This is a genomic window from Microcoleus sp. w2-18bC1 (assembly GCF_036700365.1).
GTDB lineage: Bacteria > Cyanobacteriota > Cyanobacteriia > Cyanobacteriales > Microcoleaceae > Microcoleus.
Genome location: NZ_JAUBOS010000030.1, coordinates 1 through 57,671 on the forward strand (window position 1 = coordinate 1; position 57,671 = coordinate 57,671).

The 57,671-nt window shown below is 44.5% G+C and carries 51 protein-coding genes and 2 pseudogenes (1 of these 53 running past the window's edge); 28 read left to right on the plus strand and 25 right to left on the minus strand.

What is annotated here, in order from left to right; translation table 11 throughout:
* Window positions 1-64: 64 nt before the first annotated feature.
* The 4 genes from QT979_RS16680 to QT979_RS16695 all read right to left on the minus strand — a co-directional run bounded on the left by QT979_RS16680 (window position 65) and on the right by QT979_RS16695 (window position 2,988).
* Window positions 65-445: an MgtC/SapB family protein gene (locus QT979_RS16680; protein WP_333311113.1), complete on the minus strand. Its 381-nt coding sequence runs from the start codon at window positions 443-445 to the stop codon at window positions 65-67.
* A gap of 103 nt (window positions 446-548) precedes the next feature.
* Entirely contained in the window at window positions 549-1,205 is a 657-nt protein-coding gene (locus QT979_RS16685; RefSeq protein WP_333208753.1) for a hypothetical protein, read from the minus strand.
* A 388-nt stretch (window positions 1,206-1,593) separates the two neighbouring features.
* Window positions 1,594-2,559 (minus strand): BadF/BadG/BcrA/BcrD ATPase family protein, encoded by a 966-nt coding sequence (locus tag QT979_RS16690; protein WP_333311115.1) that lies wholly within the window; start codon window positions 2,557-2,559, stop codon window positions 1,594-1,596.
* A gap of 72 nt (window positions 2,560-2,631) precedes the next feature.
* Window positions 2,632-2,988, minus strand: a complete 357-nt coding sequence (locus QT979_RS16695) for a zinc ribbon domain-containing protein (protein ID WP_333208750.1) — start codon at window positions 2,986-2,988, stop codon at window positions 2,632-2,634.
* A gap of 216 nt (window positions 2,989-3,204) precedes the next feature.
* On the opposite strand from QT979_RS16695, the gene QT979_RS16700 reads away from it, so the two are divergent.
* A complete protein-coding gene (locus QT979_RS16700) occupies window positions 3,205-3,531 on the plus strand; it encodes a phasin family protein (protein ID WP_242723321.1) in 327 nt (108 codons plus the stop codon).
* A 280-nt stretch (window positions 3,532-3,811) separates the two neighbouring features.
* Window positions 3,812-4,399 (plus strand): FKBP-type peptidyl-prolyl cis-trans isomerase, encoded by a 588-nt coding sequence (locus QT979_RS16705; RefSeq protein WP_333311117.1) that lies wholly within the window; start codon window positions 3,812-3,814, stop codon window positions 4,397-4,399.
* Window positions 4,400-4,491: 92 nt separating this feature from the next.
* On the opposite strand, the gene QT979_RS16710 is transcribed toward QT979_RS16705, so the two are convergent.
* The 4 genes from QT979_RS16710 to QT979_RS16725 form a co-directional block, all read right to left on the minus strand.
* Window positions 4,492-7,107 carry a replicative DNA helicase gene (locus tag QT979_RS16710; protein WP_333311118.1) on the minus strand — a complete coding sequence of 872 codons (2,616 nt, stop codon included), beginning with the start codon at window positions 7,105-7,107 and terminating at the stop codon, window positions 4,492-4,494.
* A 494-nt stretch (window positions 7,108-7,601) separates the two neighbouring features.
* Complete coding sequence (rplI, locus tag QT979_RS16715; protein ID WP_006634794.1) at window positions 7,602-8,060, minus strand: 50S ribosomal protein L9; 459 nt, start codon at window positions 8,058-8,060, stop codon at window positions 7,602-7,604.
* A gap of 253 nt (window positions 8,061-8,313) precedes the next feature.
* Window positions 8,314-13,410 carry a PAS domain-containing protein gene (locus QT979_RS16720; protein ID WP_333311119.1) on the minus strand — a complete coding sequence of 1,699 codons (5,097 nt, stop codon included), beginning with the start codon at window positions 13,408-13,410 and terminating at the stop codon, window positions 8,314-8,316.
* A 21-nt stretch (window positions 13,411-13,431) separates the two neighbouring features.
* On the minus strand, window positions 13,432-13,641 hold the full coding sequence (locus QT979_RS16725) for a hypothetical protein (protein ID WP_333311120.1): 210 nt from the start codon (window positions 13,639-13,641) through the stop codon (window positions 13,432-13,434).
* A gap of 387 nt (window positions 13,642-14,028) precedes the next feature.
* On the opposite strand from QT979_RS16725, the gene QT979_RS16730 reads away from it, so the two are divergent.
* The gene (locus QT979_RS16730) at window positions 14,029-14,868 is read left to right on the plus strand and encodes a glycosyltransferase (protein ID WP_333208743.1); all 840 of its coding nucleotides are present in this window, start codon (window positions 14,029-14,031) and stop codon (window positions 14,866-14,868) included.
* 94 nt (window positions 14,869-14,962) lie between these two features.
* On the opposite strand, the gene gloB is transcribed toward QT979_RS16730, so the two are convergent.
* The gene (gloB, locus tag QT979_RS16735) at window positions 14,963-15,736 is read right to left on the minus strand and encodes a hydroxyacylglutathione hydrolase (protein ID WP_333208741.1); all 774 of its coding nucleotides are present in this window, start codon (window positions 15,734-15,736) and stop codon (window positions 14,963-14,965) included.
* 629 nt (window positions 15,737-16,365) lie between these two features.
* On the opposite strand from gloB, the gene galE reads away from it, so the two are divergent.
* From galE to QT979_RS16810, 15 genes and pseudogenes are all read left to right on the plus strand, one after another.
* Window positions 16,366-17,364, plus strand: coding sequence for a UDP-glucose 4-epimerase GalE (gene galE / locus QT979_RS16740; protein ID WP_333208739.1), 999 nt, complete (start codon window positions 16,366-16,368; stop codon window positions 17,362-17,364).
* 43 nt (window positions 17,365-17,407) lie between these two features.
* Window positions 17,408-18,205, plus strand: a complete 798-nt coding sequence (locus QT979_RS16745) for a hypothetical protein (protein WP_333208737.1) — start codon at window positions 17,408-17,410, stop codon at window positions 18,203-18,205.
* 9 nt (window positions 18,206-18,214) lie between these two features.
* Window positions 18,215-18,775 carry a hypothetical protein gene (locus QT979_RS16750; protein WP_333311121.1) on the plus strand — a complete coding sequence of 187 codons (561 nt, stop codon included), beginning with the start codon at window positions 18,215-18,217 and terminating at the stop codon, window positions 18,773-18,775.
* A 48-nt stretch (window positions 18,776-18,823) separates the two neighbouring features.
* Window positions 18,824-19,108, plus strand: coding sequence for a hypothetical protein (locus tag QT979_RS16755; RefSeq protein ID WP_333208735.1), 285 nt, complete (start codon window positions 18,824-18,826; stop codon window positions 19,106-19,108).
* Window positions 19,015-19,581 (plus strand): annotated as a pseudogene (locus tag QT979_RS16760) (NAD-dependent epimerase/dehydratase family protein); the annotation flags it as partial. The gene QT979_RS16755 and the pseudogene QT979_RS16760, both read left to right, overlap by 94 nt.
* 170 nt (window positions 19,582-19,751) lie before the next feature.
* Entirely contained in the window at window positions 19,752-20,681 is a 930-nt protein-coding gene (locus QT979_RS16765; protein ID WP_333311122.1) for an alpha-1,2-fucosyltransferase, read from the plus strand.
* A 24-nt stretch (window positions 20,682-20,705) separates the two neighbouring features.
* Entirely contained in the window at window positions 20,706-21,542 is an 837-nt protein-coding gene (locus QT979_RS16770; protein WP_333208731.1) for a hypothetical protein, read from the plus strand.
* A 280-nt stretch (window positions 21,543-21,822) separates the two neighbouring features.
* Window positions 21,823-22,974 (plus strand): glycosyltransferase family 4 protein, encoded by a 1,152-nt coding sequence (locus QT979_RS16775; protein ID WP_333311123.1) that lies wholly within the window; start codon window positions 21,823-21,825, stop codon window positions 22,972-22,974.
* A gap of 92 nt (window positions 22,975-23,066) precedes the next feature.
* Window positions 23,067-25,070, plus strand: coding sequence for an ABC transporter ATP-binding protein (locus QT979_RS16780; protein ID WP_333208727.1), 2,004 nt, complete (start codon window positions 23,067-23,069; stop codon window positions 25,068-25,070).
* A 102-nt stretch (window positions 25,071-25,172) separates the two neighbouring features.
* Entirely contained in the window at window positions 25,173-26,369 is a 1,197-nt protein-coding gene (locus tag QT979_RS16785) for a glycosyltransferase (RefSeq protein ID WP_333311124.1), read from the plus strand.
* Window positions 26,370-26,468: 99 nt separating this feature from the next.
* Window positions 26,469-27,419, plus strand: a complete 951-nt coding sequence (locus QT979_RS16790; RefSeq protein WP_333208723.1) for a glycosyltransferase family 10 domain-containing protein — start codon at window positions 26,469-26,471, stop codon at window positions 27,417-27,419.
* A gap of 11 nt (window positions 27,420-27,430) precedes the next feature.
* Window positions 27,431-28,282: a formylglycine-generating enzyme family protein gene (locus QT979_RS16795; protein WP_333311126.1), complete on the plus strand. Its 852-nt coding sequence runs from the start codon at window positions 27,431-27,433 to the stop codon at window positions 28,280-28,282.
* A 93-nt stretch (window positions 28,283-28,375) separates the two neighbouring features.
* Window positions 28,376-29,350, plus strand: coding sequence for an Npun_R2821/Npun_R2822 family protein (locus QT979_RS16800; RefSeq protein WP_333311128.1), 975 nt, complete (start codon window positions 28,376-28,378; stop codon window positions 29,348-29,350).
* Entirely contained in the window at window positions 29,347-30,279 is a 933-nt protein-coding gene (locus tag QT979_RS16805; RefSeq protein ID WP_333311130.1) for an Npun_R2821/Npun_R2822 family protein, read from the plus strand. The genes QT979_RS16800 and QT979_RS16805 overlap by 4 nt, the downstream gene beginning before the upstream one ends.
* Window positions 30,280-30,443: 164 nt before the next feature.
* A complete protein-coding gene (locus QT979_RS16810; protein WP_333311132.1) occupies window positions 30,444-32,342 on the plus strand; it encodes an Npun_R2821/Npun_R2822 family protein in 1,899 nt (632 codons plus the stop codon).
* 124 nt (window positions 32,343-32,466) lie between these two features.
* Here QT979_RS16810 and QT979_RS16815 read toward each other — a convergent pair whose 3' ends face one another.
* The 5 genes from QT979_RS16815 to QT979_RS16835 all read right to left on the minus strand — a co-directional run bounded on the left by QT979_RS16815 (window position 32,467) and on the right by QT979_RS16835 (window position 37,506).
* On the minus strand, window positions 32,467-33,417 hold the full coding sequence (locus QT979_RS16815) for an NAD-dependent epimerase/dehydratase family protein (protein WP_333208714.1): 951 nt from the start codon (window positions 33,415-33,417) through the stop codon (window positions 32,467-32,469).
* 303 nt (window positions 33,418-33,720) lie between these two features.
* Window positions 33,721-34,140 carry a hypothetical protein gene (locus tag QT979_RS16820; RefSeq protein WP_445304792.1) on the minus strand — a complete coding sequence of 140 codons (420 nt, stop codon included), beginning with the start codon at window positions 34,138-34,140 and terminating at the stop codon, window positions 33,721-33,723.
* A gap of 107 nt (window positions 34,141-34,247) precedes the next feature.
* Window positions 34,248-35,924 (minus strand): AarF/ABC1/UbiB kinase family protein, encoded by a 1,677-nt coding sequence (locus QT979_RS16825; protein ID WP_333311134.1) that lies wholly within the window; start codon window positions 35,922-35,924, stop codon window positions 34,248-34,250.
* A 36-nt stretch (window positions 35,925-35,960) separates the two neighbouring features.
* Window positions 35,961-36,137: a hypothetical protein gene (locus QT979_RS16830; RefSeq protein WP_333311136.1), complete on the minus strand. Its 177-nt coding sequence runs from the start codon at window positions 36,135-36,137 to the stop codon at window positions 35,961-35,963.
* A gap of 211 nt (window positions 36,138-36,348) precedes the next feature.
* Window positions 36,349-37,506, minus strand: coding sequence for a DegT/DnrJ/EryC1/StrS family aminotransferase (locus tag QT979_RS16835; protein WP_333311138.1), 1,158 nt, complete (start codon window positions 37,504-37,506; stop codon window positions 36,349-36,351).
* Window positions 37,507-37,633: 127 nt separating this feature from the next.
* Between QT979_RS16835 and QT979_RS16840 the strand changes: the two genes are divergently transcribed.
* Complete coding sequence (locus QT979_RS16840; RefSeq protein WP_333104365.1) at window positions 37,634-38,413, plus strand: ABC transporter permease; 780 nt, start codon at window positions 37,634-37,636, stop codon at window positions 38,411-38,413.
* A 187-nt stretch (window positions 38,414-38,600) separates the two neighbouring features.
* Entirely contained in the window at window positions 38,601-39,242 is a 642-nt protein-coding gene (locus QT979_RS16845) for a Uma2 family endonuclease (RefSeq protein WP_333311139.1), read from the plus strand.
* A gap of 113 nt (window positions 39,243-39,355) precedes the next feature.
* Here QT979_RS16845 and QT979_RS16850 read toward each other — a convergent pair whose 3' ends face one another.
* The 8 genes and pseudogenes from QT979_RS16850 to QT979_RS16880 form a co-directional block, all read right to left on the minus strand.
* Window positions 39,356-40,123: a hypothetical protein gene (locus QT979_RS16850; RefSeq protein WP_333208704.1), complete on the minus strand. Its 768-nt coding sequence runs from the start codon at window positions 40,121-40,123 to the stop codon at window positions 39,356-39,358.
* Window positions 40,116-41,024 (minus strand): ATP-binding protein, encoded by a 909-nt coding sequence (locus QT979_RS16855; protein WP_333311140.1) that lies wholly within the window; start codon window positions 41,022-41,024, stop codon window positions 40,116-40,118. Before QT979_RS16855 ends, QT979_RS16850 begins: the two co-directional genes overlap by 8 nt.
* A 78-nt stretch (window positions 41,025-41,102) precedes the next feature.
* A pseudogene (locus tag QT979_RS29055) lies at window positions 41,103-41,255 on the minus strand (AAA family ATPase); the annotation flags it as partial.
* 319 nt (window positions 41,256-41,574) lie between these two features.
* Window positions 41,575-43,464: a hypothetical protein gene (locus QT979_RS16860; protein WP_333311141.1), complete on the minus strand. Its 1,890-nt coding sequence runs from the start codon at window positions 43,462-43,464 to the stop codon at window positions 41,575-41,577.
* A gap of 153 nt (window positions 43,465-43,617) precedes the next feature.
* Complete coding sequence (locus QT979_RS16865; RefSeq protein WP_333208699.1) at window positions 43,618-44,292, minus strand: nitroreductase family protein; 675 nt, start codon at window positions 44,290-44,292, stop codon at window positions 43,618-43,620.
* Window positions 44,293-44,454: 162 nt separating this feature from the next.
* Window positions 44,455-45,438 (minus strand): GntR family transcriptional regulator, encoded by a 984-nt coding sequence (locus tag QT979_RS16870; protein WP_333084831.1) that lies wholly within the window; start codon window positions 45,436-45,438, stop codon window positions 44,455-44,457.
* A gap of 208 nt (window positions 45,439-45,646) precedes the next feature.
* Window positions 45,647-47,209, minus strand: coding sequence for an adenylate/guanylate cyclase domain-containing protein (locus QT979_RS16875; protein WP_333311142.1), 1,563 nt, complete (start codon window positions 47,207-47,209; stop codon window positions 45,647-45,649).
* 184 nt (window positions 47,210-47,393) lie between these two features.
* Window positions 47,394-48,782: an aminopeptidase P family protein gene (locus QT979_RS16880; protein ID WP_333311143.1), complete on the minus strand. Its 1,389-nt coding sequence runs from the start codon at window positions 48,780-48,782 to the stop codon at window positions 47,394-47,396.
* 395 nt (window positions 48,783-49,177) lie between these two features.
* Between QT979_RS16880 and QT979_RS16885 the strand changes: the two genes are divergently transcribed.
* Both QT979_RS16885 and QT979_RS16890 read left to right on the plus strand, forming a co-directional pair.
* Entirely contained in the window at window positions 49,178-49,621 is a 444-nt protein-coding gene (locus QT979_RS16885; protein ID WP_333208691.1) for a DUF4332 domain-containing protein, read from the plus strand.
* 78 nt (window positions 49,622-49,699) lie between these two features.
* Window positions 49,700-50,059: a Spx/MgsR family RNA polymerase-binding regulatory protein gene (locus tag QT979_RS16890; RefSeq protein ID WP_333208689.1), complete on the plus strand. Its 360-nt coding sequence runs from the start codon at window positions 49,700-49,702 to the stop codon at window positions 50,057-50,059.
* Between the two features lie 2 nt (window positions 50,060-50,061).
* Here the strand turns inward: QT979_RS16890 and QT979_RS16895 are convergent, their stop codons facing one another.
* The 3 genes from QT979_RS16895 to QT979_RS16905 all read right to left on the minus strand — a co-directional run bounded on the left by QT979_RS16895 (window position 50,062) and on the right by QT979_RS16905 (window position 52,908).
* Window positions 50,062-50,478, minus strand: a complete 417-nt coding sequence (locus tag QT979_RS16895) for a GNAT family N-acetyltransferase (protein ID WP_333208687.1) — start codon at window positions 50,476-50,478, stop codon at window positions 50,062-50,064.
* 105 nt (window positions 50,479-50,583) lie between these two features.
* The gene (locus QT979_RS16900) at window positions 50,584-51,183 is read right to left on the minus strand and encodes a Uma2 family endonuclease (RefSeq protein WP_333208685.1); all 600 of its coding nucleotides are present in this window, start codon (window positions 51,181-51,183) and stop codon (window positions 50,584-50,586) included.
* Window positions 51,184-51,336: 153 nt separating this feature from the next.
* Entirely contained in the window at window positions 51,337-52,908 is a 1,572-nt protein-coding gene (locus QT979_RS16905; protein ID WP_333208683.1) for an NAD(P)H-quinone oxidoreductase subunit N, read from the minus strand.
* A gap of 223 nt (window positions 52,909-53,131) precedes the next feature.
* Here QT979_RS16905 and QT979_RS16910 point away from each other — a divergent pair, with 223 nt between their 5' ends.
* From QT979_RS16910 to QT979_RS16935, 6 genes are all read left to right on the plus strand, one after another.
* Window positions 53,132-54,001: a phosphotransferase gene (locus QT979_RS16910; RefSeq protein WP_333208681.1), complete on the plus strand. Its 870-nt coding sequence runs from the start codon at window positions 53,132-53,134 to the stop codon at window positions 53,999-54,001.
* Window positions 54,002-54,195: 194 nt separating this feature from the next.
* The gene (locus QT979_RS16915) at window positions 54,196-54,420 is read left to right on the plus strand and encodes a GrpB family protein (RefSeq protein WP_333230671.1); all 225 of its coding nucleotides are present in this window, start codon (window positions 54,196-54,198) and stop codon (window positions 54,418-54,420) included.
* 14 nt (window positions 54,421-54,434) lie between these two features.
* Window positions 54,435-54,650, plus strand: a complete 216-nt coding sequence (locus QT979_RS16920) for a hypothetical protein (RefSeq protein WP_333208679.1) — start codon at window positions 54,435-54,437, stop codon at window positions 54,648-54,650.
* Window positions 54,651-54,685: 35 nt separating this feature from the next.
* Window positions 54,686-55,678: an ABC transporter substrate-binding protein gene (locus QT979_RS16925; protein ID WP_333311144.1), complete on the plus strand. Its 993-nt coding sequence runs from the start codon at window positions 54,686-54,688 to the stop codon at window positions 55,676-55,678.
* Window positions 55,675-56,652 (plus strand): ABC transporter substrate-binding protein, encoded by a 978-nt coding sequence (locus tag QT979_RS16930; RefSeq protein WP_333311145.1) that lies wholly within the window; start codon window positions 55,675-55,677, stop codon window positions 56,650-56,652. Before QT979_RS16925 ends, QT979_RS16930 begins: the two co-directional genes overlap by 4 nt.
* Before the next feature lie 9 nt (window positions 56,653-56,661).
* Window positions 56,662-57,671 carry the beginning of a SpoIIE family protein phosphatase gene (locus QT979_RS16935; RefSeq protein WP_333311146.1) on the plus strand. 1,063 nt of this gene lie beyond the right edge of the window, so the window shows 1,010 of its 2,073 coding nt (coding positions 1-1,010); the start codon lies at window positions 56,662-56,664; its stop codon lies off the right edge, out of view.

Here is a 57,671-nt window from a genome sequence, read left to right on the forward strand (position 1 = left end):
AAACTTATATTTAACTCGGCTTGAAGATATCGATCGCTCTTATTCTTGATGTGCGATCGATTATTCAGCAAGCCCTAATTACTCTCAGAACAAACAACGACATTAAAGCGCCAATTAATGCTAGTTGCCACAACCCGCATCCGGCAGCAGTTCCTAAAGCTGCTGACACCCAAATAGCGGCGGCAGAGGTGAGTCCGTGAACTTCAACTTTACCTCTTTCCTGGTGATTTTGCCGCAGGATTTCTCCGCCTCCCAAAAACCCAATCCCGGCAGCAATGCCTTGAATTACCCGCGCTACAGCATCTCCTCCGTTTTCATTTTTCCCCATTGCTAGCGGCATTAAAACAAACAGTGCACAACCCATGCTAACTAGCATATGAGTTCTCAATCCCGCTGGTTTGTTTCTGAGTTGGCGCTCCCATCCAATAATTCCGCCAACAAACATGGCTAGGCACAACCTTAACAGTATGCCTAGCCAATGATCGGGAGACCACAAGTTAGCGATCGACAATGTTTTACTGCAAATAATTAATCCGAAGATTCCAATATTAGCGGAGTACGATGTCCGATCGCAATCTCACTGCCAAATCTTGTTCCGGGCGAATCACGAGCACGTCAACGCTGCGCCGCCCCAACAATACTCCAGCTAAAGCGCCGATCCCAACGCCTCCCAATACTTCTTCAGTCGCGATCGCTTTGTCGCCGGTAATGCCTGCGAGTGCGGCTGCGGCTGCTGCACCCAAGGCTGCACCTTGGGCTACTGAACCTGTGCCAGCACCTTTCTGGACTCTTTCGGTTCTGGTAATAATTCCTGAATTTCCGTCAATCCGATAGCGTTGGCGGCGGCTGATAATTAACTCTCTGGCAACAAATTGAGTACCCATTTGATTGCCTCTTCTGACAGGTTGCAGTGCCCCGACTATCTGGCTGCCTCTGGGAATTAATACTCTGCCTTGAGGTGTGCGGATGTCTTGCGCTACTGTTAAAGTTAAAGGTGCAGTTTCTTCGCGGGTGACAACTATTTTGTCTTTTTCATAGCTAACTGGAATTACACTGCCCGACGGAATTCGGATGCTATCAAATTGGGAAATTCTTTGTTGGGCTTCTGCGGGAGTAGCTACCACCAGTGGCGCGCTGGTTCCAACTGTAATGCCCAGTGCGAGGACTGCTGCTGTTGCTGAACGCCATTTTTGAGAAGTAATCATATAAATTGTCTCCTTGCTTCGGTTTTTGTTTACTTAGGAACGCACTACTGCTAAATTTGTTTCTTGTTTCGCATTCATCTGATATTTTGATTATGGCAGGCTGGAATTCTACCAGTTGGGAAGATAAGGTTGATAATCCAGAAGTTGAAAATTGGGAAAAATCGAGAAAATCCGCAAGACAGGGGCGATCGGGAAGATAAGGAAGATAGTCAACAGTCAATCGATTTTAGATTTTAGATTTTAGATTAAAGAATTGAAGCATTGACCCCACCAATAAATTCGGGGGGCAAGTTTCATCGGATACAGGTTTTTTATTTCTGGACGGATGAATCACGTGGCGGGTATCCTGGATGCTTTCGGTCAACCGTCAACCGTCAACAGTCAACAACTAATTGTTGAGAGCGTTTAAGGCTAATAATCCAGCACCGAAAGCTGGTTCGTATCGGGGCGAAATAACCTGAGCTTTTGGGGCGATCGCACTTATGGCTGCTTCAAACCGACCTCGACAATTTGCCTCTCCACCCCACACACCTCCTACAATCACAATTTCAAATTCTTCTGTTTGGTTAAATAGCGCTGAAATGGCTATTTTGGTTGAATAGGTTAATTCTGCTACAGCATTATTGATAATGCAGTCAGCGACGCGATCGCCCTCTGCTGCGGCTCGATCGACAATCGGCGCTAAAGCTGCAATTTCTTTGACTCCCCAACCGCGCCCGTAAACAACTTCTACTAATTCTTCTAGGTTATTGAGGCCTAAATGCGTTTGAAGTTTTTCCGCAAGCGTGGTAAAATCTTGGCGTCCGTCATAGAACTTCAAAGCAGCTTGCAAACCCTGAAGGGCGATGTTATATCCGCTGCCTTCATCGCCTAAAATATATCCCCAACCGCCGACTCGTTTAGTTTTCCCTTGACGGTTTTGCCCGAAAACAATGGAACCAGTTCCTGAAATAACGGCGATACCCACTGGATGACCTGTACCGCCAGCAAGTGCGATCGCGCAGTCGCTGCAAATTACGATATTCCTGGGCAGGAACGATCGGGTTACTGGTAAAGTATTCGTCAACTGCAAGTTCTGCACTACAAATTGCACTATTTCACGATCTTTGGGACGCCCAACTCCTGCTAGTCCCAGACCAATTGCTTCTATGTTGAGATTGCTATTCGTCTCGATTTTAGCGGACAGAACTGCTCGTTCGATCGCCAATTGGATGGATAGTTTTGCTGTCTCAATTCCCAGGGTTTGATAATTTGACGGCCCTGCTTCACCCCGTCCTAAAACAAGGTGGTTGTCATCCATTAAAAGGCAGATAGTTTTAGTGCCGCCGCCGTCGATGCCGAATACGTAGCTCATGAATAATTTAGAGAATAATAGAGCAACCCAGATTAACAGAGATATCTCTATTCTACGCTTTGTACAATCCGATTAAATCGACAGAGCAATGCTAATAATAATTAAACCTAATAATGCTAACCAAACCAGATGGCGCTGAGACCAATTTTTGATGGATTGCATCCAGCCGGCGCTGATGTAACGGCTCGTCTGTGGTACAAGCGGCTCAGCTTGATTGTGATAAAGCGTGCATTCTTTGGCAAAGGGACGCTGCGGGTAGTTGCAAGTGTCGTCTGCGTGATAAATACAGGTAGTGCACAGAAATTCTTCGGGTTTTGATCTATAAAGAGGGATACCCGGATGACCGAAAGCTTTGAGGGGGATTTTGCAGTGTGGACAGGCGAGGGCTTGGGCGTCTACAGGTTGGTGACAGCGGGGGCAATCAGGCATAGACCGCAGGGTGATGGGGTAATGTGGTGGGTAGGCTCATTAGCGGGTTTTCCGAACGCCGAGAATGCGCGATCGGCTCGCCATCAGGCGGCTGGATGCTCCAAAATAGAAAGGTAGTTGTGCGCTGATGTAACTTTAAGTTTACAGATGGTTTCGCAGCGACAGCAGGCGACCTGAGCCGATCGGGTATGAAAGGGCAAACATTAGGAAAAATCTATGGATAACAATAGCAACTTACTCAAACAACTGGTAATGCTGGGCATTGGTACTACTTCCCTAGTGGCAGAGAAATTGCAGGAAGTCAGCGAGCAATGGGTCAAAGATGGCAAAATCAATCCTGAGCAAGCCAAAACCTTTGTCGATGACATGACCGAGCACCTGAAGTCTGAACAGGGCAATTGGGATACGCAGTTGCAGCGGCAACTACGGAATATGCTGCAAGATATGGGAGTTCCCCGACAGTCCGAAATGGATGAGTTGCGGGGAAGGCTCGATCGTTTGGAACGTCAGATGCGGGATTTAGAAAACCGTAACTGGCGCTGAGTTCGATCCTCTTCTGCAAGCTTCGCTAACGCCCGCGAGAAGTTCGCTGCTCTCTTGTGATAAGATTGTCACCCGAAGGCAGAATGCTAAAAAAAGGCACTTATGTAGAAGCCATTTATGTAGAATAACAAACATTTTGACTTCATACTTTGGCCTGGAAAATTATCTGGCACCTGCCGTTCTTTGGTGGAAAAGTTCAGATAAAATTTGGTAGTTCTTGTTGTACTAGATGTCTTAGATATCTGAGATATCGCGGTTAAAAGTATTAGGAGGATTAATTTTGCGAGGAGTTCTAGTCAGCTTGGGAGTAATGCTGGTTTGCTTTTTGTTTTTGATAGTCGCTCAAATGGGCGGTTCTGGATCCCAAGCAGTTGCAGCCGAATTGAACAATCTTTTACCCGAGACTGCTATTGAGAAGTTGTCAGCGCAGTCTTTGAATGAAAATAGCTTGCTAGTAGCTGATGCTACTTTACCAGAGGTACCAGCTACTATCGCTGGCAATGACATGACTGATAATACTGAGAAAACTGTCACCACAGATTCCGGTCTGAAATATGTTGAATTGAAAGAGGGTAATGGGGCGACTCCAAAAACCGGGCAGAAGGTGGTTGTGCACTACACTGGAACTTTGGAGGATGGCACGAAGTTTGACAGTTCGCGCGATCGCAATTCTCCTTTTGAGTTCCAAATTGGCGTGGGTCAAGTAATTAAGGGTTGGGATGAAGGTGTCGGTACCATGAAAGTTGGAGACCGCCGCAAGTTGATTATTCCCCCTGAACTCGGTTACGGTGCTCGCGGTGCGGGCGGGGTGATTCCTCCTAATGCTACGCTGATTTTTGATGTGGAATTGTTGAGAATCGCTGGCTAGGTAGCTCAATCTAATTCAACGTAAAACTTTTACGGTGTTTAGAAACCCGGTTTTTTTTAAGAAACCGGGTTTCTGTGTATGTTCTGGTTTATTTACGATCGCTTCGGAGATGCGAGATTGCGGAAGCAGGTAAATTGGGCGTCAAATAATAGTTTGATGATTCCTGTGGGCCCGTTTCTGTGTTTGGTAATAATTACTTCTGCAATTCCGCGATCGGGCGAGTCAGGGTTATAGTATTCATCGCGGTAGAGCATAATTACTAAGTCGGCGTCTTGCTCGATACTATTATGAGCGTACAATCCTTGTGTAGCGAAGTTTTCAACTTTCTCTACAGTTAAATCGTAAACCATTTCTTCGCCGATGAAATTTATTTTTTTTATTTTATCCCAATAGATATCGCTAGCAGCAATTTTCAGCATTTCTTCAGATTCTAGAAGAGTAGCTAACTGCATAGCTCGTTCTCTACTGATATCACATTGATAGGAACTGTCGCCAGAATAGCGCGCGCCCAAATTTGCTTGAATTTGTTTAGTTGTTAAACCCAAACGTTCTCTGGCCATATTAACTTGGGATCGCCAAACTTGGTTGGGAATTAAATCTCGGTTAGTATTAGCCCGTCCAGAATTTTCTAGATATATTTTGACGGCAGCTAAACTTTCTTGTTTATAATTGCCAACCGCACCAATCCGATATACAAATTTTTCTAGACATTGCTTCCCGCCTACCCATACTTGATATTGAGTTCGTCCTTTATTTCCTTGGGAAATGGATTTAAAAGAGGCATTAATATTCAATTTTAATAATAACAATCGAACTCCCCGCGCGAGTTTTTCGCTACTAGATCCATAGTAAACACTGGGATAGTGGGAATTGTCTTTACTCGTGCGGATACAACCATCAGTTGCCCATAGGTGTCGAAGGAAAAGAGCGATCGATTCTTGCGGTTGGGTAAATACTAAACTGGGAATGAATTTTTCATGGGAACGTAAACCAAATATTTCTAATTGTTCGAGCCATTTAGTAATCGGATTTTTAATATTGGGAGCGAGACGATAACTAGCAAAGAGATAAACTTGATACCAATCGCGTTCGCGTTTAATGCGGGGATTAATTTTATCACCAAATACTTCTCTAGCCAAATGTGCAACTAATTCAGCTAAATCTAATTCTCGCGTCGTGTACTGAATGGTATGTCGGGGTAAAGTACAACCATCACCAATTAAATGTCCTAGTAAAGCTAATTCAGCATTACCCATCGTCTGCACTTCAGTACAAGGAATTGAGCGAGGTGTAGCAATTCGATCGCCTATTTTTAATTCATCTAACCGCTTCCAACCATCTGATGTAAAGAACTTATGATTGCCTGTTGCTGTAATCGAATTTCCCAAGCAAGTCGTCATCTCCCAGACGGGCTTGACTCCTGTACAAAAAGCATTAGTCACCATCGCTTTTTCCTGTTTCAGGGTATCTGAATTTAATCCCCAAACAGCAAAGCCAGATTTGCCGACTAAATCACGAATCGGGACTTCTAATCCACTATCCGCCAGGGTAACTAAACTATCGCCACCGAGACAGCCGCTTTCTCTCAAATCAGACATCATGGGTCGCTTGTTTGTCCTCGCTTCCACACCCCGACTCAACTGAGATAAGGCAATAATCGGCACATTGAGTTCGCGGGCTAAACCTTTAAGACTTCTGGTAATTCGAGATAGTTCTTGCACACGGTTGTCGCTGGTACCTTCCATTAATTGCAGGTAATCTAGCAAGACTAATCCTAGGGTGCCGCCTTGTTCTGCTTGGAGGCGGCGGACTTTCGATCGTATTTCTGTGACGGTAATATTGGGAGTATCGTCAATAAATAGTGGTAGTTCTGATAAATTGCCAATGGCTGTACTGATGGGCTCCCATTCGTTTTGACTGATTCTACCCGATCGCAATCGGTTACTTTCTATTTTGGCTTCGCTGGACAGGATGCGCTGCACTAGCTGTTCTTTCGACATTTCTAAGCTGAAAACGGCAACCGGCAATTTCTGCTGTCCGGCGGCGATGTGGTGGGCGATGTTGGTACAGAAGGCGGTTTTGCCCATCGCCGGCCTGGCTGCAACGATGATTAAATCCGATCGCTGAAAGCCTCCTGTCATGGCATCTAAGTCATAGAAACCGCACGGAATACCGGGAAGTGTGAGGCCTTCATTGCGATTTTCTAGGTCTTGAAATGTTTGGTTTAGTGTTTCGCCGATCGACACTAAATCTTGTTGCGGACGTTCTTGAGTTATGCTGAAAATTTCTTGTTCGGCGCGGTCTAAGACTGTTTCTAGTGGTGTTGCCGTCTCGTAACCTAATTGTACTATGTTGTTGCCAGCTTCGATTAATTTGCGGCGCTGATATTTGTCTTCAACTAAAACTGCATATTGGTCGATGTTGACTGCGGAAACTGTGCGATCGACTAATTGTGCTAATTTAGTTAGTCCTCCTACTTGCTCTAACTGATTGCGGTCGGTTAGGGAAGTTGTTACCGTCATTAAATCGGTAGGTTGACCCTGTAAAAATAGCCCTAATGCCGATCGATAAATGACTTGATGAGCGGTGATGGCAAAAAACTCCGGTCGCAGCAGTTCGGCAATTCGGGAAATAGCTTCGGGGTCAATTAAAATCCCGCCCAAAATTGCTTCTTCTGCCTCTATATTTGTCGGCATCAAATCGCTCATTAGTCAATAGTCCTCAGTCAGTCGATTTTAGATTTTAGATTTTAGATTTTCTGTTTTAGGTTTTAGGTTTTAGGTTTTAGATTTTCGGCTTTAGGTTTTAGGTTGTAGATTTTCGATTTTAGGTTTTAGGTTGTAGATTTTAGATTTTAGATTTTAGATTTTAGATTTACTCTACAGATGAATCTGGGAGCTTGAACAATATCCTAAAATTGTAGGTTCGACCATCAGGAGCGTCGGGGCTTGTGTCCGTTTTTCCGGCGGGGTCATTAGTTATTATCAGTGTAAGGTTTTGTAGGAGTGGGATCTGTCGCGAGCTCGCGTTTATACCAGACTCACGCTCTCTCGATCTCGCACTCCTGAAAAAATGCTTCTTACTCTCTGCAGAGATGCTCCGGTTCTCAATCTGCAAGTTAGCGTTACTGAGTCCTTACTTAGCAGTGCTTAGTTGTTAGCTAATGACTAATGACTAACAACTAATGACTGATAACTCTTAATTACATCGGAACCACTTGAATATCAACTTCGGCGGTAACTTCTGCGTGTAGTTTGATTTCAGCTTTGTATGTACCAGTTTGGCGAATTTCGGGTAGGGTGATGCCGCGCCGATCGACTTCTTGACTGGTAGAGTTGAAAATCAGTTCTGCTACTTCTTGGTTGGTAACAGTACCAAAAATCGCGTCTGCTTCGCCAACTTGCTTGGAGATGATGAAAGGCCCAGCCGATTGGAGGGCGGTTTTGCGGACTTCAGCTTGCTGCTTGAGCTCTAGCTGGCGCAGTCTTTCTTCTTCACGGCGGCGCTCTGCTTGCTTGAGAATGCCGGGAGTGGCTCTAAATCCCATTCCTTGGGGTACTAGGTAGTTGCGGGCGTAGCCTGGGGCTACTTCTACTACGTCGCCAGCTTTGCCGAGTTTGCTGACATCTTTATTTAAAACTAATTGGACGCGCTTGGCCATGATCGTGGGTTGTGGGGTTTTAACTGCAACTTTTTATAATAGCGAAGTTTGAGGGGCGATCGCAAGGGAGAAGGAAGTTCGGCAACGGATTATGTAGCGGATGTAACGGATTTAACGGATAGATGTTGAGATTCGAGGTTCGAGGGAAGAAACAGGGATAATATTTTTAACGGGCAAATTCAGTTTGAAATTACGCAAAACGGGGGTGCTGTAATGAGCCAAATCAACTACAGTGCAATGTCTTACAGAGCACTCAGGCTTTATTTTCAAGGCGTTGGGCGATCGATCGCGCTACAGTAGTAACTAACTGGGTCGAATTGATCGGCTTGGCTAAGTGTTGATCAAATCCGGCTTGTAAAACTTGACGCTCGTTCCCTTCTCCAGCATAGGCGGTTAAGGCGATCGCCAACAACTGCCGATACTCAGGCGCAATCTGAGTGCGGATGCGATTTATCAACATATACCCGTCCATCTGGGGCATTCCAATGTCGCTGACGAGCAAATCCGGTGCAGTTTGTTCGATCGACTCTAGCGCCTCAGCAGCAGATGACACGGAAATCACCTCTGCACCCGCTTCCTCAAGCACGAAAGCGACAAAATCTCGCGAGTCGAGTTCATCATCTACCACCAAAATTCTCAATCCAGCTAGCGGCAAGGATGAGAGATCTGGACAAGCAGCCCCATGACGTTCTTCCTCCTCCTGCCTTCTAGAATCATCATTTAATAGCGGTAATCTCACCGTAAACGTCGCTCCTTGACCTTCTCCGGCGCTTTCTGCAAACACCGTTCCGCCGTGAAGTTCGATCAGTTGGCGGACGATCGCCAATCCCAATCCCAAGCCGCCAAATTTGCGAGTTGTTGCGCCGTCTTCTTGTCGGAAATGGTCAAAAACATAAGGCAAGAAATCAGGAAGAATGCCTTTACCAGTGTCTATGACTTGAATTTGAGCTTGGCGTGCGATTTGCACTAATCGAACTTCTACTCGACCGCCTTCTGGCGTAAATTTCACAGCATTTGATAACAAATTCCACACAATTTGTTGCAAGCGACTTGTATCCCCCAGAACTTGCCCGACATCAGTATTTAAAATTGTTTGAATTTGAATTTTTTTAGCTTCGGCTGCTAATTGCACGGTTTCCACAGCAGATGGAATAATGGTTGCCAGATTCATCGGAGCAACATTCAATCTGAGTTTTCCTTGCAGAATCCGAGACACGTCAAGCAAGTCTTCGATTAATTGAGATTGCAGTCTGGCGTTGCGCTCGATCGTCTCAAAAGCCTTGGCACTTTGACTCGCGTTCAGCTTGCCACCGACGAGCAGTTGCGACCAGCCTAAAATCGGATTCAGGGGCGATCGCAACTCGTGAGAAAGCACAGCCAGAAACTCGTCTTTAATGCGGTTAGCTCGCTCGGCTTCCGTGCGGGCAGTTTGTTCTAATTGGAGAACTATATCACGCTCGGTTTCCACTTGTTTGCGTTCTGTAATGTCGATTACAGAGCCGATATAACCCTCAAATTGTCCGCTTTCGGAAAATCTGGGAGCTGCTGCATCTATCGCCCAAGAATATCCGCCATCCTTGCGCCCGACGCGATATTCCACGCTGTACCGTTCCTGGCGTTCCTTGGCGGTCAAAAATGCCTTCTTTACCTGTTCTCGGTCTTCTGGATGCAGCGCGTTTATCCAACCCAATCCCAAACCTGTTTCCTCAGTTTGACCTGTGAATTCATACCAGGTTTCGCTCAAGAAAGTGCAATAGCCTGTGGAGTCTGTTACCCATACCATAAAAGGAGCATTGTTAGCCATATTGCGGAATCGTTCTTCGCTTTCTTGCAGCGCTGATAAAGCTTGTTTGCGTTCTGTGATATCCCGACAGACAATCACTCCGCCTTTGATTTCGCTGCTAGTATCAACTACTGGATAACCGCTGATACTGATCCAGCGATCTTCGGAATCTTCGCGGCGGACAAATACCTCTACATCATTGACATATTCACCTTTGATTGCTCTGGCTAGAGGTAGTTCAGCGGCGGGGAAGAGGGTTTTTTTATCTGCCAAAAATAGTCCGTAAGTGCTCGACCATTCCTCACAAGATTTTTCATTTGATAGCTGACCGAATATTCCTACGGCGGCTTGGTTAAACAACACAAACTCCCCTTGTTGGTTTGCCAAAATTAAACCATCGCCAATGCTGTCAATGATGACTTGCAGTAACTTAGTTTGTTCTTGCATGGCGACTTCTGCTCGTTTGCGATTTGTGATTTCGCTGGAGATGCCAATCAGGCCGATGACTTCTCCCGCTTGATTGCGGTATGGAGCTTTCATTACCAGAAATGTCCGAATGCCATCGTGAGATTCTTCGAGGACTTCTGTTTGTCCAGACTCCATAATGCGCCGATCGTTTTCCGTGACTGTGACTGCAAGTTCTGTTACTGGGTATAAATCGATATCGCGACCACCAATTACTTCAGAAGCAGATTTGCCCATTATTTCCAGCGTGGCTGGATTGGCATAAATAATCTGTCCTTCTCGATTTTTGACAAAAATTGGCGTCGGCGCTGACTCGTTAATTACGTTCAAAATCGCATTTTTTTGGCGCAGTTCTTCTTCAGTGCGTTTGCGATCGCTAATATCGCTCCAATAAACGGTAAGTCCTCCGGCCGCAGGATAGGCGCTCACTTCTATATACATCTGGAGCGAAGGCGAGAACTCTTCAAACTTGACAGAAACTTGTTCGGAAACAACTCGATGAAATTCTTGATATGCCCTTGAATTAAATTCTTTCTCGGCAGGGAATACCTCCCAGATCGATCGACCTAGTAAGTCGTTTCTCGATCGAGAAAGCAGTTTTTCTGCTGTGGCATTAACGTAGGTATAGCGCCATTGTGAATCGATCGCCATAAAGGCATCGGTAATACTTTCTATAATATTGCTGACTTGCTGGGAGGCCGCTTGCACCGCGAGTTCAGCGTTTTTGCGCTCGGTGATGATTTCGCAAAAAATCATGATACCGCCAATCTCATTGGTGTTGGTTCGCCAAGGATGAATTTCCCAGCGCACCCAGTCGATTAAGCCATCAGGGCGGGGAAACTGATCTTCTGGGCAGATTTCGACTGATCCCGCCAGACAGCGCTGGTGGATTTGTTTCAAACGATCGGGCAAATTGGGAAAGATGTCGTAGTGCGATCGACCCACAATGTTTTGAGTGCCGAGCCCGTAACTTGACAGCCAGCGGTCGCTCACCAGCATATACCGCATCTGGCGGTCAAACATCGCCACCCCCGCAGGCGAATGTTTGACGAACAGCCGCAGTTGCTCTTCCTGTTGCCGCAGGAGATTCTCGGATTGTTTGCGATCAGTGATTTCTTGGAAAAGTATGGCGACTTGTCGGCTGTGCGGCTCAGGAGTGCGGAACGCCAAAACGTCGAACCAGCGGTTCATGACTTCCGAGCCGTGCTCGAAGCGCAAGGGTTCCCCCGTCAGGGCGACTTTGCCGTACATCTCAAACCAATAATCTTCGATATCTGGAACGAGTTGGCGCGCCGTTTTACCCGCAGCTTGTTCAAGCCCGGTTTGTTTCAAGAAAGCCGGATTGACTTCCAAAAAGCGGTAATCGATCGGCTTTTCGTTTTCGTCAAACAGCATTTCGATGATGCAAAAGCCTTCGTCTAGGCACTCAAACAAAGTGCGATAGCGTTCCTCAGAGTGGCGCAAAGCAGCAAGAGCTTGTTTGCGATCGCTAATATCCATAAAGGCGGCCACACAGCCACGAACTGCGCCCTGTTCGTCAAATAACGGCACCGCATTCACCAACCAATCAAAGGCCACCCCGTCCTCGCGCACCATTTGAATTTCCACATCTCGCACTTCGACGCCCGAAGCCACGGCTAGTTGCATGGGCAGTTGTTCTCCCGGAATTTCTTCTCCGTTGCGGAATCGTCTAAACGGAAGGGCTGCGGCTTGCTCTCCGGTTCCAGAAACATTGGTATCGGGTGGCACTATCAACATCGACTGGGCAAATCGGTTAGCGCGAATTACTTTACACTGGGGGTCGTCTGCGATCGTAATACCGACGGGTACAGCATCAAGTATCGATTCGAGTTCATTGACTCGTCGTTCTAATTCTTGGTTGAGCCGTTCAATTTCTTTTTTGGTAGCTTTGCGATCGGTAATTTCTAGCACCGTCACATTCACTCCCAGGACGCGATCGTCCTCGGCCCTGAGTGGATAGAGACTCAACAGCCAATCCTGTTCGACTCCCGGCTGTGCTGAGTTCGTCCTGCGAAGTTCGAGCTGTTGAAGTGGAACTTTAGTTTCAATAACTTGTCGGTAAAGCGGCTCTAAATCATCTGCCATTTCTGGCAAGATTTCGCGCAATGTTTTGCCGATGTGGGCGGCGGCTGGAACTCCGTTAATTTCTGCTAGCCAATCGTTGAGGCGGACAAACCGCAACTCAGTATCAAGGAAGCAAAGTCCGATCGGCGCACTAGCATAAATCGCCTCGATTTCTGCTAGTTGTTGATGTGCCGTTTGCGCTTGTTTAATATAAGCAGCCCTAGCCGCTTTCTCCTCAGTGACATCTTGAAAATAAACGGCAAGTCCTGATGGGATGGGATAAGCTCGTACCGCATACCAAGCATTGAGCGGTGGATAAAAAGATTCAAAACTAACCGTAACTTGGAAGGTAGCGGCGTGGCGATATTCCTGCTCAAACAAACTGCCCACTGATTCGGGAAACTCTTCCCAAATGCTGTTGCCAATCAAATCTTTCGAGGGTCGATTCAGCCATCGCGCAGCTTGCGAATTGAGGTAGGTAAATCGCCAGTCTCGATCCAAAGCAAAGAACCCGTCCGAAATACTTTCGAGGGTGTCTGACAGTTGGGGCGCGGGCGCGTTACAGACTGGTTCAGGCTGAGGTTGAGCGATAGAAGTGAAGGTTGTTACTACCGCATAGGGAGTCGATCGATCTCCCTGAAATAAAGGTTGAGAATTGAGCGTCAACCAAATCAATTCTCCCTGTGGCCGATCAAAGCCCATGATGACATTTAAACATGGTTGCCCGGTTTGCAGCGCCACCATCGCCGGATGTGTCTCGCCAGGAAAATCCGAGGCATCCTCACGCAGAGTCTGCCAGCGACTGTTGATTGAAGTGCATAAGAGCATCTGTTCTGCTGTCATCCCCAACAGGTCCTGGGCGTGAGAATTGCACCCCTGAATGCTGCCATCTGCCAATTGCAGAACCATCCCTACATCACTTGACAAAGGGGGGGCTGGGTAGAAGGCTTTGTTAGAATCCGTTGAAACAGAGGGGTCGATTTTTGCTTGGGGTTCAGTATTGCGTGGGTTTTGCATCGGTTTCTAACAACGCTCATTTTACTTTGGGCAAAGCAAATCGCGATCAATAATAGGGAAATAACCAGAGGAACTTTTGACTTGAGCAGGGTGACACTTCAAACCTAAGATGGATGTCGATCGTTCTGCGGTAATATCGATATCTAGACAATTTATTTTATCGTAGAGTCCCACGTCTGAACCAGTTGCGGGATTCAGCACAGGCGACGGAGAATTTTCTGGCTGTTTCAAATGCGAGGTCAGCCCCTCTCATGATTTGTCGGGTTGCTGCATATTAGCCATGGCTGTTACTCGTTTTCGGGTGCGAACAGATGGCACTTGCACACAGATCAATAAGTAGATGAAGCTTGAAAATACATAACCCCTCTCTAGCAGCGAGTGAAACGAAGCAATCGCTCTTGTTCTGCCCGCCTTACATTCTGTTACATAGTAAACTTTATTTGCGCCTACCTACTTAGAAAACCCGTTTCTTGGTGTAAATCTAACCGGAAATTTAGGCAAGATAATGTTCGTCTCAACGGTAAACGGGCGATCGCATTTACTTCAATACAGGGTCGCCTGCTTCCTCCAGTCCAATGTTTGTGTCACGTTTGCCGTTCATCTCACAAACTTAATCCTATGCACATATTCACAGCCGCCGATCGCACCTATATTCTGGGGTTAGCAGCACTTCTCAAGTCTGTAGATCTCAATGTTAGCCAATCTGGAGAGCAGCCTGTAAAAATTAGCATTGTATCTACTAGGATAGAGCCACACCAAAAGGAACAGTTACAGAATTGCTGCAAATACCAGATTGAATGGCAAGAATTGCAATCTAATTACGACCAACTTCTTTCGATATCAGGTTCTAAACTTCCTTACGTTAAATTGGAGCCGCAAAAATATACCAAAGAAACAGAAAGGCTGATTTGGCTCGACAGCGATACGATCGTTCTGGGCAGCTTAGAGCCGCTGTGGAACCTAGATTTTCAAACTCTGCCGATAGCAGCCGCAGCCAACTTCTGGGGAAATCTCAACAATTATCAAGATCGAAACCCTTATTTCAATAGTGGTGTTTTAGTTTACAACATGAAGCTTTGGGAGGAAGAGCAACTGTCGGAAAAGTTGCTCCAAAATGCTAGAACCCACGTTTGGGGCGATCGCGATCAAGGTGCATTAAATTCAGTTTTAGTGGGAAGGTGGAAGCAATTAGACCAAAGATGGAACAACCACAAGACTGATGATATGTCAAGTAAAGTGATGCACTTTATGTCAAGACCAAAACCGTGGGAAAGCTCCGCCCCCAATCAATTATGGCTTGATATGTTGTCTCAGACACCGTTTAAGGAGGAACTAGAAAAAATTCCAAATAAGTTTAAGGGGCTGTCGAGCTTTCACGTAAAATACCAAAGACTTGACAGGTGGTTGAGCGAACCGATACTCAAGTTTAAGAGTTACCTGAAACAACCAAAACGTTAAGGTCAATCGATTTTAGATTTTAGATTTTAGATTAAAGAATTGAAGCATTGACCCCACGGATGAATCCGGGGGCTTGTATCCTGGATGCTTTCGGTCAAAATTGGTCTTTCATGCCGCGCAATCGAGCGAAGGTTGGCACGGGATCGCGGGTGTTGGTGGCTGATTGGATCGTGGGAAAGTCCCAGCGCAAAAATGGGTTTGTCCTTTTTTCGAGGCCGATCGATGATGGTATTGTAGGTTGCGATCGACTGCGCGCTTCCTTGACTTCGGCGAAGCGCTGCTGTAAGTGGGGATTGTCGCCATCCACACTCAAGGCAAATTGCAGGTTGTTCAGCGTGTATTCGTGGGCGCACCAGACTCTCGTACTATCGGGCAAATTTCGCAGTTGCCCCAGAGAGGCTAACATTTGGGCGGGAGTGCCTTCTTTGAGCCGGCCGCAGCCTCCAGCAAATAAGGTGTCGCCGCAAAACAACTCGCCGGTTTCGCTGGGATTGCTGGGGGGGAAATAGTAGGCGATGTGAGCTTTTGTGTGGCCGGGTAGGAAGAAGACTTCGGCGGTTCTGTTGGCGAAAGAAACTCGATCGCCCGCTTGTAAAAACACTTGCTGTCCGGGTATTCTGCCTCGGTCTTCTGCGCCACCGTAAACTTTGATATGGGGAAAGCGATCGATCAGTTCCTGATTGCCGCCTATGTGGTCGTTGTGGTGGTGGGTATTGAAAATTGCGGTTAATTCGGCTCCGAGTGCTTGGAGTTGCTCTAATACTGGCTGCGATCGTGCTGGATCGACGACGGCTGCTGTGTGGCGATCGGGGTCGTGCAGCAAGAAAATGTAATTGTCGGACAGTACCGGAAGCCGATAAACCTGCATAGAAAAGTGCCTCTCTAGGAAAAATATTATATAATTAAATTAGTTCTGAACCCTATCCGAAGGCTGATTGCAGATTTATTAAGTCCGCGTATCTATCTTGGGAAGTAAAACTCTGATACGTTATTTCTGCTGTTGAGCAAAGTGATTTAAGGTCGGGTACGCACCATTTTTGGGTCAATAAGTGCAATGGGCTTTAATTATTTTAGCATACAAGCGATCGAATAAATGCGAACATCTCACAACAAATCGAACTTAACAATTTCTCAAAAAGTCGATCGGATTGTAGCCTCTGGCAAGATCAGTCGCAGGGAACACTTAGTTTTGACTTCGGCTATCCTATCAGATGATAAAATTTCAGAAGAGGATCGACATCAGATTAATCGGATATTTGATTATATCCAAATTGGTCGCCTCAAGTTTATCGATTGAACAGAAAGACTTGCTCCCTCAGCATCGGTCTGGAGTTTAAAAAGCGTTTTTTAGGAGTGCGATCGTCCCGTCGGGCACAGCAAAGCCTAGATATTTAGCTTGAATTCTCCCGCTGACGCCGAGTGTGAAAGCCTCAGATGTGGAAGTCTCAAATTAACAAGGCTCTTGGCAATCCCAGCTACAAAAACAGGCAGAATAAAATGAGTGCAGACAAACCAACTATTTTGGTGACGGGCGGAGCGGGATATATTGGCTCTCACGCGGTATTAGCGCTGAAAAACGCTGGTTACGGTGTGGTGATTTTGGATAATTTAGTTTACGGTCACAGAGATATAGTAGATCGGGCTTTGCAGGTGGAGTTAGTAGTTGGCGACACGAACGATCGCACTCTTCTAGACAACTTGTTTGCTACGCACAAGATTGATGCGGTAATGCACTTTTCTGCATACGCTTACGTGGGCGAATCTGTTACCGATCCCGCTAAATATTATCGTAACAATGTCATCGGCACTATTACCCTTTTGGAAGCAATGATCGCTGCTGACGTGAAGAAATTTGTGTTTTCTTCTACTTGCGCGACTTACGGTGTACCGGAAAAAATTCCGCTCACAGAAGACCACCCACAAAACCCGATCAATCCCTACGGTGCTACTAAGTTAATGGTAGAACGGATTTTGTCGGATTTTGACGCTGCGTATGATTTCAAGTCTGTTTGTTTCCGCTATTTTAACGCGGCTGGGGCCGATCCGAACGGATTATTAGGAGAGGATCACAATCCCGAAACTCACCTGATCCCGCTGGTGTTGTTCGCGGCTTTGGGTAAACGAGATTCGATCGCGATTTTTGGCACGGATTACGAGACTCCTGACGGTACTTGCATTCGGGATTACATTCACGTTAACGATTTGGCATCGGCTCACATTTTGGGATTAGAATATTTGCTCAATGGTGGCAAATCTGATTTCTTTAATTTGGGCAATGGTGGCGGTTTTTCGGTGAAAGAGGTGATAGAAACGGCTCGTCAAGTGACGGGAAAAGAGATTAAGGCTGTTGAGTGCGATCGGCGTCCGGGAGACCCGCCTGCTTTGGTTGGCAGCAGCAAAAAGGCGATCGAAACCTTGGGCTGGTCTCCAGAATATCCAGACATCAAGAATATTATATCCCATGCTTGGCAGTGGCATCAAAAGCGTCACAGTTAGCATAAACTCCAATAAAACAAGTGCAAAAATAGAGTCTTAAATAATGTTAAACAGTCACAAAGATTTTTGTTTTTGCACCTTAGCTTTTGGGAAAAAGTATCGCGAATTAGCCAAACAACTAGCAGCAGACTTAGAAACTCATTCTCTAGGGACGATGCTAGTTGTTTGTACTGACAACCCACATGACTTTCAGAATTTAACGAATGTTTTCGCCTTTAAAAAAAGTCGCGAAGGTGTAGATTATTGTTATAATGATAAACGATTTGCACTAAAAAAAGCCTTAGAATTATGCCGAGTGACAATCTTTGTGGATGCAGATACAAGAATCAGAGGAAAAGTGCCGGAGAGAGAATGGATGTCCGGCATTACTTCTAAAGGGTTTATTCCCATTCTAGAACATCCACCAAATCAATCATTACCGGGGAGAAAAGAGGCAATTCACAAATTAGCAAAAAAGCTAGAAATTTCATTGAAAAATGTAAGTTTTGTTCCAGAAAACTTGTTCGTAATTGCGAGAGACAATGGTAAAGAAATTCAGTTTATTCAAGAATGGGGAAAGATTGGAAGATTTTTTGAAGTGCAAAAAGTCAAAACAAAAGACGGTAATCCCATTGGGTTAGCAACTGCTAAAGTTGGGTGGAATATTCGTAATGACGGGTGGGAGGAACTCGCTCAAATTATGGAGCATTCTTTTGCTCATTGGGACTGGCAAAAAAATCAAGTAAGAACCTTTTGGGATAAAGTTTGGGATAAATTACAGTTTTACCATTGGCAATATCTCTATCGGTTATTAAAAACACAGTTAATTGCCTTATTAAATTTCGATTTTTACTATCGTTAGAGAAAAGATATGGATAGAGGATTTATCATTATTTTAATTGGATTGTACTCTTTCCAGGATTGCGTTCATTTTCTAGCTTCAGTCAGGAAGGTTCACCGCGAACCAATTATTATTTTAATAGATAGAGTCCCGCGATTTTTATATCCCTTACTTTTGGTGTTCGGAAATGTGAGATTGCAGGACGCACCGAAACCCGAAAATCCTGTTTTAGCATCGCGACAAGCTAAGCTGGCTTTGTATCCACAATCTCCTTTTGAGAAAACTATTTATCTGGAGTGGGATATTTGTTTGCTATCGCCAATATATGAAGTTTTTGACTATCTTGATGAAGTAGATTTGCTGATAACAGAAGACGGGCAGCCTGCGATTGCTAAAACGGCAAATTTATTAAGAGTCAAGCAGGATATTCTGTCAACTTTGGAGTCTATCGGGTTGCCGCTAAATGTAAAGAGCATTCAATACAATGGCGGATTTATCGCTTTTACGAAAAGCAGTAAAACTCAGGAATTGTTTATAAACTTTAAGAAATATTTCGATATGGTAGTGGCGATCAAAATGTGCTATTCTTGAAAGATTCAGGGCGCTTTGGCAGCGGCTGTTGAATCAGTGAAACCGAAAATGACAACTTTGTCCCCGGTTTACAACTACTTGGATAAGTGGAAAGATGTTTATACGATCGACAAACCGATTAAAGTAATGCACTGCACTTATCCTTACCGCCCTCAGTACGCGAAGAACGTGACGCGATCGCTCTTTACTAGAATAGTCGATCGCACGGCTACAATATTTTTACCAAATCAACTTAACAATCCCTTTGCGCGACTTACGGTGTACCTGAGAAAATTCCGCTCACAGAAGACTACCCACAAAATCCGATCAATCCCTACGGTGCTACTAAGTTAATGGTAGAACGGATTTTGTCGGATTTAGACGCTGCGTATGATTTCAAGTCTGTTTGTTTTCGCTATTTTAACGTGGCTGGGGCTGACCCTAACGGGTTGTTAGGAGAGGATCGCAATCCAGAAACTCACCTGATCCCACTGGTGTTGTTCGCAGCTTTGGGTAAACGAGATTCGATCGCGATTTTTGGCACGGATTACGAGACTACTGACGGTACTTGCATCCGGGATTACATTCACGTTAACGAGTTGGCATCTGCTCACATTTTAGGATTAGAATATTTGTTAAATGGTGGCAAATCTGATTTCTTTAATTTGGGCAATGGAGACGGGTTTTCGGTGAAAGAGGTGATAGAAACGGCTCGTCAAGTGACGGGAAAAGAGATTAAGGCTGTTGAGTGCGATCGGCGTCCGGGAGACCCTCCTGGTTTAGTTGGCAGCAGCAAAAAGGCGATCGAAACCTTGGGTTGGTCTCCATAATATCCCGACATCAAGGATATTATCTCCCATGCTTGGCAGTGGCATCAAAAGTGTCACCACTCTTAGTATGTAGCGTGCTTATAGCGCACCTTACCATTACAGCAAAATTTGATTGAATTCTTGTGGGGAGTAGGGGTTGGGCGTCCCGCCCACCCCAAAAATACAATATGCTAATAATATCTGCTAAATCGGGACAACTCGGCAACCGACTGCTGCTTTTTGCTAATTTCATTTCTTGGGCGATCGAGCATAATTTGACGGTTCTCAATCCGGCTTTTGAGGAATATGCAGAATTCTTTGTGGGAACCGCAGGGGATTTTTTGTGTTGTTATCCTCCTCCATATTTTACCGCAGGAGGTAACAAGTTTGTCAGAAGCAAATATTATAATTTTATTAAGTATTTAAGCAGCCAAAAAATATTAAAAACGCAAGAAATAACCCGAAAAAAACCTTTTAGTTGGCTTGCATATCAGGATATCGCACAAATCAAGCAGGGTTCAATTGTTTGTTTTCAAGGCTGGCTATTTCGAGATGGCTGGTTTGTAGAAGATCTCCCCTATTTACACAAGTACGCCGACCAGATTAGAGCCTACTTTGCACCATTAGAGCGATATAGAATCAATGTAGATCGTTTGATATTGAATTTAAAAGATAACTCTGATATGCTAGTCGGAATTCACATCCGTCAAGGGGATTATGCTCAGCATCAAAAGGGGAGATACTTTTACACTACTCAGCAATATTTAGAAGTCATTAATTCTGTGGTAAGGCTATTTGAAGGCAAAAAAATCAAGTTTTTGATTTGTTCTAATATTCCACAAAATCCGAGTTTGTTTGAGGATTTCAACTGTGGATTTGGCAGCGGTCATTTAATTGAAGATATGTATGCTTTGGCTGAGTGCGACTATGTTGTCGGGCCGCCTAGCAGTTATACTATGTGGGCTTCTTTTTATGGAGCTCGACCTCTTTATATGATCCGCGATGTCAATAAAACAATTAACCTGAAAGATTTTGTACATTTTTATGAGTGGCAAGGAATTTTTCACCAACGAGATGACTGGAATGAGAGCTTTTGGGAGTGGACACACGCTCGGTAAATAAGTAAATCAATAAGTAAATTAATGAATTCAAATAAATTAGCAGTCAAGGGATTTATCACTATTTTAACCGGTCTTTACTCTTTCCAGGATTGCGTTCATTTTCTAGCGTCTGTTAGGAAGTTTCACCGGGAACCAGTTATTATTTTAATAGATAGAGTCCCTCTAATTTTATATCCTTTACTTCAGGTGTTCGGAAATGTCATATTGAAACCTGCACCCTCTAATGAAAATCCTGTTTTAGCATCGCGACAAGCTAAGCTGGCTTTGTACGGGGAATCTTTGTTTGAGAAAACTATTTATATGGACTGCGATATTTGTTTGCTGTCGCCAATAGATGAGGTTTTTGATTTTCTTGATGGGGTAGATTTGTTGGTGACGGAAGATGTGCAGCCTGCGATTGCTAAAGCGGCAAATTTATTAAGAGTTAAGCAGGATATTCTGTCAACTTTGCAGTCTGTCGGGTTGCCGCTAAATGCAAATAGCATTCAATACAATGGCGGATTTATCGCTTTTACGAAAAGCAGTAAAACTCAGGAATTGTTTATACATTTTAAGAAATATTTCGATATGGTAGTGGCGCATCAAAATGTGCTACTCTTGAAAGACCAAGGCGCTTTTGCGGCTGCTGTTGAATCGGTGAAACCGAAAATGACAATTTTGTCCCCCGTTTACAACTACTTGGATAAGTGGAAAGATGTTTATACGATCGACAAACCGATTAAAGTAATGCACTGCACTTATCCTTACCGCCCTCAGTACGCGAAGAACGTGACGCGATCGCTCTTTACTAGAATAGTCGATCGCACAGCTAAAATATTTTTACCAAATCAACTTAACAATCCCTGGCGTTTAAAATAATTAAAGTTTGTTGGCAAACTGCATCAAAAACAACAAAATGCAGCCCCAAATTAAAAAAATTAGCCTCAACATATCCGAAAATTTACCTAGAAGAATTATTGCTGGCTAGAATAACAGTCTTGGGTTCATTATTCTGTTTTTTTACTAAAATACTTCGTTGCTGCCCTTTGCCCTCGTTAAAAACCTGGTTGCTGTGGTCGGGAGTACGTGAGTCAGAATCGCCTTGACAAAAGCTCGGTTAAGCAGGAAAATTAAAAAAATGTTTTAAACAAAATACTCAGTGAAAGTTTCATTAGTAGTGAGCGATTTGTCAGGAGGAGGTGCAATTCGTGCTTTTTTATTAGCTCAAGTCTTGATAGAGCTTAAATGTGATGTAGAAGTTGTTGGATTTCAGTTTGGCAAGGAATTGTACGCTACTCCTCCCAGAGACATCCCGGTATATGCGATACCGGGTAAAAATTATCCGGGGTTTTTGATGGATGCTCAAAAACTTTGGAAAAAAATAGATGGGGATATTATTTATGCAGTCAAACCTAAACCTACAAGCTTTGGATTATCACTGCTAAAAAAACTGGCGACTCGCCACTTTATAATTTTAGATATAGACGACTGGGAACTGAGCTGGTACGGCGGAGATGAATGGAAATACCGTCCCTCTTTTAAACAACTTTATCGAGATATTTTTAAACACAACGGTCAATTGAGAGAACCAGATAATCCGCTCTATCTCAAGTGGATGGAAAGTCTAATTCACCGTGCTGATGCAGTTACCATTGATACTAAGTTTTTAAAACAGCGTTTTGGTGGTGTATATTTGCCTAATGGTAAGGATACTGCAATGTTCGACCCTGCTAAATACAATCCTGAATTGAGCAGACAGCGTTACGGCTTGTCCGGATATAGAGTTGTGATGTTTCCGGGGGCACCGCGACCTCATAAAGGCGTGGAGGATGTTTTGATGGCCCTCGAACTGTTAAATGAGCCGGATTTAAAATTAGCGATCGTCGGCGGCAGTCCTTATGATGATTATGATGATAAACTTGTGAAACAATGGGGGCGTTGGATTATTAAACTGCCAAGGTTTCCAGTGGAGACGATGCCGTCCGTTGTAGCAGCGGCTCATGTTGTCGTTGTTCCTCAGCGAGAAACTCTCGCAGCCGTGGCTCAGTTTCCGCTCAAGCTGACAGATGGTATGGCAATGGCTAAGCCTGTTTTGTCTACGCGAGTGGGGGATATTCCAGCAATTTTAGGGGGAACGGGTTATTTAGTCGATCCGAGTTCTCCCGCTCAAATTTCACAAAAAATTCAATGGATATTTCAAAATTTGACAGCGGCTAATTTACAAGGAATGAAAGCTCGGGAAAGATGTGTGAAAAAATATAGTATTCAAGCAATGAAACCGATACTTTCAGAGATAATCGCAGGTATGTAAATGTTATTTTAAAACTACTCAATGGAGGAAGAAAAGCTGGCTGTTATTAAAGAATATTTTGAGATGCCGTACTGTTTAGCTGGGAATGCTTCATGTCTGCCAATAAGCTACTCCTAAAATTTGCCAGACGATATCCCGGCAGGATTTTTTTAACTGTGATGCTGGGCTTTTCTGGCGCTTTATTCAACGGTATCAGCACTACTCTGATTGTACCAGTGCTTTTAAGTTTTTTAGAGGAAACTATCGAGCTCCGTGGTGCTCCACCTCTAATTAAAACTTTGATGTATCCCTTTGAGGGAATGCCCGGAAATCAGCGTTTAATGTTGATGACCGGGGCGATTGTGCTGGCAATTTTTTTAAAAAATGTTGCGAGTTATATCAATACTTTAGTAGCTACTTCTCTGACGCGATCTTTGACTTTTGATTTGCGAGAAGCAGGTTTGCGGTTGTTATTAGAAGTAGATTTAGATTTTTACTCTAAAACTAAAGTCGGGGATTTAATTAATAGATTGGGCGGAGAGATTGGTCGGACTGCTAGTGCAGTTGGTACGGCCATCGGAATGTTTACTACCTCAATCACTGTTTTGGTGTTTGTGGGTCTGCTACTTTCGATCTCGTGGAAACTGACGGTGACAGCTACAGTTTTACTGTCGTTAGTTGCTTGGACAAATCAATATATTATTAACCGTTCCAAGCATTTTGGCCATATGCTTTCTGAAATGTCGAAAGATTATTCGGTTAGGGTACTGGAAACGATTAGTGGGATTCGGCTAGTCAAGTCAACGGGGAACGAGGAAAGAGAGTATCAGCGGATCAAGCATTTAATTCAAAGGCGAGAACAAGCAGATTTTCAGGCTCAGGTAAATTATGCCGCGATCGCCCCAATTAACGAAGTTGTTAATTTGATAGTTATAATTTTGATTGTATTTATAGGTCGCACAATATTTGCGAATGAGATAGAGTCTATTGCTACAATTTTATTAACCTATTTATTGGTACTCTTTCGATTAATCCCTTTGATTTCACAGTTGAATAGCGGGCGCAGTCAATTTGCTAATACGTCGGCTAGTGTAGAGGTGGTTAATGATTTTTTGAGCTGCGAGGACAAGCCATTTATGCTGAACGGTTCTGTGCCTTACACTCATTTGCGATCGGGAATTCATTTTAATAAAATATCTTTTAGTTATCCTAACCACAAAAATTTAGTTTTGCAAGGAATTGATTTATTTCTACCTCATGGCACTACTTTGGCTTTGGTAGGAACTTCGGGTTCTGGCAAGTCAACTTTGGCAGATTTACTGCCGAGATTTTACGATCCTACTGAAGGTAATATCTTGATCGATGGCAGGGATTTGCGCGAATTTGACTTGAAAAGTCTGAGACAAGCGATGGGTATTGTTAGCCAAGATACGTTTTTGTTTAATGCTTCAGTGCGCGAAAATATTGCTTATGCTAGACCCCAAGCGACTGAGGAAGAAATTGTGGAAGCGGCGAAGGGGGCGAATGCTTATGAGTTTATCCAACTGTTGCCGGAGGGGTTGGATACTCAAATTGGCGATCGGGGCGTGATTTTATCGGGAGGGCAGCGTCAGAGAATTTCAATTGCTAGAGCCCTGCTGCAAAACCCGGAAATCTTAATTTTAGATGAGGCAACGAGTTCGCTGGATACGGTTTCGGAAAGGTACGTGCAAGCGGCGATCGAGAAATTGAGTTGCGATCGCACAACCTTAGTCATCGCCCACCGCCTCTCCACAGTCCAAAAAGCCAACAAAATCGCCGTGATCGATCGCGGACAAGTAGTAGAAATGGGTTCCCACGAAGAATTGCTAGCAAAAGGAGGATACTACACTCGCTTGTATTCAGTGCAATTCGCCGAAGAAACCGCTCGCGATGAAGCTCTCATTAGAGGTTCTTATGAAATTCGCACTCGCCTGACTCCCATGATAGCTTACCTCAAAATGCTAGTAGATGAAATGGTAGACTCTCCCGAAGAAAGAGACGAGTTAATCAGAGAATCATTTCACTCTGCTGCTAATATTTTCACTACTTTAGAATTTATAGAAAATACTATTAAGCGTCAGGCTGTTAAAAAGTAGTCAGTTGGCAGTTGGCAGTTGGCAGTAGTCATCAGTCATTATCATTAGTCAACAGTCAACAGTCAACAATTACTAATTACCAATTACTAACTACCACTTACCATGTCCAAATATTATGTATTTTTTACCAGAAATATCTTACCGCAACCCAATGTAGCGAGCTTAGTTCAAGTTGCACATTCTGCAAATGCCGCAGCAAATCTAGGTTTACCAGCAGTTTTAGTATATCTCCGCAAAGGCTGGAGTGCTTTGAATCCGGTTGATTTGCTTTTTCCTTTTCAACCCAGGAAACCCGATGACAAACTTGCCAATATTTACAATATTCAAGATAAATTAAAAGTAGCAGATTTACCGATGCCGTGGCCGATCGACCTTTGGGACAGCAAGTGGACGAGTTCCAGTACAATAGTATCAAAATACTATTTACCGATTCACCTGCTTAAATCCACTAAAATTGTCCACACCCGCGACTGGAACTTTGTCAAAGCAGCAGTTAAAAATGGAATTCCCGCTATCTACGAACAGCACCACCACGACGAAAAAATTTTTGAACCAGAAATCGTTTGCCATCCTCTGTTTCAAATTGCTGTAACTGTTGCCGATACTGTCCGAGAAAGCATGATTAAGAATGGGATGCCACGGGAAAAAGTAATTACGCTGCACAACGGTTTTAACCTTTTGTTTCTCGCGAGACAAATAGAAGCAGCCCAGAATTGGCGACAGCAGTTATTAACAGATGACAGACAGCATTTAGCAGTTTATGCGGGCGGACTTTACCCGTTTAAAGGTGTGGATATGTTGGTGGATGTGGCTCAGGAATTGCCGCAAGTTCAATTTGCGATCGCGGGCGGTGATTCATCCCAAGTAACAGCCTACCAGCAGTTAGCCAAATCCAAGCAAGTTAACAACATTAAATTTCTCGGCTACCTCCCTCAAAATCAACTGGCTAGCTTGCTGCAAGCAGCCGATGTTTTGACTCACCCTCATTGTTTGACACAGGCCGCGACGTTCACATCTCCTTTAAAATTCTTTGATTACATGGCATCGGGAACTCCGATTGTAGCGACGGAGATTGCATCTTTAATGGAATTTAAATCGGGAAATATAGCAGCAACTTGGTGCGAACCGGATAACCCGCAGCAGTTCGCGCAAAGCATTCGAGATTGTTTAACAAAATATCCGAGGAAAAGCGAAGGATATGCAGAAACGATGGATTTTGTCAAGCAGTTTTCGTGGGAAAATAGGATAGAGAAAATTTTGAGGTATGTGGATGAGCAAGTGCGATATCCGATAATTTAAAAATCCGTAGGGGCGGGTTTTACCAACTATCTACGCCTAAAATTAATAATCTCATAAACTCGCCCCGCCCACACGCAAAAACCAGATTTATTATTAGATATGAACCCAAAAATCATCGGCACAATTACCACATACCCAGGTATGAACCAAAGCGACTGGCTGTGGCAACAAACTCCCCAAAACTTCGGCAAATGGGGCAACATTCAAATGCTCGCCAACCACCCAGAACCAGACTTTTTACTCATGTATCAATTCGACTTTCCCCAACCTTCCAAAAAGCAATCCTGGATCGACAAAATCCGCCGTCCAAGCCCCCAAAATCCAGAAAAGGACATTAGAGAAAAATTGCGCGGTGTCCCCAAGGAACGCATAATTTACCTGATCCGCGAGCCACCATTACCAGAAGTTATTGAAATTACCAAAGCCAACTACGAACAAGCAAAACTTTATTGCAGTTACGTTTCCGGCCCCGACGACTTCGCACCAAAACCCAATTATATGCCCGCGATTTGGTATCACAGCAACTCGTTTCGAGAACTAGATGAAATGCCGCCACCAGCTAAAACTAAACCCTGTTCTTGGATAACTTCAGGTGTTAGCCGCAGCGCCAATCACCGCCAGAGATTAGACTTTATCAAATTGCTGCAATTACAAGAATTGGATTTTGACCTTTACGGGCGAAACTTGCCAAATTGGGCGCGCGGAAACGGGAATGTCAACAATAAATGGCACGCCGTCGCACCATACTATTACAACTTAGCTATTGAAAATTATGCAGAAAACGATTGGTATGTCAGCGAGAAGCTTTGGGATGCTTTGTTAGCTTGGTGTTTGCCAATTTATTACGGCGGTTCGGCGGCGGATAAATTGTTGCCGGCGGGAAGTTTTCTGAGGCTGCCGAGTTTGGATGAGAAAGGAGTAGAATTTATTAAAGAAGTTGTGGCTAATGTGGATTATTGGCATGAAGCGAGGGAGAAAATTGCCGAAGCTAGACAAATCATTCTCCACGAATTAAACTTGCTCAATTGGCTGTCTAACTTTGCATCTTAGGAAATAGCGCCATGACAGAAAACCAAAATCAACTACAAAACTATTTGCCTACCTTTGAGTTTGATGTGATAACAGTAAATTTTGAACCACAAGAAAACAGTCGCCACCGTCATTCAGCTCACTTCTTCCCCGAAGACTTAGGGAACGAAATTGTACTGGAAATGGTATCGATTCCCGGCGGCACATTTATGATGGGTTTCCCCAGCAGCGAAACAGGAAAATATTATTACATAGGTCCGCAGCATCGAGTCACAATACCCGCTTTTTATGCAGCCAAATATCCTATCACCCAAGCACAGTGGCAAGCAGTAATGGGAAATAATCCATCGAAGTTCAAAGGTGAAAAACGTCCTGTTGAATTTGTATCGTGGGATGATGCCGTCGAATTCTGTGGCAAACTGTCGGAAAAAACCGAGAGAAAATATCGCCTTCTGAGTGAAGCAGAATGGGAATACGCCTGTCGTGCCGATACAACAACCGCATTTCATTTTGGGGAATACATTACCACGGAAATAGCCAACTATGACGCAAGCGACCCCTGCGGATATACACCCGGAGGACTTTATCGCAAAGAAACAACAGATGTAGGGAGTTTTCCTCCGAATCCGTTTGGATTGTACGATATGCACGGCAATGTTTCGGAGTGGTGCAGCGATAGGTGGAACCAAGACTATAACGGCGCACCAACTGACGGAAGTTCCTGGGAAACTGGCAAAGATGATTACCGGGTGCTCCGTGGCGGTTGCTGGGTCAGTGAGTGTATCGGTTGCCGTTCTGCCTCTCGCGGCGCTTCCTCGGCGGGCGATAGGTCTAGTGTTGGGGGTTTTCGCGTAGCGATGGCGTCGCTTTCTCCCTCGTCTTAGTTTTCCCCCGATGACTCTTTTTTACCCTTTAAATGATTCGGCGGTTGAAACCGCAACGACACAAACAAAGTCCGCCTTCGCGAGACTATAGATATGAATGGAATTTGCACGCTAGCCAACGATACAGTTTACGACCAACTAATTGCATTGCTCAACAGTATTGAAGTTATCTTAGGCTCCCATATTCCCGTCTGTATTTATCCGTTCGACGACCAAATAGAGCAAATCAAAGCTGAAATTGTTAACCGTCCCAACGTCTTTATTTATGAAGATAGCGCATCAATCCAGCGATGGGATGAATTCATGCAAGCAGCCGCACCAGAGCGTTTGAATCGCAAAAAATTCCGGCTTTACGGCGCACACCGACGCTTTTGCGCTTTCGACGGCCCGTTTGAAAATTTTATCTATATGGATGCGGATACTTTAGTGATGAATTCCCTTGATGCGGTTTTTCAGAAGTTAGAGGAATCGGATTTGGTGGTTTATGATTTTCAATTTTGCGACCAAACTAAAGTATACAATATTCAGTCACCAAAACTCCTCGAAGTTTTTGAAAAAAATCGGATAGACTCGGAAATATTTTGTTCGGGATTTTACGCCAGCAAGCAAGGATTGTTTGAGCAAGATACTAGGGAATGGCTGTTATCTCAACTGCAATCGGGCGAGGCGGAAATTCTCTATGAAGGTGCGGGAGAACAGCCTTTGCTCAATTATATGGTGATGAAAACGGGGATGAATAGCTATAATTTTGCTTACAGCCTCCCGGATGGCGAAAAAACCGGGTGCAGCGTCACTTCCAAACATTTTGAAGAGCAAAATCGGATTTTGTACGACAAGGGAAACCGACTTACTTACATTCATTATATTGGCGTGCCGCCGGATGTAATTCGGAGAGTTTGTGCGGGCGAAAATATTGAGTTTCCCTATCGCGATTTGTTCCTGCATTACCGCTATCTCCGCGAACCGGAAAAGCGTCCGATTTTTGCCCAAGCGCCAAAGTCTTATACTGAGGTTTCTGGGCCGAATTTGTTAAAAAGGGTATTGAGAAGGTTGAGGATAAATGTATGAGTCGCGGTATTTATATTGTTGCGAATGATAAGGTGATCGAAAGTGCGATCGCCCTTTTAAATAGCATACGTCTGTACAATTGTCAAGTACCTGTTTTTCTGGTTCCCTTCGACGACAATTATCTGCAAGTCGCAGCCGCCCTCAGCAGTCTCCACGGGGTGCGATTGTTCCCAAATCTGGAGTTTGTGGAACAGTTTACCAGAGAAATTGGCCAAATGTTCGATCGCAACTTTTTAGCCCTTCCTAACAAAATGCGGAAACTCGCCGCCTGGTTTGGCCCCCTTGACGAATTTCTGTACATCGATACCGATATCATTGTCTTTGAAGACATCGCAGCCAACTTAAACAAACTATCAGAAGTAGACTTTTTTTGCTGCGACTACCACCACCTCAGCGAAAAACTGCGAAATGTATTTTCACCTGCTGTACAACAACAGAATATCTTTACCGACTCCCAGCTTCAAGATGTATTCAACAGCGGTTTTTGGGCATCCAGAAAAGGAACTATTACAGAATCACAAATGTATGAGATTTTGCGAGAATGTTCGCAGCATCGAGAATATTTTGACTTTACTCAAAATGTCACAGACCAACCTATACTAAATTATATCATTCTTAAGCTGATTACCAAGCGCTGCAATCTTGTTAAAAATTCAGCAACTGAACCGGGAAGCTGGGCTGGTTCCAAGCATTTTCAAGAAATAGATTATGTTCTTTATGACAAAGGCAAAAGGTTAAAATATATTCACTGGGCGGGAATACCAATTAAATCCGGTAGTCCTTATTGGAAACTGTGGAAACATTATCGTTATCTCAATGAGGAACCACCAAATTTAGTGCAAAAAATATTTCGCTCTTTGCATGGTGTGTTGAGTGCTGTTATAATATGCGATATTGTATGGTGTGTTGGGCGCTGTTATAATATTTGATAAAGCTGAGATATCTGCCAGGAACCCAGGCAACTTGGGCGAGAATTTCGGTGCATTGGGCGCTGTTTTGATATTCGATAAATTCGATAAAGCCGAGATAATCCCCCAGTGCCCAACACACCCTAGCGGAATATTTGGTAAAGTATTTAAAAAACTTAAAAATCATGACAAATGGTATTTATATTCTAGGAAACGATGTGGTTTTTGACCACTTAGTCGCTTTGTTAAACAGTATCGAAGTCAATGGGGCAAAAGATATTCCCGTTTGTATCATTCCCTATGATGATAGACTGAAAAAAGTGCGAGGAGAAATTGCAATTCGTCCTAATGTCACCCTCTTTGACAACACCGATTCAATTCATTTCTGGGAAGACTTTGCAACTCAAGCTTGGAAAACTCATGCCAAAGCTCAAAAAGTATGGAAATCTCAAGGGTTGAAACCTGTTCAATGTTTGGAGATGCACCGAAAATTATGTTGTTTCGACGGCCCTTTTGATAAATTTATCTATTTTGACGCAGACACTCTGTTAATGGGTTATCTCGATTACATTTATCAAAAACTCGATGATTTTGATTGGGTAGCAAACGATTTTCAATACAAATCCGATCTCAATTATATATTTGATTTTTTCTCCCCAAAATTACCTCAAATTTTAAATATTGACCAACTGCAATCTCATACTTTTTGTGCGGGTTGGTTTGCGTCAAAAGCTGGGGTTTTTAATCGAAATAATTGCTCTCAATTTTTAGAAAATTTAACATCAGGAGAAGCAGAAATTATGTCTTTACGGGGCGCTGACCAATCTTTACTTAACTATTTACTCGCCCGCAGCAAAATATCTTTTTACAACTTTGCATATGCTCAACCCGAACAGGTAACGGGAAATCATTGGTCTTCTCAATTTGATGTGATAGATAATGTTTTATATGATAAAGGACGGCGGCTTACTTATTTGCATTACATGAGTATTTCGGCTGCAAAAATTAATCAATTGTGTGCTGGTGAAGATGTTGAAATTCCCTACCGAGATGTATTTCTGCACTACCGCTATTTGAAGTCGCCGGAAAAATGCCCCAAACTCAAATCCCCAAGTTTGCTAGTGCGCGGATACAGAAATGCCAAAACCTTTGTCAGGCAAAAAAATATCAACTTTAGGTATAGATTGGCAAATACAGAAATGAATATTTTGCGAAAAGCTGGCAGAAAAATTCGCAGTTTACAACTCAAAAATAAAGTTTACCAACAGTATTACAAAATTATGATGGACTTGCGGACAAGCCTTCTAGGCGTTCGCTTAATTTCAATTCGGCGTTTGTCTGTGGCTAACAGAAGTAAAATATCTCTAGCTATTACCCATTTTAACCGTTCTAGTTTGGTTGTAGGTGCATTGTGCAATGCTTTGTATGACGATCGCATTGATGATATTATTATTTACGATGATGCTTCCTCCCCCGAAGAGTTTTTTAGGATGCAAGCAAATATAGCAAACTTGTCACCTAAGATTTCTATCCGCAGAGGTGAGCAAAATTTTGGTGCGTATAAAAGCAAAATTATGGCGATTTCCCACTGCAAAAATGAGTGGGCAATTATTCTTGACTCTGACAATGCCTTGAGCGAAACTTATGTCGATAGACTCTACCACATAACTGCATGGAATCCTCAGCTAATTTACTGTCCGACATCCGCCAATCCCTACTTTAATTTTAAATTATATTCTGAGACAGAAATCAATATTGAAAAAGCACGAGAATTAATTCTAAATAATCCCAATCCTAAATTATTTCGCAATTTTATTAATGATGGCAACTACTTCGTCAATGTACAGAAATACCTGGATTGTGCCGAGGATAATCAAGATATTTGCGTGCAAGCTTCCGATGTCGCCGCTTTTAATTATTTGTGGTTGAAAAGTGGCGGCAGCTTGTATGCGGTGAGTAATTTAAGTTATTATCATCGGCTACATTCAGGCAGTTATTGGCTAAGTACAATGACTGATTCTAAAAAAGTTTTGAATAAAATTATCGAAGCCATTACTAATCACAAAAAATGCGATTTTTTATAAAAATTAATGGTATAATCGCAGCATTTGGATTGCAGAAAAATCTCAAAAGTTCGGTAATTCAAAAAATTAACAATGTTCAATTTAAGTTGCGGAATTTCTGGGATAGATAGCATCTAACTGTACTCTAACTGTACACAGACTGAATCCACTCCCATTCGCGCCTTAATCCTTCTTCTAAAGCAACCTGTGGCTGATAACCTAAGATTTTCTGGGCTTTAGACACATCCGCGCTAGTGTGCCGCGCGTCTCCCCTCGCAGCTTCGGTAAAATCTATCCGAATAGGTCGATCGACAATCCTTTGTATTGTATCAATAACTTCTTTTAAAACTACCCGACTTCCCCCACCAATATTAAAAACTTCCCCCGCAGCTTCCGCAACCTCAGCCGCCGCTAAATTCGCCGCCACGCAATCGCTGATAAACGTAAAATCCCGCGTTTGCAATCCGTCGCCGAAAATTGAAATCGCCTCGTCAAACAAAATCGACTTAAAAAACTTGTGAAAAGCCATATCGGGGCGCTGTCTGGGCCCGTAAACGGTAAAATAGCGCAGCGAAGTAGTCGGAAGACCAAAATTTTTGTAATAAAGCCCGCACAAACGTTCACCAGCTAATTTCGTAATTCCGTAGGGAGAAACTGGCTGGGGACAAGCGTTTTCATTCGTGGGAAAAGATTCAGCATTGCCGTAAATTGAAGAAGAAGAAGCATAGACAAACTTTTTCAATCTGGGCGCATCTTTTGCCGCTTCTAACAATACTTGAGTGCTGTTAATATTGCGTTCGGTGTAGCTGCGAAAACCGTCGCCCCAGCTAGCACGAACTCCTGCTTGCGCCGCCTGATGAAATATTACCTTAGCATCGGATAAAAGCGATCGCCAATTTAGAGACACAATATCGCCCTCCACCAATTCAAAACCCGGATACTTTTCAAATCGTGCAATATTTTTGCGCTTGAGATCCGGATCGTAATAATCGTTGAACTCATCAACACCGATCACCGTCTCCCCTCGATTTAAAAGAGTTTCTACTAAGTTAGATCCAATAAATCCCGCCGCACCCGTAACAATTAAAATACTCATTCGATTTTAGATTTTAGATTTTAGATTGTAAAAAAAATACACAAATTATTGCCTAAGCTATCATCTTCTTCTTTCTCTTCCTCTGCGTTCTCTGCGGTTCAAAAAGCATCAAATTAGGATAATCCTAGATAACTAAGCTGTTCGGCATTTAAAAGAGGATAGTAGGGTGCGGAGCGTAAATAAGCGTTTCCCAAGTATAGTAAGTGTTCGAGCTGACGCACCTTACCTGGATCGTTAATGGTTTAAATGTGTAACAGCTTATCAACCCCCTTGCTTCTCACAAAAGAGGTTGATAGTTAGCTTTCATTGTTCAAAAGAATCTAAATCCAGCGCTTGGGAACCTCCGCGTTCTAACTCGATCAAAAGCTTACCTAGCTGAGTCCAAACTAGCCAGCCCGTGAGTACCGTCAGCGGCAAAGCTAGGGCATAACAAAGTAGTTTTGGGAAGCCAAAAATCTCCATTCCAGAAGCTAAAAATACGCAAATACCGCCAGCCATTCCCAGAAAAGGTATGACCAATTGCAGCCTTGGCAGGTTAGCCAAGGTGCGAGTAGAACGATTTTTAGACCACTGTTGTACGGATTGTTTGAGAGTTGCTTCAAATGCTACGCCGGAAGCCATACCTGCTAGTAATCCAGCCGACATAAAAAAATAGGGAGGTTCTGGAAAATAATACACGAATAATTCCTTAATTGGGGGAATGGGGAATGGGGAATTGGGCATGGGGCATGGGGCATGGGGCATTGGGTATGGGGAATTAGTTATTAGAACCAACAACTAACAACCAACAAATAACCAATGACTAATGACTAATGACCAATGACTAATGACTAAAATCGAGTTAGCGCGGCTGCTCCTGCTGTGGAAAACTCCGTCAAAGCGCCTAGAGCAACGTTGAACAGGCGACCGGGCTGCAAATCTTCCTTGACTAAGTTCCACAGGCTGCGAACTTCTTCGGTGTGAATTCGATCGTCCTCAATCAAAGCTAACATTAGCTGGCGTCTCAAAAACGACCCTTCCTCTGACAGCAAAAATTGCAAGCCTAGTTGGGCGGTGGGGAGCAAGTCGAAACTACGATCCGATCGGGCGATCGCGATCATGTCCTCTAACCTGTTCCACTGGAATTTGCCATCTTTGAATAATACCTCAATCAGACGCCGCCGCAGTGCCGGAGATTCTCCGTTCAACAAACGCCGCGCTACATAAGGATACGCCACCTCGACTATCTTGAAATTCGGATTCAGCGTCAGGGCCAAACCTTCTTCTGTCACCAGAGAACGAATAATTAAGGCAAATTTCGCCGGCACCCGGAAAGGATAATCGTACATCAACTCCGAAAACTGGTCTGTAATCGTCTTGAAGTTAAAATTTGACACATTTTCGCCGACGATATCACCCAGTACAGATTCCAACGCCGGGACGATCGGCATAATATCTGTATCTGGCGTCAAAAAGCCAAGTTTGACAAAATCCTTGGCTAATTGTAAGTAATCTTTGTTGATCAAATGAACGACAGAATCAACCAAAGTTTCTTTAGTTGTTTCTTCCATCTGATCCATCATCCCAAAATCAATGTAAGCCATGCGGCCGTCCGCTAAGGCAAACAGATTTCCCGGATGGGGGTCAGCATGAAAAAATCCATGTTCCAGCAACTGTCGCAAACCGCTGCGGACTCCGACTTCAATTAAACTATCGGTATCCAAACCTGCGGCTTTAACACTTGCCATATCTGTCAGCTTGATGCCGTCAATCCATTCAAGAGTCAGAACGCAATTTGAAGTATAACGCCAGTAAATGCTCGGAACTTTTACTGTCGGGTCGTCGGCAAAATTTGTCGCAAATTTCTCGGCGTTGCGTCCTTCATTGATATAATCAATTTCCTCGAACAACTTGATACCGAATTCATCGACTATTAAACAAAGGTCGTGACCGAGATTCAGCGGCAGCAACGGGCCCAACCATCCAGCGGCCCAGCGCATTAAGTAAAGGTCAAGGCTCAAGACTGGCAGCAAATTCGGTCGCTGAACCTTGACGGCTACTGTTTCCCCGGTGAGGAGGCGAGCTCGGTAGACTTGACCAAGACTTGCCGCGGCGACAGGTTCGGGGGAGATTTCGCTGTAGGTTTCGCTAATTTTGCGATCGAGTTCCGCTTCAATAATCTCGAAAGCGCGCACCGAGTCAAACGGCGGCAATTGATCCTGAAGTTTGATCAATTCTTCGAGAAAGTCTTTGCGGATCAAATCCGGTCTGGTAGAAAGGGCTTGACCGACTTTAATGAAAGTGGGGCCCAAGCGAGTGAGTATTTGTCGCAGGTGGGCGGCCCGTTCCGGCTGGTGTGCTGCGACTTCGTGCTGCCAACTGTCCCACAGCATCCCCAGCACAAAGCCCGCAAAAGACCAAATAACGGTAATTGCGCGCCAAATTGCTTTCCAAGGACGTTTGCGGTAATAATGAGCGATCGCTTGTGGATCGTAGCGTCTAGCCTGAGTGAATTGATACTGAGGCACTCGTTTATTTTCCTCTTATCTTCTGAAAATTACAGGTTAAATTGAGAATTGGGCATCGGGCATCGGGCATCGGGCATCGGGCATCGGGCATCGGGCATTGGGGATTGGAAGTCGAAAATTCAACCATTCTTTATTTTTCCTTCTTCCTTCTTCCGACTTCCATCGGGCTTCTTCCCTCTTCCTTCTTCCTTCTTCATCATTGACCGATCGCATTTCAAGTTTTAGGCGAGCGGAAAATGCACCCGTTCGAGGCGGATTGCTAGCCTAAATTTGTTTCTTTTCATTAAATATAGTACATAAAAGTACAAGTGATCGGTCAAAATACTTAACAGCTCTCCCGGAACCCTGCACATTCTCACAACACTGCAACCCTGCAATTCTTTTCTCCTCCTGCATTTCCCTCGCTGATGCCATCGCGCCAAAGCTACCGGATGCGATCGGCCTTTGCCAAGCAATCTTTCAGACCATAAATCGTCCGCTCTTGTTGATCCCTCGACAGTTCCGGGAACATCGGCAAAGACAAGACTTCGCGACAAACTTGCTCAGCCTTTGGCAACTGACCTGCTTGATAACCCAAAGATTTGTAAACAGGTTGCAGGTGCAAAGGTAACGGATAGTAAACCATCGAACCGATGCCGCATTCCTGCAACTGAGCCCGCATCCAATCTCGAAAATCGCCAGAGGCATTTTGCGCTTCTTCTGGACTTGTCAGCCGGATCGTGTATTGATTCCAAACTCCTTTTGCTTCGGGCAATTCTTTGGAGACGGCAACTCGGGGCACGCGGGAGAGAAATTCGGTGTAAAGTGTCGCGATCGAACGTCGCTGGGCGTTCCAACTGTCGAGATATCGCAATTTAATGCTGAGAATCACCGCTTGCAGGGCATCTAAACGGCTGTTGTACCCGATTTCTTCGTAGAAATATCTAGAAGACTGTCCGTGTTCTTTGAGCACTCGCATCGAAGCTGCGAGGGCTGGATCGTTTGTCGTCACCGCGCCACCGTCACCGCAAGCGCCTAAGTTTTTGGTGGGATAAAAACTGAAGCAGCCAATATGACCAATGCTGCCGACTTTTCGAGACTGCCACTGGGCCCCGACAGATTGGGCGCAATCTTCAATTACGGCTAAATTGTGCCGAGTCGCAATTTCCATCAACCGAGTCATGTCTACCGGTTGGCCGAAGATGTGGACGGGCATAATTGCCTTGGTTTTGTCGGTAATTGCCGCTTCGAGGAGCTCGACATCCAGATTAAAAGTCTCACTGTCAATATCGACAAATACTGGAGTCGCGCCGACGGCGCTAATTGTCTCAGCCGAAGCAAAAAAGGTAAAAGGAGTGGTAATTACTTCATCGCCGGGGCCAATTTTGAGAGCTCGCAAAGCCAAAATCAGGGCATCGGTGCCGGAGTTGCAGCCAACGCACTCGGAAACTCCCGTGTAGTCGGCGAACTCTCGTTCAAAACTCTTCACGGCCGGGCCACCTACGTAGCCGCCAGAGGCAAGCACTTTTTGCACCGCAGCGGTTATCTCGTCGCCAATCTGGGCGTATTGGCGGGTTAAGTCGAGGGGGGGAACATTATTCACTCTTCACACCATAAATTTCAAGCATTATCAAAGCAAATTCTTGCAGCAAAACTGTTTCCCTGAAACGTTTATTCAAATATCTTATATTTGGACAGGCAAACAATCACATTATCGAAAGGGTGGGCCGGTGTTAATTCTGCTAGATTTTACAGATTTGGGTTGGGCTTTGGGGATGGTGGCGATCGCGATCGGGCTTTCGGCGTGGCAGGGATTGGGATTGGAGGGGGCGATCGCGATCGCCGCAGGGCGCACCCTGATCCAGCTAATCTTAGTCGGGTACGTGCTCGCAGTCATATTTGACCCGGAGGGGAAAAATCCTTGGCTGGTTTTAGCAGTTTTAGCAATCATGCTGACAACAGCTAGCATGGTTGCCAGTAACCGCATCAGCAAAAAAATCAAGAACTTACTGCCCTTAGTTTGGGGTTCAATTTTGATAAGTACGGCCTTGACTCTCGCCTATACAAACTTGCTAATTTTGCAACCTGACCCTTGGTACGAACCGCAATACCTGATTCCTTTAGCGGGTATGATTTTGGGCAATGCCATGAACTCCGGGGCGATCGCCGGCGAAAGACTTGTCAGTACAGTTAATAGCAGCCAGTTAGAAATAGAAACCCATTTAAGTTTAGGTTCGACGCCGCAGCAAGCAGTAAAACAGTACCGCAAAGATGCCATCAAAGCTGGATTAATCCCGCTCTTAAATACAATGACGGTGGTAGGAATCGTAACTTTACCCGGAATGATGACAGGTCAAATGCTGAGCGGTGTCAGTCCTCTTGATGCAGCATCTTACCAGATTTTGATTATGTTTGTGTTAGCGCTGGCAACTGTAATCGCAACTCTGCTGTTGACTGAGGGATTGTCCCGGAAGTTTTTCAATCAAGATGCACAATTGATCAAATGGTAATTGGGAATTGGGCATTGGGCATTAGGCATTGGGCATTGATAATTGGTAATATAATGTAGGTAGGAACTTACGTTGGGTACTATTTTTATGAACAGGCAAGATGCCTGTTTCACAAAGACTGAGTTTTATTGTGGGGAGTAGGGTTGAGCGTCTCGCCCGCCCCGGTCATAACTAAGAAGAAATAGCCATGATTCAAAGTCCAACTCAACCAGTAACTTTTGAACAATTTGTCGAATGGAAACCAGAAAACCGACGTTACGAACTGCACAACGGAGGAATTATTGAAATAGCCCAGCCACCGGGAAAACATGAAGAAGTTATCGGTTTCTTAGCCTCGGAATTAACTCTTGAATTTGTCAGGCTAAACCTTCTGTACCTAATCCCCAAACAAGCATTAGTTAAGCCATCAGAAAACGAATCAGCTTATTCCCCCGATATTCTAATCTTAAATCGCTCAAATTTAGCATCAGAACCTCTTTGGGAAAAGTTCTCCACGGCGACTCAAGGCGCATCAATTCCCCTCGTTGTTGAAGTCGTTAGTACCAACTGGCAAGATGACTACATCAAAAAAGTAGGGGAATACGAAATAATCGGGATTCCTGAATACTGGATTGTGGATTATCTTGGTTTGGGCGGCCGCAGGTTTATCGGGAATCCCAAGCAATCAACGATATCGGTTTATCAGTTGGTTGAGGGCGAGTATGAGGTGAGTTTGTTTCGGGGAAATGATAGGATTGAGTCGCCAACTTTTCCAGAGTTGAATTTGACGGCGAAACAAGTTTTTCAAGCTGGATTGACTGCGGATAAAACTGCTGGGGATACCGATTAGTTTTGAATGAACAGGACTTATGCAATAAGTGATTTTACTCGCTACTGATAGCGGTAAGGCGCGCAGTGCAAACCGGCAATATAGAGGTGATGCGTAAATCGTGAATTACTTTTTTAGTCAGATAAAATGATGGGAATTAATCGTTCCTCGATTTCATCAATATAGGCTGTTAAGCCTGTATGAACACCTTTTTTTCGTAGAAATTCCAGAGGCGTGTCTTCCCAGCACTGTTGTTCGCGCTCCATTCTGCCACCTGTTAGCTTTTCGACAACAACTTTAGGATTTCTAATGCGATCGGGTTCTGTCAATGAGTTAGAGCGTAGTCTGTGTGACTCCTCGCAAGGATTAAACGTCAATTCGGTCGTTATCTCTTGAAGAATTTGTTTTTCCTCTTGATTAGATGGAACAAACCCATTCAAAACCCAGGCTTCCCGCATTCTGTCGGGTGTACCAATAATAATTGCTAATTTAGGTTGTTGATCGATCTGTTCTAAACGTGCTTGCTCGATATGTTCTCTTCGCTGAGGTTGATTGTCTAAATCACGCATAAAAATAACGGCTTTAATATCTCTCTTTTGTTTGTATTGTAGAAAGCTGATTAACTTCATAATTTTATAAGCTGATTGACCATCAGTTTTAAACTTTCCATTTGATCTGATGGTGGGAAATTTAAATTTATCGGAAAGACGTTTAGTTATATCATCGATATTTTTCCAGCAAGAATTCTCTGTACCAGCTTCTAAACCACTCCATTGAAAGTGGTGTTGCAGGGTCTCATGCTCTAACCAATCAATTTTATCCACAAAAAGGCGCTCAGCTAATTTAGTAGCGGTTCGTGCATCTGCGCTACTTTCTACAATCACCACAAACTCATCAATCATTTATTTCTCCTGCAACCACCCAATCTTCTCCCTCCGCATCCCAGAATTCTCCGGTGGTTAAAGTTTGTTTTGCCCATTCTACATCAGGATGTTCATCCAATCGTTTGCAACGAGTCACACCTGAATAGTTGTTACTTAATACATGAACTTGAGAAGGCGTAAGTTCATCCACAATATAGGGAGAATGAGTCGAAAAAATAATTTGCAGATTGGGGTTGGCTTGAATAATTTCCTTAAAAACAGCGATCAATTCTCGTTGCGCTTTGGGATGGAGTCCCTGCTCAATATCATCTAGTAAGACTAAATTAGGTTGATTGGGATTCATCAAAACAGTCAGTAATCCGAGAGCGAGCATTGTTCCTTCGCTTATGGCATGGGCTGGAATACGCTTACCAGTATTCATGTCTAGGACAACTTCTTGCCCTGCAATTTCCTGACTTTCTTCGTAGGAGATAGACTTTCCATCGACTTCGATTAAGCGTTGACGATTGACCATAACTTTAGCTCGCCTTACCCCTACCTCGCGTACACCTGGTACAATCCGTTTCAACATTTCTTGTAAAGATTGAAATTTATCTGGAGCTTCGTCACGAAGATAGTCTAAGGTAGGTGCTAACCCGGAACCATCGAACTCAACTCGCGGTGTAATTGCATCACTGTAAGCTGCTTTAGCAAGGTTAGTAGCTACTAGCTTCAGGTGAACTGAGTATCTCAAAGATTGGGGTATGGGATCTGGAGCATTGCTCAACGAGCTTTTCCATCCTTCTAAACTCCCTTCTTGATCGACTTTCCATGATGCTTTCGGGAACCAAGGAGGATTAAACCCTTGTTGCCAGTGATAGGAAGCCTCCCACTTTCTTTGATTATGATATCTCCAGAAACCTCTGCCAGTAACAGACATATTATTTTCTCCACTGGTTGTAAGAAATTCCGGGGCTCTTTCATACTGAAAAATATGTGCAAATGATGATTTATCGTAATTTGCAAGTCTACTAAGATAATGTAATGCTTGCAAGACTGATGTTTTACCAGAACTGTTTTGTCCTACGAGTGCGTGTAGGCCTGAACTATCTAAACTAAGTTCTGTATCTTTATGACTTTTGAAGTTATGAAGTTTGACCTTTTCTAGCATTTGATTGCTAACATCCTTTTATACAGTTTGATTGCCGAGCTTGTAGTCTGTGTTAACGAAGGAAGTCAGGACTTACTCAAAAAGTGGTTTCACACGCTACTTATAGCGGTAAGGTGCACAATGTGCACCCTACGTATAGAGGGCAGTTGGTGATCGCACTCCGACTCAAGAAACCAGGTTTTTTACCGAATCTGCGGGCTGCAATGAGGTATTTTGGTTAAAAAACCCGGTTTCTGACCATCCGTGCGTCGAGGACTAAAACAGCGAACAAGGCCAAGGATAAAAATAGGACGATCGCACTTCAACGCACTTCAACGGGCTACTTCGGTTCGTGACTCCCAATTCGCTTGCCTTCGCCATCGTACACCTGCATCGGGATTTTGGCGTTTTCGGCGATCGCCTCCAAAGCTTTTTGCAATGTTTGAACGTGCTTTTCTACAGCTTGGCGAGTCTTCACAGCATTGTTGTTGTTTGCTTGGATGAAGGTTTGTTGCAGTTTCTGCACGTAACCTGGAGTCATCTGCACAGCAATCAAATCTTTGCTAACAGTATAGTCGCAAATCTTGGGGTTGCCTTTGCAAGTTCTATCTAAATCGGTGCGGGCTTTTTGCAGGTTCCTTTCTTCCTGCAACTTTACTTCTGCTTGCTGCAATGAAGTTTTGTAGGAAGCGATCAGCGGTTGGACTTTCTGGGAATATGCAGTTGCTGCCGGCACTTGCTCCGCGTAACTCAAAGCTCTTCGCCAGGATTCTGATGCTTTAAACCAGGCGTTTTTGCCCTCAAAAATTTGAGCTTCCGCTGCTAAAGTTACAGCTTGAGTATACGCATTTTCCGAAATTCCTTCGACATTTTTGCGCTCGCGAGCTTCTGAAAGTTTGGTTTCGTATTTGGGAACTAGCAGTTTAGCTTGTTGGTAAGATGTCGTGTTCGTGGGAATTTCTGATAGGATGTCGAGGGAGTCTTCCCAACCTGATTGCACTTGATCCCAAGTCTCGGCTGTCTGAGCTACGGCTTCGCGAGCTTCTGCTATTTGGGCTCTACTTTTGGCGGCGAGCAGCGTTTTTTCCGCTTTTTTCTCTGTGCTTAACTGCCGATTTCCTGTTGCTACATTCTTCCGGTATTCCTGCTTTTTTTTCTGAGCAAAAGCATAAACTGGACTGTCTGTGGGGATTTCTCCGAGTTCGGCGATCGCACTTTGCCACAGAGCTTGCGCTTCCTGCCCGTCCTCAGCCGAATAAGGCGGATTTTGGGTTTTTTGGGATGCTGACTGTGCGAGGCGCGCTGCATCGATCGCAGAGTTTAAATTCTGATTTTGCGAACGGTAGCTTTCCAGGGCGCTTTGAGCTTCACCGCGATGAATTGACCATGAGGGAATCGGTTCCAAAAGGGCGATCGCCTGTTTTAACTGTCGCTGCGCTTCTTGGGGACTGTTGGCAACTTTTGACGTTTTCAGCGTCTTCGTCGAATTCTCGCTCAACTGTTTGGCATTAGCTAAAGCACTACATCCTCCGATGACGCAGGGTCGGCTCAGCATATAATAACCGCCTGCCAAAACTAGCGCGGCGACACTGATGATTCCTGCAGCAGCCAGCATCGCAAACGGTGAATGCTTGGGTTTTTGGGCAACTGTTACCGCTTCCATATCCAGCGGATTGAAAGGATTGTCTCCAATATCTGCCGGGATTGCAGCTACCCTAAAGGCGATCGGATCGGAATTGCTGGAACTCTCAGACAAATTGGGGAAATATTCTTCATCCCACGTATCTTTCCCATCTGTTTCTAACGGTATCTCCTCCTCTAGATCCGCCGTCTCGGCAACATTTTCTGTTAAGACTATCCCGGTTTCTTCTGCGGGTATATTCTCGCTTTTTTTGAACAACTTCACTGTTTTTGGTTTTGACAAAACAGGGTTGTGCATGGTAAAAGAATGGAAAGCATAAGGCTGTTTTTGCCCGGTAATTTTTAGGCAAAGTCCAATCTGTTGAATAGATTCTGGTTCTATTTCAAGAATTGCTGCTTCTAGCACCGCAAAAGTCGGTTTGGCTTTGAGAACTAAACTGCGCGGGTGTTCTCCCACAACCGTTAAAGATTCATCTCGAAAATCACAACTAATATAAAGCGGTAAGTTTTTAAATCCGGCTGCTTGCAAGTGTTGCTGCAATTTTACTTCTAGAATTTGTGCGTTGCTTTGTCGCGTTGCTACTGTCATATTTTCTCCTCTGTCTGATCTCACCACTTGAAATTTTAGATTTTAGATTTTAGATTTCGGATTGCGAAATCGTCGGTATTTCCGATTGGTTTGAACTTGTACCGACTCCTTCAACTCTCAGCTCTCAAATCTTAACTCTCAAAATCTTAACTCTCAAATCTCAATTTGCAATGCCTGCCCATAACTTTCGCTGTAATAAACTTGAGTCACGTCAAAACGTCCGCCATATTGTTTGAAAGGTTCTGCTGCATAACCAAGCGGCAGCAAACAGCAAACATCTACTTCTTCTGGAATTTGAAAGGCTTCTTTCACCTTAGCGCTGACAAAACCTTCCATCGGACAACTGTCTAGCCCAAAACTTTTAGCTGCAATCATTAAGTGAGCTACTGCGAGCATTGTATGTCTGTTTGTCCAAGTTTCTAGGGAATCGAAGCAGGGACGGTTCTCGAACAATTGCGGGATTGCTTGTCGCATATAACCGGCTAAATTGTCATTCATTGCGCCTGCTGCTTTGCCCAATTCGATGACGGCTTCGGTATTTTCGGGGCCGGCGGCGCGTCGATCGCCACAGCAAATTAATACTGTTGGGGCTTCTACCACTTGGCGCTGATCGAAGGCGCAAGCTTTTAATTTTTGTTTGCTGGCGGGGTCTTGAAGTACGATAAACCGCCAAGGCTGCAAATTGTAACCAGAGGGCGATCGCACTCCCAACCGCAAAATCTCTGCCAATATGGCTGGGGGAATCGGATCTGGTTTGAAGCTTCGGGCGGCGCGGCGACTTTCGATCGCGGTTTTAACATTAATTGAAGGTTGGATTTCAATTGTCATGGATAATTGGTAATTGGTAATGGTAATTGGTTATTGGTAATCGAGAATTGAGAATTGGTTATTGGAAATTAGAACAACAACTATCAACTGTCAACTGTCAACTGTCAACTGTCAACTGTCAACTGTCAACTGTCAACTGTCAACTGTCAACTGTCAACTGACTTACCCCAAGCCCAACTCGCGCTTGAGCAAATTAATCGACTTAGATCCGATGTAATTTTCGGAGCATATCAGTTGCGGGGGACGAATAATATCTTCTCTAGCCGCATTGATGGCAGCTTTTACTGTAGCAAAACTCGGTTGGTCGCAAAAAATTGTTCTAGCCGATCGCACGATCGAGTTAATCTTGTACTCGTCTGACACCAAGGCCGTCATCACCAGCAAATCCTCTCCCCGGATGCTGTGGATGATGACTTCGGTCGATCGTAGCATTCCCGGACTCAGGCTGACGAGACCCAAATAACTGTCTTTGGGCAAACTCCCGACTAGCTGAATTTCCTGGCTGTAGTCGTAGATGTCTACGGGAATAACTCGCACAGAACGCGGTGCCGAAATCGATTCTGCTTCTCCGATAAAATATCGACTCGTGATCACAGTTCCCGAAGAGATTTGATCCAAAAAAGTACCTAGCTGTTCCATCGGCACTAACTGTATGGGAATACGGAGAGCTTGTTCGAGTTCTTTCGCCATCAGCTCACCCACGCCGATGTCTTCTGTGGGGGCTGTGACGACCACGCGGGCGCTGCACCTGAGCCGCCAGTCAATTTCGGCCAAAAATAATTCCCTCGCTTGGTTGAGCGTACAGCCCTGTCCCAGCAGTTGATCGATACTTCCTTGCACTATTTTGTTGGCAAGGGGATATTCTTCGAGAATCGGAGATTTGAGTTTGTTGCCGTGTTCGTTGCCTAGGGCGCGGACGTAAATGCCCGATCCTGCTTGCGCTTCTACGAGTCCGGTATTTTCGAGCTGGCGGTATACTTTGCTGATGGTGTTGCGGTGCAAACCTGTCTGCATGGCTAGCTGTCTGGTGCTGGGCAAGCGGTGTCCGGGCGGAAATTGTCGCGAGGCGATCGCAAACCTGATTTGATTGAATAGTTGGGTGGATGCTGGAATATCGCTATCTGTTTGAATATGAAATTGAACCATTATTAAAGGCTCCGACGACTTCAACTTAGTATTTATATAACCTCGAGTACCGCGCATAGAATTGCTCGGATATCTCTGTCTATAGCATAATCTTATTTGGTTGATCTGCAGCAGCCGTTCTACCACAGGACGATCGCGCCGAAGAAGCGATCTATCGCAGCCTCCGGCATTTCCTCTACAATCAGGTACTTTCCAGTCTTAGTTTTATTTACTCTGCAATTTTGAGATCGCTTACTGTGTTTCTCCCCATCAGGAAATAAGTTTGCATTTGCCCTTGACCTTTAATCTCGATCTCGCCGCGATCTTCAAATTCATATTTATCATGCAGCAACTTATGAGTATAGTGGCTGACTTGAATGCGACCTGTTATGCCGTGAGATTCCATGCGGCTGGCTGTATTCACGGCATTTCCCCACAAATCGTAAATGAATTTTTTAGTGCCGATTACCCCCGCTACCACCGGGCCGCTATTAATCCCGATGCGGAGGTCAAATTTCGCGTCTAGCTTTACATTTAATTCTTTAATTGCTGCTAGCATATCCAGCGCCATTTCGGCGATCGCCTCTGCGTGGTCTGGACGTTCAATGGGAATACCGGCTGCTACCATGTAAGCGTCCCCGATCGTCTTGATTTTTTCTAAGCCGTGCTTCTCACTCAGTTGGTCAAAAGCTGAGAAAATTTCATTTAGCAAGTACACTAATTTAGTGGCGGACATGGTAGTAGAAATTTGGGTAAAATTCACCAAGTCAGCAAAAAGAATTGTGGCTTTTTCAAACTTGTCTGCAATTACCCCCGGTTCGTGCTTCAACCGATCGACGATCGGTTCGGGCAAAATATTTAGCAGTAAACTTTCAGTTTTTTTCTGTTCTTTCCTGAGTGCAGATTCGATCTGCCTGCGCTTAGTTATATCATGAAAAAACACAGAAATGCCGTCGTGAGAAGGAAAAACCCTGACTTCCAACCACACTTTTAAGGGACGATAATATTTTTCAAAAGCCACTCCAATTTGTTTGGCTACAGCTTCATGATACTCTTTATAAAAATCAGAATTTACGAATTCAGGAAACTCTTCCCAAAAATTTTTACCATAAAGTTCTTCCTGCGAGCGCTTCAAAAATTGGGACCCTTTGTAATTGATGTAAGTAAATCGCCACTGAGTGTCGAAAGCAAAAAAAGCATCGCTCATTCCTTCTAAAAAATTGACAATTTGCTCGTCGGTAGAACGGAGTTTCTCTTCTACTTGTTTGTTCTTGATCTGTGCACGCTTTAATTTAGTCAGATTTATTCGCAACTCCATGTGGTTGATAATTTGCCGTCCTAAAGTCCGCAGCGCTTCTAGCTGTTCTGGGGTGAGATTACGAGGAACTGTATCTATCGCGCACAAAGTGCCAATCGGATAACCGTCAGGAGTTACTAGCGGGGCTCCAGCATAAAATCGAATATTGGGATCGGAAGTTACTAGCGGATTGCCCACAAAGCGATCGTCATCTAGAGCATTGGGTACAACTAGCAATTCGTTAGGATTTAAAATAGCGTGGGCGCAAAAAGCTAACTCTCTCGGAGTTTCGGGCGCTTCCAGACCAACTTTGGATTTAAACCACTGTCGGTTAGAATCTATTAAGCTTACTAAAGCAATAGGAGTGCCACAAATATAAGATGCTAAAGCTGTTAGATCATCAAAAGCGGCTTCGGCTTCTGTGTCGAGAATGTTGTAGCGGTGAAGTGCATCTAGCCTCTCTTCTTCGTTGCTGGGCAAAGGTGCAGCTTGCATGGGAGGCCGCGAGGATATAGGTTTACGAACACTGCGTGGAAGTATTATTGCTGCGAATTTTCTGACTTGCGAGAGCACTTTTTTAACTAATATCAAAAGACTTGTTGGCCAATCTTTATTCATCTTGATTTATTGTTTTTCACCCCTGATGGAACTGCGTATGTGTGATCGAAGTAGGCTATACTTACGTATTTACCGCAACTAACTCCTCAATCTCCGGAGCTTTTGTGGGCAATTTCCCTGTCAATACTTCTCTACCGTCATTGATGACAAGTATATCATCTTCTATGCGTATCCCCCGCACATCTGCAAATTTTTCCAAATCCTCCCAGTTTACGAAATATTCATATTTGGCGCGGTTTTCTGGGTTATTTAAGATTGCCGGAACTTGATAAAATCCCGGTTCGATCGATACCAGCATTCCCGGATGCAAAACTCGATTCAACCGCAAAAATCCCAACCCAAACCGACTGCTTCTGGTTCTTCCTTCTTCATAGCCAGCCAAATCGCCTAAATCTTCCATATCGTGAACATCCAAACCGATTAAATGTCCGATACCATGTACAAAAAACAGCGCGTGAGCATCCATCTCTACCAAATCTTCAACATTGCCGCGCAAGATGCCCAAATCAACTAATCCTTCCGCCATAATTCTAGCAGCTAACAGGTGAATATCTTGATATTCCACCCCCGGACTAATTTTATCAATACAAGCATCGTGTGCTGCCAGAACTACATCATAAATCGCTCTTTGAGTCGGAGAAAACTTGCCAGAAACCGGCCAAGTGCGAGTCACATCAGCCGCCCATCCCGTTGATGTTTCCGCACCCACATCTGCTAACAACAAATTTCCGGTTTGTAGGGGATTGTGATAATATTCGCTGTGCAGCACTTCTCCATGCACCGTCACGATACTAGGATAGGCATAGGTCATATTTTTGGAGATGATGACACTTTCCATTGCAGCGCGCACCCCTGCTTCAATTTGAGCATTTCGAGTTGCTGCCATACCCGCTTTGTGAGCTTCTACAGTAACAGCGGCAGCTTGACGCAATTCGACCAAACTGGCTGCGTCGTGGCTCAGGCGCAGAGATACGATCGCCTTGGTTAATTCTAGGTCGATTGCGGTTGGCGAATTGGGCGGTGCCAGAGGGCGATCTAGAATTTGAGACTGTTGCAACTGAGTCCAAGAATCCTGAACTGCGATCGTTGCTGCATTTGTAGATCGCGATTTCAATGCGGCCATTGGGAAAGCAGCATCAGCCCCAATTAGTTCGGCAATTGCTGCTCTTTTCGGCATTTCTCCGTGCCAAAGCGTGCTGCTAGCAGGTGCGTCATCTAAGAACAATTCTAACTTGCCCGATTCTAAGCGAATGGCAGCATTTTCTAAGGGCAAACCAGCAAAATATAAAAAGTGACTGCTGGCACGAAATGGATAAGTAAGTGCCGGATAATTGCGAGGAATGCTGCGCCCCGACCATAAAATTACCGGAAAATTAATTAAACTAGCCAGTTTTTGCCACCGTTGCTGTAAAGTATGAGTTAACAAATCATCACCTTGTGTAATTGTCATGGGTAAAAACCTATAATTTTGAGTTGGGTTTGCAGTCAGCCACAAGTTTTTGCATTCTCAGCATTAAAAAACTAAAATTCGGACTGCCAACTTGGCAGGCATTTTTGAGGAAATCCTCATCGGTCACTTCTTTTTTGCTAGCATTTATAAGCTGTCTTTTTTAGAGTCTTTCTCGTCATCGCCGGGATGATTTGGTTAAGCAGTAAGCCTGATCACTCTCAGTAAAAACAGGCTAAAAGTGTTTTTCTGCAAGCAATGAGCAGAAATGTCACAACACCCGCAATTAGTCAAATTCCTTGGTCTGGTTTTTGTTGATTGGGTGGCGTGAGCGATATCCTCTATTGACTGTTTGATATATGAGACTTTAAAGTATAAGTAAAATTAACTGAAAAAACATGAAAATTTCTCATAAAGCTCCTCAAACTTCTGTGCAAGTACGCGACTGGCCGATCTCACATTTACCGGGATTGAGCAAGGAAAACCAATCTCAACTGGAAGAGTGCAGCATCACCACAACCGGACAACTAATTCGCATGACGAAAACGCAGGCGGCGAAAGTGTTGCTAGCCCATCAATTACAGATTAACATTCAATATGTTAATAAATGGGTAGCGATGGCAAATTTGGCTCGAATTCCGAGTGTAGGCTGTCAGTATTGCGGGCTGTTACTGCACGCGGGTGTTGCTTCGCCGGCTCAATTGGCTCAAATGCCCGTGGAAAGATTGCATCAACAAGTTTTAAGGCTGCACGTAGCGACGATGCAGCGCAATGACTTGACTCCTTCAGTCGATCGCGTGCAAAAATGGGTTCAACAAGCTAGATTAGTCAGTAGTCATTAGTTAGTAGTCATTAGTCAGTTGTTAGTTGTTATTAGCAAACAGTCAACAGTCAACAGTCAACAGTCAACAGTCATTATTATGTCAATTCAAGTTTACGGAATACCGAACTGCGGCACCTGCAAAAAAGCTTTCCAGTGGCTCAAAAATAGCGATGTTAATTACGAGTTCATTAACACCAAAGAACAGCCGCCGACTCGCGAAACAATTCAAAGCTGGGTAGCTGCTGTGGGTTTTCAACCCATGCGAAATACTTCCGGTCAATCTTACCGCGCTTTGGGCGACGACAAGAATAATTGGACTAGCGAACAGTGGGTAGAGGCTTTTGCAAAGGATGCGATGCTGCTGAAACGTCCTCTTTTCGTTAAAGATGGAACGGCTGTTTTAGTAGGTTTCAAAGAAGACGCAATTAGAGAAAAATTGGGGCTTTCAAGGGGCTGAGTTCAGCCTGTTGTTCGCCGCATAAACTTCATCTCGCCCACATCATCTGTGAAACCCCAACGCTCGTAAAACGGCATCATGTTGGGCAAACAATTAAGAGCAAAGTTCTCGACAGCTTGCAATTCTGGATGATTTAAAACTGCATCCATCAACTTCGCACCCAGTCCCATCTTTCTGTGCGTCGGCTTGACAATGACATCAAAAATCATCGCTCTGTATACGAAATCGGTGATAACGCGAGTAAAAGCAATTAGTCGATCGCTCTCATCGACCAAACCAATGATAACATCAGTTGCAGCCAGCATTTTCACAACATCCTGCCGCGTCCGCTTGTCGCTCCAAAACTCGTTTTTGTACAAATCCATCAAGTCTGAAACCTGGCTGTCAGCCAAAGTTTCGACAATTCGGTAGTTAACCATATCTTCCCTCATAAAAATTAGAAGACTCAAGTCCTGACCACCAACCAACTTATTATTGTTTTACTGTTACCAAGCTAGACATTGCATCACCCCATAGCATGAATTTTACTGCTGTACTTCCGTTTCCTGGGTTTCAAATACAACCAGCTCATAAATATCGAGCATCGACATTTGCACTTCCACTGAAGCGAAGGAAACTATTGCTGATTCTCCCTCATATTCCCGAAATAACCATTCATTTGATTCTGTTTTAATATATTGTGCGACTAAAAACTCAGATTGATTGACTAACACATATTCACGGAATTCAGGGATCGATCGATAAAACCGAAACTTATCCTCCCGATCGAAATCCTTGGTAGACTTAGAAAGCACTTCCACAATCAGCACAGGATTGAGTATTTCATCTTTCCGTCCCTCTGTGCAAACTAATTCTCCTTCAACTACCATCACATCTGGATAAGTCCCGCGTCGATACCGAGGAATCCACAACCGCAAATCGCTCATAAATGGTCGGGCATTCTTTCCCCGCAAAGCAGATTTTAATAACGCATAAATATTACCGATTATCTGGCTGTGATTAATACTACCACCCGTCATTTGTACAATTTCTCCATCGCGGTATTCATTTCTAAACTCAGCATTTTCCTCTAAGTCCCGGTACTCATCTGGAGTATAAAACTTTTCCTTACTTTGTACTAACATTGTTGCCTCTGTACTAACTTTTATCTGCGTTTATCTGCGTTTATCTGCCTACATCTGCGGTCAAAAATCATAATTAACAGTATATCACAACAAAAAAGAAACGCCCAACTGCAAAGAGTCAGGCGTTTTCCACTATTTCACAAACAGGAAAAATTAATCCCGGCGAGACACCAAATTCGATTCAATTTTCGCACCCACAACAGGTTGCACCTGACTCAAAGCCGACTGCAACATGGGAGTTTTGGTAACAGCATCATTAGCCAAATTAAACAAAGGGTTCGACAAAATCCCCGCCAATGTTGTCGCCACCAAGGTGAGTACAACGCTGACTTGCAAAGGCCGCATTCCCTGAAGGTTCCAGCGAACTTCGGGATAATTTTTTACCGCGTCTGACATTTCTTGAGGTTCTTTTACTACCATCATCTTGACAACGCGGATGTAGTAGTAAATCGAAACTACGCTGGTAATTAATCCCAGAATAACTAAGCCGTAAAGTCCTGCTTGCCAGCCGGCCCAGAACAGATAGATTTTGCCGAAAAATCCAGCCAGGGGCGGAATTCCACCGAGAGAAAGCAGGCAAATACTTAAGGCTAAAGTTAACAGCGGGTCTTTTTGGTACAAACCCGAGTATTCGCTAATTTGGTCGGTTCCAGTCCGCAGCGAGAACAGGATGATGCAGGCGAAAGCACCCAAGTTCATAAACAGGTAAACCAACATATAAAATATCATGCTGGAGTAACCGGCTTCTGTTCCTGCAATCAAACCCAGCATTACAAAACCGGCTTGGGCGATCGACGAATAAGCCAAAAGCCGCTTCATGCTAGTCTGGGCGAGGGCAACCACATTTCCCAACACCATACTGAGAATGGCTAAGGCCGTGAACACGAACTGCCACTGTTCGATAAGTGCGGGGAAAGCAGTTGTTAACAAGCGGATTGCTAGGGCAAAACCGGCTGCTTTGGAACCGACAGAAAGAAAGGCAACAACGGGTGTAGGAGAACCTTCGTAAACGTCAGGAGTCCACTGGTGAAAGGGAACTGCAGAAATTTTGAAGGCGATGCCGGCGATCGCAAAAACCAAGGCAATCACCAAACCGAGAGATTGACCTTCATTCACAGTAGAAAGGTTAGCAGCGATCGCACTTAACTGAGTTTCGCCACCCGACAACCCGTACAGCAGCGAAAGCCCGTAGAGAAACACTGCCGAAGAAGAAGCGCCAATTAACAAATATTTCAAAGCAGCTTCATTGGAACGCGGGTCGCGTTTTGTGTAACCCGTCAGCAAATAAGACGAGATACTCAGAGTTTCCAACGAAATAAAAATCATCACCAATTCATCAGCGCCGCTGAGGAACATTCCCCCCAAAGTAGCGGCGAGTAAAATGCCGATGAATTCCGCTAAAGCAGTACCAGTTTGCAGTACATAGCGGACGGATATCAAAATAGTGACAGCCGCAGTCAAAGCGATAATGCCACGAAACACTAAACTCAAGGCATCGCTGTTAAAACCGCCTAGAAACGAGATGGTATCAACGTTATCCCACTGCAAACACAAGGCAGCGACGGCGGCCAACAAACCCGCAACGGCAACGTAGGGAGTCCAACCCGAGGAACTGCGGCCTACGATTAAATCGCCGACGAGAACCACCAAGAGGGTGATGATGACAATTCCCTCTGGCAAGATAGTTCCAGCATTTAGCTGGGCAGCAAGAGTAGCAAAATCCATATTTTCAGGCAGGTTGGGTAGTACAGACCGAAAAGCCTGTGATGGACACAGAACTCGTAAAAATTCTTTACCAAACAAAGATTGTATCGCGGAAGCTCCCTCGTGCTCTCTGCGTTGCGAGTGTGAGCTTGTGTATTACAATATAATACAAAGAAGTAGGTTCGCAGTTGCGCGTTGACTCGTCGGCTGCGGGCAACTGCGAACCAGTTTTAATGTGCCGCTTATGCCATCCACAGAATTCGATCGCCCCGCACTTACAGCCCGCGCCGTCGCAGCATCGGTGTCTGTTGCCTCTGCTGCGGGCATTCGCGTAAACGACCCCCACGTGCTTGCTGACGCCTATTCCGTGCGAGTTCACCTGAAACCTGCACCCATTGTGGCTCGGATCGCTACCCTAACCCCCGTAGTGCGATCGCCCGTCGAGTCTTGGTTGGCCCGCGAACTCTCTGTCGCCGCCTTTCTGGCTGCCAAAGGCGCTCCTGTAGTCCCTCCCAGCGATTTTTTACCCCCGGTACCCCACCATTGCGACGGTTTGACGATGAGCTTCTGGCGCTACTTTGAACCAATCTCTGATGCTTTGCCCGATGGGGCGACAGTCGGACGAATGCAAGCTGAACTGCACGCTGTTCTGCGCGATTACCCGGGCGATTTGCCGCTGCTGCCGCCCCTCAACGATATTCCGCGCGGGCTCGAAAGGCTCGAACAGCTTGGCAATATTCTGTCGGAAAGTGACCTGACGCTGCTGCAAACAACTTACGATCGCCTGCTGAGGCAGTTAAGCAATTCAGTCAGCGTGTTGCAGCCGCTGCACGGGGATGCCCATGCCTTAAATTTAATTCCAACTGCGAAAGGATTGCTGTGGAACGATTTTGAGGACACTTGCACCGGTTCGATCGCCTGGGACTTGATTAACCTCGACGATGAGGGGATAGCCGCTTATCCGAATGCGCTCGACTTTGCCAGCCTGGAACCGTACCGTAAAATGCGACACCTACACGCGATCGTTTGGGTATACGCGATGTCACCCGAGTTCCCCGACTGGCTCGAATCTGCTAAAACCATGCTCGATAACTTGCACATACTTAAGTCCTAATCATCATTATTGTGGAACAGGCTAGGGAAGCCTGTTCCTGAATATGCTGCCACTTTAAAAACCCCGATTTAAATTGAGTTTTGGTAAAAACTATTTCGCTTTTATATTTTATATTTTATATTTTCGGGTGCGCCGATGGAGCTGATAAAATAGTAACGGTCGTGCCAAATAATATTTAGCCAACAGAAAAAATTCTGTCTTTACCTCACTTTAAAAACTTCCGAAAAGTACAAGTAGTTCACCACGCTCCAGCAGGGCGAATTACCTTGCTTAAAGAGTCAAAAAAGATTGCATTAGCAATTGGAGAAAAGGCTATCACCGTTCACCATATCGGTAGCAAAGCGATTCGGAGCATTTATGCAGAACCGATTATTGATTTATTAATTGAGGTCAAAGACTTTGCTAAAGTAGAAAGTTAAACCAATAATTCGCCATGACTGACTCGCTAAGTGCCTACAAACGGCAGATTCTCAATGACTTCAACAACCGCCCCGACTACGAGAATGAATTTCACAAACAGGCTACAAGTCGGTTAGTAGAATTGGCAAAAGTGCGATCGGGCAAGCTTGTTATAGATATAACCACCGGAACAGGTTTAGCGGCGATTGCGGAGGATGCACTTAGGTCGATCGGGTGCAAGCAAATATGAGTCGCCTTTTCTACACCAGGAATTTTCTAGATAGTATGTCTAAACTACTCTCTTACATCTGTATATTTATTATTACCGGCTGGCTGCTGTTTGCTTGTGATTCCCCGGAAGCCCTAAAAGTAAAACGTCCTCCCCTAAAAGTATCTTTTGTCCCTTTTGTTAGCTATACACCTCTCATCATTGCTCAAGAGAAAGGATTCTTCAAAGCACAAGGGATAGACGTGGAACTGGGCTATGTAGACTACTCACAATTGCAAGACGCGGATTTCAGTGCAGGGAAGTATGATGCGATCGGATTGACCTTGGGCGATTTGGTGATTTTGAGTGCCACAAATCCTGATATGCAAGCTGTGATGGTTTTGGATGAATCGACAGGTGCAGATGTGGTAGTCGCACAATCGGGGATTAAAACAATCCCTAACTTGAAAGGGAAAAAGCTTGGGGCACATCTAGGCAGCTTTAGCGAGGTTTTCGTGACTGAGATGTTGAAAACCTCTAAACTGACAAGCGATGATGTTAGCCTGGTTCAAGTCGAGCATTTAGAAATTCCCGATCGCTTACAAAACAATGCTATCCAAGCAGGACACACTTGGGAACCGTATCTTTCTGAAGCATTAAAATTAGGGGCGCATATCCTGTTTACAAGCAAACAAACCCCAGGCTTAATTTTGGATTTAATCGCGTTTCGGGGTGAGGTGATCCGCCATCGCCCCGAAGATATTCGCGCCTTTGTGCGAGGCTGGCTTCAAGGCTTGTCATATTGGGAAGCAAATATTCCCGAAGGAAAGGAGATCGTGAGCAAAGCGCTGAATATACCCAGCAATACACTCTCTTTCGAGGGAATAGACTTTACTGACTTTGCAAATAATCAAAACTTCTTTCAATCAGACAGTCCTAATTATATCTCCAAAACCGCCAAGAAATATGCAGACTTTTTTATTCGCACGGGCAATGTGACGCGCCTTCCCAATCTAGAAACCTTGTTCAATTCTTCTTTTTTACCCCCCCCTCCTAGCCTGAAACCATGAAGCGCTCATTTTTAAACAGCCTCTTTATTATTACCTGCTGCCTGCTGTTTGCTTGTCATTCTTCGGCACCTCTAAAAGTAAAACCTCCTGCCCTAAAAGTATCTTGTGTTCCTTTTATTGGCTATACACCTCTGATCATTGCTCAAGAGAAAGGATTCTTCAAAGCGCAAGGGGTAGACGTGGAACTCAGCTATATAAAGCACTCACAATTGCTTTTCGCGGATTTCAGTGCAGGGAAGTATGATGCGATCGCATTGACCTTGGGCGATTTTGTGATTTTGAGTGCCACATATCCTGATATGCAAGCTGTGATGGTTGTGGATGAATCGACAGGGGCAGATGTGGTAGTCGCGCAATCGGATATTAAAACAATCCCTAACTTGAAAGGAAAAAAGCTTGGTGCAACTCTAGGCGACTTTAGCGAGGTTTTCGTTACTGAGATGTTGAAAACCTCTAAGCTGACAAGCGATGATGTTAGACTGGTTAAAGTCGAGACTTTTGAAGTTCCCAATCGCTTACAAAACAATGCTATCCAAGCAGGACACACTTGGGAACCGTATCTTTCTGAAGCATTAAAATTAGGGGCGCATATCCTGTTTACAAGCAAACAAACCCCAGGCTTAATTTTGGATTTAATCGCGTTTCGGGGTGAGGTGATCCGCCATCGCCCCGAAGATATTCGCGCCTTTGTGCGAGGCTGGCTTCAAGGCTTGTCATATTGGGAAGCAAATATTCCCGAAGGAAAGGAGATCGTCAGCAAAGCATTGAATATTCCCATCAATACCATTTCTTTAGACGGAATAGACTTTACTGACTTTGCAGAAAATCAAAATTTCTTTCAATCAAACAGTCATAATTATATCTACAAAATTGCCAAAAAATATACGGACTTTTTTATTCGCGCTGGCAATGTGACGCGCCTTCCCAATCTAGAAACCTTGTTCAATTCTTCTTTCTTAACCCCCCCGTCCTAGCCTGAAACCATGAAGCGCTCCTTTTTCAAAAGCATTCGTACAAAGTTAATTTTCTCGTTTCTCCTCGTTGCTCTAATTCCGTTGCTGCTGTTAGCATTTGTCAACAAGCAGACAACTGAAAAGGCATTGACCGACAACGCACGACAAGCGCTATCTGCGGCGGCTAACGAAACCGCTTACAGAATAGATGGGTTTATCGATGGGAATCTCAATGCCGTGCGCGTAGAAGCGATTTTACCAGGTTTGGCTGCCTATCTGGGCATACCTCCAGAACGGCGAAATGGTAGTCCCCAAGAGATGTTAGCGACTGAAACCTTAACCAGGCTCAGTCGCAAAGATACGCTTAATATTATCTCCTATGCCTTGCTCAACTTAAAGGGACGGAATGTACTCGATACGAATACACTGGATGTGGGACGAGATGAATCCGGTCAAGATTACTTCCAAGAACCGCTCAAAACTCAACTATCTTTTGTTTCTAGCATTAGGCAATCGCCGACAATTCCCAACCTCGTTACGCTCTTCTTTAGCAGTCCTGTTCGCGATGCGAAGGGAAATATATTGGGTGTATTGCGGGTGACATACAATGCCACATCTGTCCAGCAGTTGGTGAGTCGGAAAACTGAACGTGCAGGTGCGAAATCGTTAGCCGTTCTTTTAGATGAGAACTATATCCATCTGGCACATAGCACTACACCGGAACTCCTTTTCAAATCAATTGTACCTTTGTCACCCAATGTTGTAGTGAAACTGCAACGCGAAGGGCGTTTGCCTAAAAATATAACGGAAGAACTTGCAATCAATTTGCCCGACCTCAAGCAGGCTTTAGACACTAAACAGCCTTATCTAATCACACGATTGACAGCTACGGGTAATAATGAGTTAAGCCTCTTAGCGATCGCCCGCCTGCAATATCAACCTTGGTCAGTTCTTTTCGCACAACCCATTGCCGTTGCCCTAGCACCTGTAGAAAAACAAATACAGGATGCACTTCTTTTATTAGCAATCATCGCCACAAT

Coding starts and splice junctions, on each gene's coding strand:
- QT979_RS16910 (WP_333208681.1), top strand. CDS start 53,132: ATGCCATCCACAGAATTCGATCGCCCCGCACTTACAGCCCGCGCCGTC.
- QT979_RS16845 (WP_333311139.1), top strand. CDS start 38,601: ATGATTCAAAGTCCAACTCAACCAGTAACTTTTGAACAATTTGTCGAA.
- QT979_RS16865 (WP_333208699.1), bottom strand. CDS start 44,292: ATGACAATTGAAATCCAACCTTCAATTAATGTTAAAACCGCGATCGAA.
- QT979_RS16890 (WP_333208689.1), top strand. CDS start 49,700: ATGTCAATTCAAGTTTACGGAATACCGAACTGCGGCACCTGCAAAAAA.
- QT979_RS16680 (WP_333311113.1), bottom strand. CDS start 445: ATGTTTGTTGGCGGAATTATTGGATGGGAGCGCCAACTCAGAAACAAA.
- QT979_RS16790 (WP_333208723.1), top strand. CDS start 26,469: ATGAACCCAAAAATCATCGGCACAATTACCACATACCCAGGTATGAAC.
- QT979_RS16820 (WP_445304792.1), bottom strand. CDS start 34,140: ATGCCCAATTCCCCATTCCCCATTCCCCCAATTAAGGAATTATTCGTG.
- QT979_RS16795 (WP_333311126.1), top strand. CDS start 27,431: ATGACAGAAAACCAAAATCAACTACAAAACTATTTGCCTACCTTTGAG.
- QT979_RS16810 (WP_333311132.1), top strand. CDS start 30,444: ATGACAAATGGTATTTATATTCTAGGAAACGATGTGGTTTTTGACCAC.
- QT979_RS16805 (WP_333311130.1), top strand. CDS start 29,347: ATGAGTCGCGGTATTTATATTGTTGCGAATGATAAGGTGATCGAAAGT.
- QT979_RS16765 (WP_333311122.1), top strand. CDS start 19,752: ATGCTAATAATATCTGCTAAATCGGGACAACTCGGCAACCGACTGCTG.
- QT979_RS16720 (WP_333311119.1), bottom strand. CDS start 13,410: ATGCAAAACCCACGCAATACTGAACCCCAAGCAAAAATCGACCCCTCT.
- QT979_RS16690 (WP_333311115.1), bottom strand. CDS start 2,559: ATGAGCTACGTATTCGGCATCGACGGCGGCGGCACTAAAACTATCTGC.
- QT979_RS16875 (WP_333311142.1), bottom strand. CDS start 47,209: ATGCAAGCTGCACCTTTGCCCAGCAACGAAGAAGAGAGGCTAGATGCA.
- QT979_RS16785 (WP_333311124.1), top strand. CDS start 25,173: ATGTCCAAATATTATGTATTTTTTACCAGAAATATCTTACCGCAACCC.
- QT979_RS16895 (WP_333208687.1), bottom strand. CDS start 50,478: ATGGTTAACTACCGAATTGTCGAAACTTTGGCTGACAGCCAGGTTTCA.
- QT979_RS16880 (WP_333311143.1), bottom strand. CDS start 48,782: ATGACAATTACACAAGGTGATGATTTGTTAACTCATACTTTACAGCAA.
- QT979_RS16920 (WP_333208679.1), top strand. CDS start 54,435: ATGACTGACTCGCTAAGTGCCTACAAACGGCAGATTCTCAATGACTTC.
- QT979_RS16885 (WP_333208691.1), top strand. CDS start 49,178: ATGAAAATTTCTCATAAAGCTCCTCAAACTTCTGTGCAAGTACGCGAC.
- QT979_RS16800 (WP_333311128.1), top strand. CDS start 28,376: ATGAATGGAATTTGCACGCTAGCCAACGATACAGTTTACGACCAACTA.
- galE (WP_333208739.1), top strand. CDS start 16,366: ATGAGTGCAGACAAACCAACTATTTTGGTGACGGGCGGAGCGGGATAT.
- QT979_RS16925 (WP_333311144.1), top strand. CDS start 54,686: ATGTCTAAACTACTCTCTTACATCTGTATATTTATTATTACCGGCTGG.
- rplI (WP_006634794.1), bottom strand. CDS start 8,060: ATGGCCAAGCGCGTCCAATTAGTTTTAAATAAAGATGTCAGCAAACTC.
- QT979_RS16905 (WP_333208683.1), bottom strand. CDS start 52,908: ATGGATTTTGCTACTCTTGCTGCCCAGCTAAATGCTGGAACTATCTTG.
- gloB (WP_333208741.1), bottom strand. CDS start 15,736: ATGCAGGTTTATCGGCTTCCGGTACTGTCCGACAATTACATTTTCTTG.
- QT979_RS16930 (WP_333311145.1), top strand. CDS start 55,675: ATGAAGCGCTCATTTTTAAACAGCCTCTTTATTATTACCTGCTGCCTG.
- QT979_RS16850 (WP_333208704.1), bottom strand. CDS start 40,123: ATGATTGATGAGTTTGTGGTGATTGTAGAAAGTAGCGCAGATGCACGA.
- QT979_RS16815 (WP_333208714.1), bottom strand. CDS start 33,417: ATGAGTATTTTAATTGTTACGGGTGCGGCGGGATTTATTGGATCTAAC.
- QT979_RS16780 (WP_333208727.1), top strand. CDS start 23,067: ATGTCTGCCAATAAGCTACTCCTAAAATTTGCCAGACGATATCCCGGC.
- QT979_RS16860 (WP_333311141.1), bottom strand. CDS start 43,464: ATGACAGTAGCAACGCGACAAAGCAACGCACAAATTCTAGAAGTAAAA.
- QT979_RS16685 (WP_333208753.1), bottom strand. CDS start 1,205: ATGATTACTTCTCAAAAATGGCGTTCAGCAACAGCAGCAGTCCTCGCA.
- QT979_RS16830 (WP_333311136.1), bottom strand. CDS start 36,137: ATGCGATCGGTCAATGATGAAGAAGGAAGAAGGAAGAGGGAAGAAGCC.
- QT979_RS16700 (WP_242723321.1), top strand. CDS start 3,205: ATGGATAACAATAGCAACTTACTCAAACAACTGGTAATGCTGGGCATT.
- QT979_RS16855 (WP_333311140.1), bottom strand. CDS start 41,024: ATGTCTGTTACTGGCAGAGGTTTCTGGAGATATCATAATCAAAGAAAG.
- QT979_RS16870 (WP_333084831.1), bottom strand. CDS start 45,438: ATGGTTCAATTTCATATTCAAACAGATAGCGATATTCCAGCATCCACC.
- QT979_RS16750 (WP_333311121.1), top strand. CDS start 18,215: ATGGATAGAGGATTTATCATTATTTTAATTGGATTGTACTCTTTCCAG.
- QT979_RS16730 (WP_333208743.1), top strand. CDS start 14,029: ATGCACATATTCACAGCCGCCGATCGCACCTATATTCTGGGGTTAGCA.
- QT979_RS16695 (WP_333208750.1), bottom strand. CDS start 2,988: ATGCCTGATTGCCCCCGCTGTCACCAACCTGTAGACGCCCAAGCCCTC.
- QT979_RS16755 (WP_333208735.1), top strand. CDS start 18,824: ATGACAACTTTGTCCCCGGTTTACAACTACTTGGATAAGTGGAAAGAT.
- QT979_RS16770 (WP_333208731.1), top strand. CDS start 20,706: ATGAATTCAAATAAATTAGCAGTCAAGGGATTTATCACTATTTTAACC.
- QT979_RS16900 (WP_333208685.1), bottom strand. CDS start 51,183: ATGTTAGTACAAAGTAAGGAAAAGTTTTATACTCCAGATGAGTACCGG.
- QT979_RS16745 (WP_333208737.1), top strand. CDS start 17,408: ATGTTAAACAGTCACAAAGATTTTTGTTTTTGCACCTTAGCTTTTGGG.
- QT979_RS16710 (WP_333311118.1), bottom strand. CDS start 7,107: ATGAGCGATTTGATGCCGACAAATATAGAGGCAGAAGAAGCAATTTTG.